Below are 56,590 nucleotides of genomic sequence, written 5' to 3' on the forward strand. Positions count from 1 at the left end.
GGGACGCCGCGCCCAGGGCCGGGACGAAGAAGCCGGGCCGGACCGGCCGGGCGTCACGCGCGGCCGCGCGAGGCAATCCGCGCAGGGCCCGGGGCACCCCGCCTTCACGCGGGGCGGGCGGAGGGGGCGGGGGTACGAGTGACGCGGCCGTGCCGATTCTGATGTACCACGCCGTGGCCAGTGCGCCCAGCGACGCCACCCGGGCCCTGTCGGTCGCGCCGGAGGCGTTCGCGGAGCAGATGGCGCTCGTCGGGGACCTGGGCCTGACGCCGGTGACGACCGCCGGTCTGGCGGCGGCCTGGCGGTCCGGGCGGGGGCTGCCCGCGCGGCCGGTGCTGATCACCTTCGACGACGGCTACGAAGGGGTGCACCGGCACGCCCTGCCCGTGCTCGCCCGGCACGGCTTCCCCGCCACCCTGTTCGTGACGACGGGCTGGCTCAGGGGCGCCCACGACACCGGCGGCGGCCTCGACACCATGCTCGACTGGCAGCAGGTGCGCGACCTCGCGGACAGCGGTGTCGAGATCGGCGGGCACAGCCACACCCACCCGCAGCTCGACCAGCTCGACGACAGCGCCCTGCACGCGGAGTTGGTGCGCAGCACCGGGATCGTCGCCGCCGAACTCGGCGCCCGCCCGCTGTCGTTCGCCTACCCCTACGGCTACTCCAGCCACCGGGTCCGCCAGGCGGTGCGGGCGGCCGGGTACGCCCAGGCGCTCGCCGTCGGCAACGGGCTCGCCCGCCGCCGGCAGGGGCCGTACGCCCTGCGGCGCCTCACCGTCCGCCGCGGCACCGGCATCGAGGAGTTCGAGCGGCTGCTCCGGGGCCGCGCGCTCGCCCGCGCCTTCGCGGGGGACCGCGCCCTCACGCGGGGCTACGCCGTCGTCCGCAGAGCACGCCAGGCCCGCCGGAAGGCCCTCGGTTCCCGTGTCTGACACCACGACCACCACCGGCACCACCGCGCCCCGGGCCGCGGCGCCCGAGCGGTCCGGGCGCCGCCTCCGGCTGCCCGGGACCGGCCGCCCGCCGGGCGGCAGCCCGTTGCTGCGCAACGCCTACGCGCTGATGCTCAACACCGGGATCTCCGCCGTCCTCGGCGTCGGCTTCTGGCTGGCCGCGGCCCGCCACTACTCCGACTCGGCGGTCGGGCAGGGCTCCGCCGCCATCGCCGCGATGAAGCTCCTCGCCGGGCTGACCGCGGTGACCCTGGCCGGCGCGCTGGCCCGCTTCATCCCGGTGTCCGGGCAGCGCACCGGCCGGCTCGTCCTGCTCACCTACGCGGGAAGTTCCCTGCTCGTCGCGCTGGCGGCGGGCGTGTTCCTGCTGACGCTGGACAGCTGGGGTCCGTCGTACCGCTTCCTGCACGGACCCGTGAACGGCCTCGGCTTCGTCGCGGCGGTCGTCGCCTGGAACCTGCTCACCCTCCAGGACGGCGTGCTGACCGGGCTGCGCAGCGCGCCCTGGGTGCCGGTCGGCAACACCGTGTTCTCGACGGTCAAGCTGGGGCTGCTCCTCGCCTTCGCCGTGGCGGTCCCGGCCAGCGGGGTCTTCGTGTCCTGGGTCGCGGCGATCGCCACCTCGGTGGTGCCGCTGGGCTGGCTGGTGTTCCGCCGGCTGGTGCCCCGGCACGTGGAGGCGACCGAAGGCCGCACCCACGCACCGTCGCTGCGGGAGATCGGGCGGTTCCTCGCCGGCGACTACACCGGCTCGCTGTTCTCCCTCGCCGTGGTCTACCTGATCCCGGTGATCATCGCCTCGCAGGTCAGCTCCGCGGACAACGCGTACTTCTACATCGCCACCACCATCGGCGGGACGACCAACCTGCTCGCCGTCAACATGGGTGCCTCCCTGACCGTCGAGGGCGCGCACGACCCGGCGCGGCTGGCCGCCCACACCCGGGCGGCGCTGCGGCGGATGGCCCGGATCATGCTGCCCCTGGCGGGCGTGCTGTTCGCCGGCGCCCCGTGGATCCTCGGCGTCTTCGGCACCGGGTACGCGGACGCGGCGACCCCGCTGCTGCGCTGGTTCGCGGTCGGCGCGGTGCTGCGGGTGGTGATGGAGACGTACTTCGCGGTGCTGCGCGCCCAGAGCCGCACCGCCGGACTCGCCTGGCTGCAGGGCCTGTTGTGCGTGCTGGTGCTCGGCCTGACGCTGCTGCTCCTGCCCCGGATGGGGCTGACCGGCGCGGGCGTCGCCGAGGTCAGCAGCCTCGCGGTGATCGCGGCGGTCGCCGCGCCCCGGCTGCGGCGGACGCTCCGCTCCGCCCCGGCCGCCGTGCCGGAGACGGCGGCACCGGACGGGGACCTCGCCGACCTGGGGGCGGGCGGGGCCCCGGCCGGCCCGGCGGCGCGCCGGCGCGGACCGGCCTGGGCGCTGGACCGCGACACCCTGGCGCTCGGCGTCCACGCCGACTTCGACCACGCCGAGCGCCGGCCGGACGTCCGCCCCGGGCCGGGCACCCCGCCCGCCGGCCTGCCCGCGCCGGCGCCGGTCGAGCGGCGGGAACCGGGCGCCGAAGCGTCCCTGGGCCCGGCCGAGGCGACCCTGCCGCAGGAGGCGTGGGCCGGCGCGGCGGAGGTCGACGCGCCGTTCACGGAAGCGGAGGTCGGCGGCGCGGCGCGCCCGGACCAGGAGGCCCCGGTCCCGCCCGGGTCCGGGGAGCCGGGTCCGCCCGCCGCTCCCCGCCACCGTCTGCTGCCCACCCGCTCCGGTGTCGTCCTCGGCTGTCTCCTCGTCGCCGCGCTGCTGCTGTACTGGGTGCCCGCGCTGCGGCTCGGCGAGGCGGACCTGGACCGGATGGGCGGGCTCGGGCTCGTCTCCGTTCTGCCGCTGCCGACGCTGGCGGGCGCCGCCCTGCTGGTCGCGGTGTTCGCCTCGCTGCTCTGGCTGCGCCGCGAGCACCGGGCGCTGCTGCTGGTCACGCTGCTGGCGACCGTGGTGTCCCTGCACGCGCTGCCCGCCGTGATCGAGACGGAGCCGCGGTTCGCCACCGCCTGGCAGCACCTGGGCTTCCTCGACTACATCGACCGCACCGGGTCCGCCGTGCCGGACCTGGACGCCCGCTGGAGCTGGCCCGGCTTCTTCGCGGTGGCCGCGTTCGCCGCCAGGGCGTGCGGGGCCGACGACCTCACGGAGGTCGTCCGCTGGTGGCCGACCGCCGTCCAGCTCGCCTACCTGGCCCCGCTGTTCCTGCTCACCCGGTCCCTGCGGGCCGGCTGGCGGGCGAAGTGGACCGGTGTCTGGATCTTCGTACTGAGCGGCTGGGTGGGCCAGGACTACTTCTCCCCGCAGGGCTTCACGTATCTGCTGTACCTCGTCTTCGTGGCGGTCCTGCTCGTCTGGTTCCGCTCCCCCGGCGTGGTCTGGACCCGGGTGCGCCCGGGCGAGGCGGAGGCGGAGCCCGCCGACCGGCGGCAGAAGGCCGTGCTGCTGCTGGTGCTGATCGGCCTGTACGCGGCGAGCGTCCCGGCGCACCAGCTCACCCCGTTCATGATGCTCGGCGTCGCGGCCGTCCTGGTGGCGGCCGGCCGGTGCGAACTGCGTGGCCTGCCGGTGCTGCTGGCGGTGCTGGTCGCGTTCTGGGTCGGCTTCATGGCCGAGCCGTACTGGTCCGGGCACTTCGACGACCTGTTCGGCGGGGTCGGCGGGGTCGGCGGCAACGTGTCGACCTCGGTGTCCGGCCGTATCCAGGGCGGGAGTTCGGCCCACAAGCTGGTGCTGTACACCCGGGTGCTGCTGGCCGGGTCGGTGCTGGCGTCCGCCTGCTGGGGCTGGTGGCGGCGGCGCTTCCACCGGTACCGCGAACGGTCCCTGCTGGTGCTCACCTTCGTGCCGTTCCTGGGCTTCGGCATGCAGTCGTACGGCGGTGAGATGGCGCTGCGCGTCTTCATGTTCGCGCTGCCGGGCGCGGCGCTGCTCGGCGCGCTCGCCCTCTTCCCGCGCGGCGGTGTGACCGCCGAGGAGCGGGCGAAGGACCGGGTGAGCCTCGCCCCGCTGGCCGCGCTGCTGGCCGGGCTGCTGCTGATGGGTGGCTTCCTGGTGGCCCGCTGGGGCAACGAGCCGTTCGAGCGGACCCGGCCCGGCGAGGTGGCGGCCATGGACTGGGTGTACGCCCACGACCGGCCGACCGTACGGCTGCTGTGGCTGACCCGGGACCCGGTGAACGACGTGACCCCGGCGATGCCGTGGGGCGCCCGGGACATGGAGCGGGTGACGTACGTGCCCACGCGGGCGCCGGCCGATCCGGTGCTGGTGTCGGGCCTGGTCAGGGCGCTGCAGGACGCGGGCCCGCATGCGTATCTGATGGTCGGCGCCGGTCAGGTCGCGTATCTGGAGCTGGACGCGGGCTACTCGGCGACCTGGGAGTCCCGGCTGGTCCGGAACCTGGAGGCCCGGCAGGAGCTGACGAGGGTCCTGGTCAACGACGACGCCACCGTGTTCGCGCTGCGCGAGCGGCCGCCGGGGGCGGCGCCGGAGCCGGCTCCGGGCCCGATCGGGCCACGGGTGACCTGGACCCCGTGGTCGATGGCGGGCGGACTGGCCGCGGCCGTGCTGATGCTGCTGCTCGCCGCCCGTGAGGTGGTCCGGGTGGCGATGCGTCCGGGCGAGCGCCGGCTGCGGCTGCTGCGGGGCGGCCTCTGGTTCGCGCTGCCGCTGCTGGCGCTGCTGCTGGCGTCGCTGGTGGAGCGGTTCTGGACCATGAGGTGAGGGGCGGAGGGGGGTGGCTCAGCGGTCGAGCCACCTCACCTCGTAGGCCCGCAGGCCGATCCGCCTGCCGTCGACCCGGGCGTTGATCGCCCGGTCCAGGGTGTTGACCACGAGGACCGTGCGGCCGCTGGCCAGCACCCGCACGTCCGGGACGTCGTCCGGGGCGACGGACACGCCGCGGTACCGGGTGCCCGGCGGGAACGCCCTGCCGAACCGGGACAGCAGGCCGTACAGGGGCAGGGGCCGCCCCCCGCCGGCGGTGCCGGTCGGGGTCCACAGGCAGCCGGGGCAGGCGGTGCCCTGCTTCCGCTCCGGGTTCCAGTAGAAGGCGGAGCCGGTGCCGCCCTTGGCCAGGGCGATCAGCCCGGCGGCGTGGACGGCCAGGCGGTGCTCCTCCGACCAGCCCTCGCGGCCGTCGCCGGGGCCGGCGGGCTCGACGTAGTACTCGGCCCACCACAGGGGCAGGTCGCGTGTGCGCCGCCGCACCCACTCGCTGACGGCCGTCAGCTTGTCGGTGGCCGCGAACTCGTCGGGCAGCGTCCTGCCGTCGTTGGTGTAGCTGGAGCCGTCGACGACGGTGAAGTCGGCGCCCGCCTTGTGGGTGTTCCAGTAGCCGAAGGCGTCCAGGACCCGCTGGTCCACGGCGCCCCAGGGCCCCCTCAGCGCGGCGGAGGCGTTCCGGTCACCCGGGTCGAGGCTGTCCATGACCAGGTACGGCCCGCCGACCATGATGCGCCTGTCGACCTTCTTCAGCGCCCTGTAGACGAGGTTGTACAGCCGCGTGTAACCCTCGTGGTCCCAGCGGCCCTTCGCGTCGTTCCAGAAGCCCTTGAACTCGTTCCAGACGAGGAAGTGGCGCACGTCCGGGTACCGCCGGGCGACGGCCGCTGCGAGGTCGGCGAAGTCCCGGTAGTGGTCCGGGGTGGGCGCGGTCTCCAGGGCGGCCCGGCTCCAGTCGGTGGCGCCGGCCCGGCCGCCCTTCATCCAGTCCGGCGAACAGCACAGCGTGATCACGGGGGTCCCGCCCGAGCGGCGGACGAAGCCGATCCGGCGGTCCAGCGCGCCGAAGTCGTAACGCCCCTTCACCGGCTCGGGGTTGTCGGCGCCCCAGCCCATGAGGGCCTGGTCCTGCGGCAGGCCGCCGTCCCCGGCCAGCAGCCGCTCGACCCGCTCGGTGGCCGCGCCGCCGCCCTGGTCGGCGCTGTACTGGGTGTGCGTGAAGCCCCAGCCCACCGAGGGCCGCGGGTGCGCGGGCGTGCCGTGCGCGCGGTCGCCCGCGCGCCCGGTGCCCGCGCCGCCGCCGGGCAGCGCGCCGAGCAGGGTCAGCGCCAGGGCCAGCACGGCCGCGCCCGCACCGAGCAGGGCGGTGAGCCGCCACCGCCGAGCCCCCGAACCCCACCCATGACGTCCCATCGAGGACAACGGTATCGGCGCGGCCCGGGACGCGGGCCGGGTTGGGACCACTCGGGACAAGCGGCGGAAATGCCGTGCGCCGAGCGCATCGGTGGCGGATCATGGCGGCATGTCTGCCAACCCACACGACGCTCTGCCGATCCGGCTCCACGTCGACGACTCCGACTCGCCCTCCGATGTCGTCGACGCGCTGTTCCTCGGCCGCTTCGCGACGGGCGAGCAGCCGTACGCGCACGCGGCCAACATCGACCGGGTGCGTGCCGGCGCGACCCTGCTGCCGGAGGGCGCCCGGGTGCTGCGGGCCGCCCGCGACGACGACCGCAGCGCGACCCTCGCCGAGGGCGAGGGCTGGACGCTGCTGGTGTCCCGCTGGAACCGGGGCGCGGACGTCACGGTGACCGCGACCAGCGCCGAGCTGGCGAAGTCGGTCCTGGACCGGGCGACCGACGGCGCGACCGACGAGCCGGAACCGCAGCCGGAGAACGTGACGATGGGCTTCTGGTACGTCTCGCCGCGGCGCGGCCCGCACCGCACCACCCGGCAGATCTCCGCGGGCACCTGGGAGGAGGTCCGGGCCAACTACACGGCGCCGGTGGCGGAGGCGATGGACCGGCTGATGAAGACCACCCCCGAGGACATCGCCGGCCGGCTGCTGCTCCTGCACGGCCCGCCCGGCACCGGCAAGACCTCCGCGCTGCGCACGCTCGCCCGCTCCTGGCGCGACTGGTGCCAGGTGGACTGCGTGCTGGACCCGGAGCGGCTGTTCAGCGACGTCGGCTACCTCATGGACATCGCGATCGGCGAGGAGGACGGCGCGGGCAAGGGCCGCTGGCGGCTGCTGCTGCTGGAGGACTGCGACGAACTGATCCGCGGCGAGGCCAAGCACACCGCGGGCCAGGCCCTGTCCCGGCTGCTCAACCTGACCGACGGGCTGCTCGGCCAGGGCCGCAACGTCCTGGTGGGCGTCACCACGAACGAGGACCTGGAGCGCCTGCACCCCGCCGTGGTCCGGCCCGGCCGCTGCCTGGCCCGCATCGAGGTGGACCGGCTGACCCGCCGGGAGGCGGTGAACTGGCTCGGCACGGAGGAGGGGATCGGCCGGGAGGGGGCGACGCTGGCCGAGCTGTACGCGCTGCGCCGGGGCACGTCGCCCGCGTCGGTGCCGGGGGCGCGCGAGGGGGCGGACGCGGGGCTGTACCTGTAGTGCTTTGATGAGGGTATGACCCTGTTCGTCGGTACCTCGGGGTGGCAGTACAAGGACTGGCGGGACCTGGTGTACCCGGCGGGCGTTCCGGTGCGGCTGTGGCTGGAGGAGTACACCCGCCTCTTCGCGACCGTGGAGGTCAACAACGCGTTCTACCGGCTGCCGTCGTACGACACCTTCGCCGCCTGGCGGGTGCGGGTGCCGCCGGACTTCACGGTCGCGGTCAAGGCGAGCCGCTATCTGACCCACGTCAAGCGCCTGAAGGATCCCGAGGAGCCGGTCCACCGGCTGATGACCCACGCGGCGGGCCTGGGCGACCGCATCGGCCCGGTGCTGCTCCAGCTCCCGCCGACCCTGCGCGCCGACCCGGCGCTGCTGGACGCCTGCCTGGCCTGCTTCCCGCCGGGCACGCGGGTGGCGGTGGAGCCGCGCCACGAGTCCTGGTGGACGTCCGGGGTGCGGGACGTGCTGGTGTCGCGCGGCGCGGCCCTGTGCTGGGCGGACGTGCAGGCCCGCCCGGTCACCCCGCTGTGGCGCACGGCGCCCTGGGGCTACGTCCGCTTCCACCAGGGCCGGGCCCACCCGTGGCCGCGCTACGGTCTCCGCTGCCTGGAGACGTGGGTGGACCGGATCGCGACGACGTGGTCCGACGCGGAGGACGTGTACGCGTACTTCAACAACGATCCGGGGGGCGCGGCGGTGCGGGACGCGGTGGTCTTCGCCCGGGCGGCGCGCAGGGCCGGTCTCACGGTGACGCGAACGCCGGAGCCCGCGGCCGTCCGGTGACCGTCCCGGCCCGGGCGGCGGCGGCCCCGCCCATGGGCCACCGGACACGCACGACGTCCCGTAGGCCACCGGGAACACACGACGTCCCTGGGCCACCGGGAACACACGACGTCCCTGGGCCACCGGACACGCACGACGTCCCTGGGCCACCGGGCACGCGCTACGTCCCGTAGGCCGCCCGCAGCGCGTCCCGCACCGCGGCCAGCGCCTCCTCCTCGCCCAGGCCCAGCCGCCGCGCCCGCTCCGCGTACGCCTGCGCGGCCAGCGACGCCTCGCGCTCCGCGGCGGAGCCGGCGGCGGCCACGAACGTGCCGTTGCGCCCCCGCGTCTCGATGACCCCGTCGCCCTCCAGCGCCCGGTAGGCCTTGGCCACCGTGTTCACCGCGAGCCCCAGCGACTCGGCCAGGGCGCGCACGGTCGGCAGCCGGTAGCCCACCGGCAGCGCCCCGGACCGCGCCTGCTCGGAGATCCGCGCCCGCACCTGCTCGTACGGCGGCGCGCTGTCATCGATGTGGATCTTCAGGCTCACAGAGCCGATTGTCCCGCACCGGAGGGAAAATGAGAGGCATACCCGGCGCGTCTGCCCGTACGGTGCCTGCCCATGACCGTCATCGTGCGCGACCTGCGGCCCGACGTCCCGGCCGACACCGGGGGTTACGCCCGCGTGCGCCATCTCGCTCTTCCGTACATCCTGTTCACCCCGGACTCGGTCCGCCACTTCCTCGTCCACAGTCATCCGGACGCCCGCACCCGCCTGCTCGTCGCGGAGGAGGACGGCGAGGTGATCGGCGCGGCCGGGGCCTCCCTCGCGCACGACAGCCCGGAGCCGGGCATGGGACACCTCAACGTGTACGTACGCCCCGACCGGACCCACCGGGGCGCCGGCCGGCTGCTCGCCCGGGCCGGCGAGGAGCACCTCGCCGCCGTCGGCGCGGTCAAGGTGTTCACCTGGGTCCTCGACGAGCCCGCCAACCGCGTCTTCGCCGAGCGGCACGGCTACACCAGGGGCCGGCCCGCCCACTTCCTCCGCCTCGACCTGGCGCAGGGCACCCTCCCGCCCCTTCCTGAGCCGCCGCCGGGTGTCGAGCTGCGCACGGCCGCCGACTTCGCCGGTGATCCGCGCCCGCTGTTCGAGCTGGACGCGGAGACGGTGTCGGACGAACCCGGCGAGATCGACGTCGAGTTCACCGACTACGACGCCTGGCTCGAGCAGAACTGGCGGCATCCGCTGCTGAGCCGCGAGCTGAGCACGGCCGCGGTCGTCGACGGCCGTCCGGTCGCCTTCACCCTCGTCTACACCGACGGCGCCACCCGGTACTCCACCTCGATGACCGGCACCGCCCGCGCCCACCGCGGCCGCGGCCTGGCCAAGCTCGCCAAGACCCACTCCCTGTACCGGGCCCGCGAGGCCGGTCTGACCGAGGCCTTCACGGGCAACGACGCCGGCAACGCCCCGATGATCGCGATCAACAAGTGGCTCGGGTACGAGATCTGCGCGACGGAGGTGCGCTATGTCCGCGAACTCGGCTGAGCCGGCCGACCGGGTGGAGGTCGTCCTGGTCAAGGGCGGCCGTACGAAGATCCGCTACCCGGCGGAGCTGCTCCGCGACGACGGCGTCCGCGTCTCGGTCCGCGCCCCCTGGGCGGGCGGGGGCGTGCGCGACTTCGGGTTCGTGCGCTTCGAACCGGGCGACGTGTTCACCGAGCACTACTGGCGGGACCGGTGGTACTCCGTGAAGGAGGTCCGGGCCGGCGACGGCACCGTGAAGGGCTGGTACTGCGACGTCACGCGGCCCGCCGTGCGGTCCGGCGGCGAACTGGTCGTCGAGGACCTCGATCTGGACCTGTGGCGCTCCGCCGACGGCTCGGACGTGCGCCGCCTGGACGAGGACGAGTTCGCCGAGAGCGGGCTCGCCGAGCGGGATCCGCGGGCCGCGTCCGCCGCCGTGGCCGCCCTGGCGGAGCTGGAGGCGCTGGCCCGGGCGGGCGGCTTCGGCGAGCTGCTGGGCTGACCGGCGCTCACACGGTCGCCACCACCGCGTACCGCTCGTCGTCCACGGCCTTCCCCCACAGCACGGGGTCGTCCGACAGTCGCTCCACGCGCACGGACCCGGCCAGCGGTTCCAGCAGGGCGGTGAGGCGGGCGGCGGGTGTGCCGACCGGGGAGAGGGTCCCCCACACGCCCTCGACCAGCACGAAGCGGCCGCCGGGCCGCAGCAGGGTCCGCCAGTGGCGCAGGGCGCGGGCGGTGTCGGGCAGCGCCCACAGCACGTGCCGGACGAGGACGACGTCGTAGCGCTGCTCGCCCACCGGCGGAGCGGCTGCGTCCCCGCGCAGGACCACGGCGTCGCGGCCGGCGAGCTTGGCGCGGGCCCGCTCGACCATGGCCGGGGAGCCGTCGACCCCGGTCACCCGGTGTCCCTGCTCGGCCGCGAGGAGCGACAGGCTGCCGGTGCCGCAGCCGAGGTCGAGGACGTCGGCGGGCCGCCTGGGCAGCCAGTCGCGGAGTCTGGCCGCCCAGGCGGCCCGCACCTCGGGGGCACGCAGGCCGTGGTCGGGTTCGTCGTCGAAGGCGGCCGCCTGCGCGTCCCAGTCCACCCGGGCACCCGGTGCGACCGTCCGCTCACGCTCGTTCGTCATGCCGCCCAGAGTGACACCCGCCACTGACATTCCTGTGCCGATGAGGAACTCTCGCGAAAAGGGTCTACCTCCGTGACATCGCGGAAACCCGGTAGGCACCGAAGGAGGCAGCCATGCGCCGTGTGACCGTGCAGAAGCCCCTGAAGAAGACGGACAGCCGCCGGATCCGCGAGGAGGCGGAGCGGCGGGCCCCCACGGCGCGTCCCGAGGTGCGCGAGGACATCGCCCGCACCTGGTGGCCCGACGGCTGACGCCCCTGGGCCGTCAGTCCAGCACCTTGCGGTAGTGGATGCGGTCGTACGGCCCGTCGACCCGGCGTTCGACGAGCTCGTAGCCGTACTTCGGATAGATCTCCTGGTTCTCCCACATCAGCGCGTTCGTGTAGAGCCCGACCTCGCCGAGGCCCGGGGCACGCGCGCGCGTGTCGACGAAGTCCAGCAGCCGCCCTCCCACGCCCCGCCCGTGGACGCCGGGGTGGACGGCGATGCTGTCCAGGAAGAGGTGGCCGGGGAACGCCTCGAGCACCACGAGACCCACGACGGGGTCGCCGGTGACGAACACCTTCCCGGCGGCCACGTCCGCCGCGTGGTCGGCCTCCATGGGCTGCGGCACCACGCCGATGCGCGCGATGTAGGGGTGGTAGGCCGCGTCGGTCACGGCCTTCACCGCGGGTACGTCGGCGGCGCCGGCGGGCCGGATGCGTACGTGCGTCATGCGGCGACGGTACCTACCTGAGCGCAGTCTGAGCGCTCCCTTAACGGCGCCATAAGGATCTCCGGGAACCGCTTCCAGCAGGCGGTTCCACGGTTTTCCGGGGCTAGTTTCGGATCACCCCACGGGATCCGCGCCCACGGGACCGGCCCTGTCGAGAAACCGTCCGAGGGAGTTCCCCATGCCCGTACGCCGCCAGGCCGCCGCCGTCACCGTCGCCGCCGTCGGCCTCACCGCGCTCGCCGCCGTGCCCGCGTCCGCGCACGGCTCGATGGGCGCCCCGGTCAGCCGGGTCGCCCAGTGCTACGCGGAGGGCCCGGAGCATCCGAGGTCGGCGGCGTGCCGGGCGGCCGTGGCGGCCGGCGGCACCCAGGCGCTGTACGACTGGAACGGTGTCCGGATCGGCGACGCCGCGGGCCGGCACCGGCAGTTGATCCCGGACGGCAGGCTGTGCAGCGCCGGCGACGAGGAGTTCAAGGGGCTCGACCTGGCCCGCGCCGACTGGCCGGCGACGCGCGTGCACAGCGGTCCGTACACCTTCGCGTACCGGGTGACGGCCCCGCACAAGGGCACCTTCACGGTCTATGCGACCAAGCCCGGCTACGACCCGGCGAAGCCGCCGGCCTGGGGAGACCTGGACCTCGCCCATCCGGTCGCGACGGCCACGGACCCGGTCGCCTCGGGCGGCTTCTACACGTTCTCCGGCACCCTCCCCGCGCGCACGGGCAGGCAGCTGCTGTACGCGGTCTGGCAGCGCTCGGACAGCCCGGAGGCCTTCTACTCCTGCTCCGACGTCGACTTCGGCGGCGGGAGCGGCGGCGGTGCGGCGCCCGCGCCGAGCGCGTCGGCTCCCTCGCAGCGGCAGATCGACGCGGGTGCCGGCCGGTCGACGGTCGGGCACCACGGGCACGGGGCCGGCGGCGCGAGCACCTCGTCGGAGCCCGCCACGCCGGCCCCGGCCCGTCAGGTGAAGGCGGCCGGTGCGCCGGCGGACCTCGCCGAGACCGGTGCCTCCCCCGGCACCTCGTACGCCGCCGTCGGCGGTGCGGCGGCGCTGGCGCTCGGTTCGGCCGCGCTGTTCTGGTCGGTGCGGCGGCGGGCGGCGGGCCGGCGCTGACCCCGCGCCGGCCCTGGAACTCCGGGGCCTGTCCGGCGGCTCAGGCCGGACGGGCCCCGGCGGCACGTCAGCTGAAGGCGGAGGCGCAGGTGGTGGCGGTGGCGTGGGCAGGGTCGAGCGCGTTGGCCACCTCGTGGAAGGCGATCCGGTCGAACAGGGCGATGCCCACGTGCTCGGAGAGGTCGAGCGCGCACAGGTCCTGCAGCAGGACGTTGTGGACGTCGGGGCCGCTCAGGTACTGGGTGCGCCAGGGGGTGGCCACCTCGTCGTACTTGGTGGCGATGACCGTGTAGTGCACGCCGGGGACGGTGTCGCCGCCCGTGTTGAGCCGGGTGAGGAAGTCGGAGCCGACGACCTGGTCGGCGAGGCCGGGGGTGGTGGCCTTGATCAGGTCGGCGGCGCCGGGGAAGTACGGCAGGAGGTTGGTCAGGCCGTCCAGATTGGTGCCGTGGTTGTCGGGGGCGAGGCCGACGAGGGCGTTCACCTTGGCGGCGCCGCCGAGGAACTTCAGGTAGTAGCGGGGCATCATGCCGCCCTGGGAGTGGCCGACCAGGTCGGCCTTGGCGGCGCCGGTGGCGGCGAGCACCTGGTCGACGAAGGCGGAGAGCTGTCCGGCCGACTTGTCGATGGGGCCGAGGCCGTGGAAGAGGGGGACGCCGGGCAACTGGCCGTAGTCCAGGGAGAAGACGCAGTACCCGCGCTTCTTCAGGTAGGGGGCGAGGGACAGCCAGTTGTCGACGGAGTTGCCGAGCGTGCCGTGGACCAGGACGACGGGGCGGGGGTGTGCGGCGGACGGCTTGCAGGAGTAGTCGTTCCAGCCTCCCCCGCTCTCGGCTGCGCTCGAGCGGGGGGACCCCCACGTGGGAGCGTCGGAGGCGTGGGCGGTGGCGGCGGGGACGGCGGCGACGGCGGCGGTGAGGAGCAGCGCGGTGAGGGGTCTGGCCAGGGACCTGACCACTCGCTTCCAGGGCAGCATCGTGTGATCTCCTTGCGGCTCAAGGGGAGGTGCGACGGCCTAACCCTGTGATCCGGATCACGAGGATGCTGTTCACTCGTCAAGTTACGGGCGAGTAGTGCAAGTGTGAAGTTACGCGTCAGTAAAAACTTCCAGTGATAACCAGAGGCTCGCGCGGAAGCCGTCGAACCGTCACCAGGCGGGCCTGACCGGCCCGTACGGGGCGATCCGCGCCAAAGCGTCCCGCAGCACGTACAGGCCCTGTTCGCCCAGGAGTTCGGCCCACTCCCCCACCACCTCGGCGGCCACCTCCTCCGCCGCGCGGGTGCAGGCCCGTCCGCGCTCGGTCAGCACGACGAGCCGGGCGCGGGCGTCCCCGGGGTGCGGCCGGCGCTCGGCGTACCCCTTGCGCACGACCTCGTCCACCAGTTGGCTGGCCGCCTGCTTGGTGACGCCGAGGTGTGCGGCCAGCTCGGTGACACTGGCGCCGCCCGGCGCGAGCCGCGCGAAGGCGAACCCGTGGGCCGGCCGCAGATCGGCGAAACCGCGGGCCGCCACCCCCTCATGGATGCGCTGCGTGAGGTCGCCCGCCGCGGCGAGCAGGGCGGCGGACAGGGCCATGGCGTCGGAGTTCTGCACGGGGGCATTGAAACACCCTTGACGCATTGGTCAAGCTGCTTGACCATATAGTCAAGCAGCTTGACTACGTTCGAGGGAGTTCCCCCATGCCCGTCATCCGTTCCGGTGAGGCCGTGACCCACGAGATCCACGGCGCCCGCTTCGTCTCCTACGCCACCCCGCTCACCGGCAGCAGGGAACTGTGCGCCTGGCGCGGGGAGATCCCGCCCGGCACCAAGGCGCCCGCGCACACCGTGAACCGGGAGGAGATCTTCCATCTGCTCGTCGGGGACCTGCTGATCACCCTCGACGGCCGCACCGAGCGGATCTCCGCCGGGGACACGGTGATCATCGGTCCGGGGGCGACCCTCGCCGTCGAGAACGCGTCGGAGCACACCGCGATCTCCTGGGTCACCACCTCCGTCGGCCTCACCGCGCGGCTGGCCGACGGCACGCTCCTCACGCCGCCGTGGGCCAACTGAGGGCGCACACCGCGGCCAGCGTTCCCGGCATGACCGCCCTGGGGCCGAACTTCGCCCGGGCCCGGTCCGCGACCTCCTCGATGCGGCGGGCCTTCTCGTCCACGGGGTCGAAGGTGAGCTGGTGGGAGGCCTGGTCGGCGGGGGTGAGGCCCTCGGCGCGCAGGACGAGGGCGCGGACCCGGGCGCGCTGCAGGCCCAGCGTCTCGTAGATGCCGTAGGCCGCCTTCGTCAGCGCGGCCGAGTGCGCGGTCGGCTCCCGCAGGGTGCGGCTGCGGGTGGTGGCGGTGGGGGTCCCCCCGCTCGAGCCTGTTCGAGAGCGGGGGAGGTCGGCGTAGCGCACGGTGAGGGTCAGGGTGCGGCAGACCTTCTCCACCGCGCGCAGCCGGGCGCCGATCTCCTCGGCGGCGGACAGCAGCGCCCCGCGGTGCCGGCCGGGGTCCAGTTCGTCGAGCTCGAAGGGGCGTTCGGCGACCAGCGACCGGGAGACCGCGTTCGGCACGACCCGGCCCCGGTCGAGACCGCTCGCCTTCTCCCGCAGTTCGCGCCCCGCCCGCGCGCCGATCAGCCGCTGGAGCGTGGACAGCGGCGCATTGGCGACCAGGCCCAGGGTGTCCAGGCCGTACTCGCACAGGGTGCGGGCGGTCGCCGCGCCGACGCCGGGCAGCACGGAGACGGGCCGGCCGGCGAGGAACTCCGCCACGGCCTCCGGCTCCCCGGGCACGGCACAGGTCACCCCGGGCCGGGCGTCGCGCAGCGCCACGCGGGCCAGCATCGGGCCCGGCCCGGCGCCGATCGCGCAGTCGACGCCGTACCGGGCGAGGGCCCGGACCCGGATCACCGAGGCCAGCTCCACCGCGCTGCGCCCGAAGTAGCGCTCGGCGCCCCTCAGATCGGCCAGCGCCCCGTCCGGAGGCAGCGCCTGCACGACCGGGGTGAAGTCCTCCAGGAGCCCGAGCAGCCCGGGCAGGGCCGCCTCGCGCTCCGGCGGCAGCTCGAAACGTACGCAGAGGATGGTCATCCCGCACTCCCCGGACTCTGGTGCCACAACTTCCTTCCCACCGCGGGCCCTTCGCCCGCGGGGCGCAGATCGGCCCAGGGGTGCATCTCGTACCCCGTGGGCATGCGGATCGTCCGGCCCTCCATCGGGTCGCGGGCCGCCGAACCGGCCGGCCGGGGCAGCCCGTCGGAGCCGGCGGCCCGGGCCCGGGACGGACCGTCGCCGTCTCCCGCCGCGCCCCCGTCAGCGCCGCCGGGCGGCCCGGCCAGCCGGGCCGCGACCCCGTCGAGCCCCTCCTCGCGCCGCACCTCCAGCAGGTCCGCCAGGTTCCAGACGGCGGAGCCCACCACGCTGAAGCTGCGCGGCCCGCGCCGCTGCACCACTCCGCGCACCAGCAGCAGCCAGGAGTGGAAGACGGTGTGCGCGCAGGCGTCGTGGGAGTCGTCGAAGAAGGCGAGGTCGACCAGGCCCGTGCCGTCGTCCAGCGTGGAGAAGATGACCCGCTTGCCGGACCGGATCGGCGGGGTCTGGGTGGCCGCCTTGGCGCCCGCGACCAGAACCGTCTCCCCGTGCCGGGCCTCGCGCAGCCGCCGCGCGGAGACCACGCCCAGCTCCTTCAGGAACTCCCGGTGGTCGTCCATCAGATGGTGCGAGACGTCCATGGACAGCACGCCCAGCTCGGCGCTGAGCCGCTCCTCCGGCGTGAGGTCGGGCAGCCCGGCCGGGGCGGTCCTGCGGCCGCCGGCTGGGGGCACCTCCCACACATTGAGCAGTGGGGGAGGGAGCTGCCCGCCGCCTCCGCCCCGGGCGCCCCGGTGCAGCTCGGTCAGGTGCAGCTGCAGGTCGCGCCGGTTGGCGCCGAAGGCGTCCAGCGCGCCCACCTGCGCCAGCCGCCCGGCGAGCGGACGGCTCGGGCGGGCCCGCTCCCAGAAGTCCGGCAGGGAGGCGTAGGGCTGCCCGTCCTCGATCCGCCGCGCCTCCGCCTCGCTGATGCCGTGCACGTCGGACAGGGCGAGCCGAAGTCCCCACACCCCGGGGGCTTCAGGCGATTCAGACACCAGTTCGATCCTGTGTGCGGCCCCGGACACGTTCACGTCCAGCGGCAGGATCGGCACCCCGCGCCGCCGGGCGTCCGCCAGCAGCAGCCGCTTGGGGTACATCCCGGGGTCGTGGGTGAGCAGTCCGGCGTAGAAGGCGGCCGGGTGATGCGCCTTCAGCCATGCCGACTGGTAGGTCGGTACGGCGAACGCGACGGCGTGCGCCTTGCAGAAGCCGTACGACCCGAACGCCTCGACGATCTCCCAGGTCCGCTGAATCGTTTCCGCGTCATATCCGTTCGCCGCCGCGGCCTGCGCGAACCACACCTTGATCCGCCCCTGCGACTCCGGATCCGACAGCCCGCGCCGGATCCGGTCCGCCTCGCCGCGCCCGCAGCCGGTCATGACGGCGACGATGTCGATGACCTGCTCGTGGAAGACGACGACCCCGTACGTCTCCTTCAGCGGCCCCTCCAGGTCCGGGTGCGGGTAGCGCACGGGCGCCCGCCCGTGCCGCGCCTCGATGAACGGCCGCACCATGTCGGCGGCGACCGGGCCGGGCCGGAACAGGGAGATGTCGACGACCAGGTCGTGGAAGGTGCTCGGCTGCAGCCGCCCCACCAGGTCGCGCTGGCCCGGCGACTCGATCTGGAAGCAGCCCAGCGTCTCGGCGGACCGGACGAGCCGGTACGTCGCCGGGTCGCCGGCCGGCAGCACGTCCAGGTCGACCCGCTCCCCCGCCGCCCGCTCCACCTCGGCGACCGCGTGCGCCATCGCCGACTGCATCCGCACGCCCAGCACGTCCAGCTTGAGCAGCCCGAGGTCCTCCACGTCCTCCTTGTCGAACTGCGACATCGGCAGCCCCTCGCCGCTCGTCGGCACCACCGGCGTGCGGGCGAGCAGGGAGGCGTCGGACAGCAGCACCCCGCACGGGTGCATGGCGGTCCCGCGCGGCAGCGCGTCGAGCGCCTCGACCAGCTCCCAGAGCCTGCCGTACTTGTCCTTCTCCCCCGCGAGCCGCTTCAGCTCCGGCAGTTCCTCCAGCGCGGCGCGGGCGTCCCGGGCCCGGATGTGCGGGAAGGACTTGGCCACCCGGTCGATCTCGGCCGGGTCCATGGACAGGGCGGCGCCCACGTCCCGGACGGCGTGCCGCACCCGGTAGGTCTCGGGCATGGAGACGGTCGCCACCCGCTCGGTGCCGAACCGGCCGATGATCGCCCGGTAGACCTCGAGCCGGCGCGCGGACTCCACGTCGATGTCGATGTCCGGCAGCACGACCCGCTCCTTGGACAGGAAGCGCTCCATCAGCAGCCCGTGCTCGATCGGATCGGCGTGCGCGATGCCGAGGAGGTGGTTGACGAGCGACCCGGCGCCGGACCCGCGGGCGGCCACCCGGATGCCCATCCTCCGCACGTCGTCGACGACCTGGGCGACGGTCAGGAAGTACGAGGCGAAGCCGTGGTGGGCGATGATGTCCAGCTCGTGGTGCATCCGCTCCCAGTACGCCCGCCTGCCGCCGTGGCCGAGCCGCACCATCCCCGCCGCCGCCCGCGAGGCGAGCGCCCGCTGGGCGGTGCGCCTCCCTGCGCCGACGAGGTGCGCCTCGGGGAAGTGGACCGTGCCGATACCGAGGCCGTCCTCGGGGTCGACCCGGCACTCGGCGGCCGTGTCCAGGGTCTGCTCCAGCAGCCGGCGGGCGGCGTCCCGCCGGAAGCCGGCCGCCTCCACGACCCGCTCGGCGGCCCCCAGCATCTCCTGCGGGCCCTTCAGCCAGGCCTCGCCGGAGTCCAGCTCCTTGCGGGGGTCGATCGGCACCAGCCGGCGGGCGGCGTCCAGGACGTCGGCGACCGGGCCCTGGCCCGGATCGGCGTAGCGGACGGCGTTGCCGAGCACGGGCCGGACGCGCTGCTCGGCGGCGAAGGCGACGGTACGGGCGGCGAGCCGCAGGGAGCCGGGGCCCGTGCCCTGGCGCCCGTGCCAGACGGCCTCCAGCCGCAGCGCGTCGCCGTAGACCTCGCGCCAGGCGGCCAGCAGCCTCGCGGCCCGGTCGGGGCGCCCGGCGGCGAGGGCGCGCCCCACGTCCGAGCCCGGCCCGAGCAGCACGGTCAGCCCGTCGCCGCGGTTGCCGGACCAGGGCAGCAGGGGCGGCCCCTCGGCCGCGTGCGCCGCCGTGACGATCCGGCACAGGTCGGCCCAGCCCCGGGCGCCGTCCCGGGCGAGGAAGGTCACCCGGGGGACCGACTCGTCGACGAAGGCACCGCCGCGCACCGGCGTGCGCCGCCTCCCCGGCTCCCGGCCCCGCTCGGGCGGGAGGGTCCCCGCCCCGCCCGGGAGCTCCGCCTCCGCCACCGCCAGGTCCACCCCGAACAGCGGGCGGACGCCGGCTCGGGCGCAGGCCTTGGCGAAGCGGACGGTGCCGGCGAGGGTGTCGCGGTCGGTCAGGGCCAGGGCGTCCATGCCCCGCTCCGAGGCACGCCCGGCCAGCCGCTCCGGGTGCGAGGCGCCGTACCTCAGGGAGAACCCGGAGAAGGTGTGCAGATGCGCGAAGCCCGGCAACGCACCTCCCGCTCTCGTGAGTCCCGAAACGACTCTCGAACACCAGTTCCCAACTTCCCCACCCCCACCATACCCCCATTCTCGAACAACCGTACGACATCCGCTCGGGCATTCCTGACCTGCGCAAACACCCCGGGACGGTCCCGTCCGGGCCGGACGCCCGGGGGCCGGGCCGCTCCGTGCCCCCCGTGGCCGCCGGCGCCCCGGTGGCCGGTTTCCGCCCCTCCCCGCACTCCCGCTCCACGACACGGCGACACGGGAAGGCCCCCGCACGCCGGTGGCGTGCGGGGGCCTCTCACGGGTCACCCGGAAGGGAACCTCAGCCGATGCTCACACCGTACGCGCTCAGCGCCTCGGTGACCGGCTGGAAGAAGGTCGTACCGCCGGAGGTGCAGTTGCCGCTGCCACCGGAGGTCAGACCGTAGGCCGTTGTGCCGGCGTACAGCGGGCCGCCGCTGTCGCCGCCCTCGGCGCACACCGTGGTCTGGATCAGGCCGTAGACGATGTCACCGCTGCCGTAGTTGACGGTGGCGTTGAGCGCGGTGACCCGGCCGCTGTGCGTGCCCGTGGTGGAGCCGCGGCGGTAGACGGTCGTGCCCACCGCCGGGGTGGCGGCGCTGGTGATGGTCTGGCTGCCGACCGCGCTGGGGTGCGAGATCGAGGTGTTGGTGTAGCGCACCAGGGCGTAGTCGTTGCCCGGGAAGCTGTAGCTGACGTTGGTGCCCAGCACCGTGGTGTGGCCGGAGTTGCTGTACCAGGTGGACGCGACCTGGCCGCAGTGTCCCGCGGTCAGGAAGTAGTACGTGCTGCCGCTGTGCACGTTGAAGCCGAGCGAGCAGCGGTACTGGCCGCCGTAGATGGCGTCGCCGCCGGTGATCAGCTTGTTGAACTTGCCCGGCGTGTGCTTGATGGTGAGGGCGTCCGCCGTGGCGCCGGCCTGCTTCTTGATCCTCGCGATCTCGGCCTTGGACACCGTGCTGTCGACGGTGACGACGACACGGTCGGTCTTGCCGTCCACCGCCCAGGCCGTACCGGGGACGTCGGCCTTCAGCACGGAGTCGCTCGCCCGGGTGAGCTGGCTCGCGGTGAACGAGGGGCCGTCGCTCGCGTTCGCGGTGGGGGCTGCGAACGCTGCCGCGGCGAGGAAGCCGGTGGCCACGGCGATCAGCCGGGTCCGTCTTGCGGTGCCGCTGCGGGGAGTGGTGCGCTTGATCCTCACTTGTCGTTCCCTCCCAGGGGAAGTCGGGGGCCCGCGTGGGGTCGGGGCCCGTGAGGCGCAGCCAGGGAACACACCGGGGATGCCCGAACACTCATGCCCCTGACAAGCGCTGAGGGGGAGTATTCGGCCGAACGGCCGGTCGGCACAAGAGCGCCTTTCAGCCGTCAACCTTTTACCCGCTCCTTAACCACCCGTACGCAGCAGCGATCTGAGGCCCGGTCACCGGCCGGGGCCTCGGGTCACCGCCCGGGGTTCAGCAGCCGTCGCACGGGCAGCAGCAGTCACAGCCGTCGCAGCATCCGCCGCAGCCGTCGCAGCCGTCACATCCCGTGCAGGGGCAGTCGCAGTCGCAGTTCTGGCAGCAGCCCTCGCGCTTCTTGCGGGACCACGGGCCCTCGTACTCCTCGGCGCAGCACATCCGGCAGGTGCAGCACAGCGCCAGGAAGGCCCCACAACCGGCCAGCAGCCCGCGCGGCGCCTTGGGCTTCTCCGGCCCGTGCGGCCCGTGCGGGCCGTGCGGGTTGTAAGGACCGTGCGGGCCCGGCGCGTACGGTCCCGGCCCCGGCTGTCCGTACGGTCCCGGCCCCGGCTGTCCGTACGGTCCCGGCCCGGGCTGTCCGTACGGCCCCGGCTGGTGCGCGGCGCACGCCGGCAGGGTGCCGAACGCCCGGTCCACCGAGCGCCGCAACTCGTGCGCGAGCAGCAGGTGGACCAGCCGGCCGTCGGCGAACTCCGCCTCGCGCAGGGCGAGCCGGATGCCGTGCAGGGCGTCGTCGGCCAGCCGGCGGGCCTCGGCGAGAGAGGTCCCGGTGGCGGCGAGGGGGTTCCAGGCACCCGCGAGCGCGTCGGCGTGCCGGTCCTCGACGGCGTCCAGGAGGTGCGCCAGCCGCCCGAAGAGGCGGCCGGCCTCGGCGAGCGGTTCGGCGTTCCCCGGCCGCCCGGCCAGCACCGCGGTGTGCGCGAACGCGGCCGCGGTGGCCGTCTCGGTCGGCTCGGTGACGGCCGGCAGCGGGGTGCCGGGCCCGGCCAGGGCCTCGATGCCGGTCTGCCGGTCGACGGCGTCGACGAGGACGGCGGTGTCGAAGCCGACCGCGAGGCCGCTGTGCGCCCCGGCCCTCCCCCAGCTCGCCGCGACCCGGCGCGCCGCGGCGGCGACCGGCCGGCGGGCCAGCAGCCCGTCGCGGTCGGCGACGTGGTCGCGCACCTTGGCGGAGGCGAGCACCAGCGAGACGGCTGCGGCGAGCCGGGCGCCCTCGCCCTGGGCGACGGACGCCGTCCGCATCCCGCGCAGGGCGCACGGCCCGGCGGTGCGCCGTCCCCCGCTACCCGTGCCTGCCTGAGCCTCCGTCAGGACCGATATGAGAAGTCCGTCATAGTTCGTTACGATACGAGCGAACTGTCCGTGATCCCGGCGCAGCGCGAGGCACAGCCCGCACAAGTGAGCCATCCACAGGACTTTGAGGCCCTCCCCGAGCCGGTGGGCGCAGGGTCTGACGATTCCGAACACGACGATCCCCCGTGGTGTGGTGCGACGTTGAGCTGCGGCATCGTACCGGCCGGCCTGCGGCCCGCAGCAGCCCTCGCGTTCACCCGGACGCCCCGTGCGTCACCCATCCGCTGACGACAATCATATTTCACTCTCAGTCAGCAGCCGTATGAGTCGTCACCCTTGGGGCACAAGGGCTCTCGACGGATCCGCTGTGCACCAGTACCGTCACAAACCCCCCGCGCGGCGTCTATTCACTTGGCGCACCGTCCGCATCATGGATGACCATAGTGCGGAAGCAAGAAGGACCGCTGTGAGAGGAGGCGTCCATGGGATCGGTACGCAAGGCGAGTGCGTGGCTCGGCCTCGTCGACGACAACGATGACGAGCGCTACTACGACGACGACTACTCCGAGGGCCCCGAGTCCGGGGACGCCTGGGTCACGGACCCCCGGGTGAAGGTGGCCACGGACACCGCCGAGGAGAAGGGCCGCCGGATCGGCACGGTCACCCCGGACAGCTTCCGGGACGCCCGCGCCCTCGGCGAGCTGTTCCGGGACGGCGTCCCGGTCATCGTCAACCTCACGGCGATGGAGGCCGCCGACGCCAAGCGCGTCGTGGACTTCGCGGCCGGCCTGACCTTCGGCCTGCGCGGCACCATCGAGCGGGTCGCGAACCGGGTCTTCCTGCTGACCCCCGCGAACACGGAGATCGTCAGCGGCGAGCCCGCCTCGCGCCGCGAGGACGGCTTCTTCAACCAGAGCTGAGGCGGGGCCCCACCGGCCCCGCCCCCGCCCGGTGCTCAGCGGAAGGCGTCGAGCCCGGTGAGCGCCTTGCCCAGCACGAGCTGGTGCATCTCGACAGTGCCCTCGTAGGTGAGCACCGACTCGAGGTTGGTCGCGTGCCGCATCACGGGGTACTCGAGGGAGATCCCGTTGGCACCGAGGATGGTCCGCGCCGTACGGCAGATCTCGATCGCCTCGCGGACGTTGTTGAGCTTGCCGAAGCTGACCTGCTCGGGACGCAGGCGGCCGGCGTCCATCCGCCGCCCCAGATGATGGGCGAGCAGGATCCCCTTGTGCAGTTCGACCGCCATGTCGGCGAGCTTGGCCTGGGTGAGCTGGAAGCCGCCGATGGGCCGCCCGAACTGCTCCCGCGTCTTCGCGTACTCGACGGCCGCCTCGAAGCTGCTGCGCGCCGCGCCCATCGCGCCCCAGACGATGCCGTAGCGGGCGTGCGACAGACAGCCGAGCGGTCCGCGCAGGCCGGTGACCTCCGGCAGGACGGCGCCGGCGGGCAGCCGTACGTCGTCCAGCACCAGTTCGCTGGTGACCGAGGCGCGCAGGGACCACTTGTGCTTGATCTCCGGCGCCGAGAACCCGGGGGTGCCGGCCGGGACGACGAACCCGCGGATCCCCTCCTCCGTCTGCGCCCAGACGACGGCCACCCCGGCGACCGACCCGTTGGTGATCCACATCTTGCGGCCGTTGAGGACCCAGTCGTCGCCGTCGCGCTTGGCGTGGGTGCGCATCGAGGCGGGGTCGGAGCCGTGGTCGGGCTCGGTGAGCCCGAAGCAGCCGATCACCTCGCCCGCCGCCATGCGCGGCAGCCACTCCCGCTTCTGCTCCTCGCTGCCGAACCGGTGGATCGCGTACATGGCGAGCGAGCCCTGCACCGAGACCAGCGAGCGGATGCCCGAGTCGGCGGCCTCCAGCTCCAGGCAGGCCAGCCCGTACTGCACCGCCGTGGCGCCGGCGCAGCCGTATCCGGTGAGGGACATGCCCAGGGCGCCGATGGCGCCGAGTTCACGCGCCAGGTCCCGGATGCCGGGCAGCTCCCCCTTCTCGTACCAGTCGGCGACGTAAGGCAGCACGCGGTCGGCCGCCCAGCCGCGGACCGTGTCCCGGATCGCCAGGTCCTCCGGGTCCAGCAGGTCGTCGATGCCGAGCGGGTCGGCGGCGTCGAACGGGGGCAACTTCGCGGACGCGGACATGGGACACCCTCCGGAACACTGCGAGAGGACTGCGACAGGGACGAGATAAATTAGCAGCGCTAGTTACGATCTCCCGGCCGACGTTACGGCGCGGCGTCCCGCACGTCCAGAGCCGTCAGGCCGACACCCTCGGCTTCTCCGCCTCGCGCGGGGACGGCACCCCCGCGAGCGGCTCCTCGCCGCACGTCATGGTCCGGGGCAGCCGCAGCGCCATCACCGCGCCGAGCAGCAGCAGGCCGGCGCTCACCAGCAGCGTCACGTGCAGCCCGTGCACGAAGGAGTCCCGGGCGGCCCGGCGCAGCGCGGCCCCGGTCGCTCCGCCCAGCCGGCCGGCGACCTGGTAGGCCTCGCCGAGCGAGTGGCCCGCCTGCGCCGACGCGCCGGAGGGGACGCCCGGCACCGCGGCGAGACCGGGCGCGTAGGCCGCGTTCATCACACTGCCGAGCAGCGCGATCCCGATGCCGGCGCCCAGCTGGTACGACGTCTCGCCGATCGCCGCCGCCCCGCCGGCCTGTCCCGCGGGAGCCTCGCTCAGCATCGACTCGTACGCCCCGAAGAGGGTGGTCTCCAGGCCGAAGCCGAGCAGCACGAAGCCGGCGAGCAGCAGTGGCGCGTCGTCGGTGCCCCCCATCGCCGTCAGGGTGACGACCGCAGCGGCGGTGAGGCAGAAACCGAAGCAGACCATGCGGCGCGGCCCGAACCGGCGCAGCATCCGCGCGCCCGCCAGGCCCGCCGCCATCGCCGCGACGGTCAGCGGCAGCAGCCGCAGGCCCGTCCGCAGCGGTGACAGCCCCAGGACCAGTTGCAGGTACTGGGCCGCGATCAGCTCCAGGCCCACCAGCGCGAGCATGGCCAGGACGATGCAGCCCACCGACGTGCTGAACGCCGGCCGGCGGAACATGCCGAGGTCCACCAGGGGATGACGGCGCCGGCCCTGGCGCCGTACGAAGAGGACGAGCAGGACGGCGCCCACCAGCAGCGGGGCCAGCGTGAGCGGGCTCGCCGCCGGTTCGCCGCCGCCGAGCCGCTTCACCCCGAAGACGACGCCGAACAGCCCGACCGCCGCCATCAGCGCCCCGGTCACGTCCCAGGGGCCTTCGCCGTCGCTCCGCGACTCGGGCAGCAGGATCCGCCCGATCGGCAGGCTGACCAGCATCAGCGGGATGTTGACCAGGAAGACCGCGCCCCACCAGAAGTGCTCCAGCAGGAAGCCGCCGAGCAGCGGTCCGACCGCCGCGCCGACGGCGGCGACGGCGCTCCAGATGCCGATGGCCAGCGCGCGCTCGCGCCGGTCGGGGAAGACCTGGCGGAGGAGGGAGAGGGTCGCCGGCATGATCATGGCGCCGCCGACGCCGAGCAGGGCGCGGGCGAGGATCAGTATCCCGGCCGACGGCGCGAAGGCCGCCACCGCGGAGGCGACCCCGAACAGCGCGTACCCGAGCAGCAGGACCCGTCTGCGTCCGATCCGGTCGCCCAGCGTGCCGAACAGGATGAGCAGCGAGGCGCAGACCAGCGGATAGATGTCGACGATCCAGAGCAGTTCTATGGCGCCGGGCCTGAGGTCCTCGGTGACGGCGGGGACCGCCACGTGCAGCACGGTCGCGTCGAGGGCGACGAGCAGCAGGCTGACGCAGAGGACGACCAGGACGACCCAGCGGTTGGCACCGGCCCCGGCCGCCCGACGGCGCAGCCGAACGGCGGCCGTGGTCGTCCCGGACATGTACGTACCTCCCAGATGATCCCTCGCGTGCGGCGGATCGGCGGGGTGGGGACTCCCCGTCGTACGGCCGGAGAGGGCGGTCTCTCCGGCCCGCGCAAACCCACGCGGGTGACTCTGCAGCGTACGCGAGTCCGCCGTGCGGACGCGTGGCGGACCTCTCACCCGCACGACCGAACCCGTGTGGCGTACACCACCCCGGCCGTCCTCGACCACGCCCCGGCGGCCGGTGTTCCCGGGCCGTCCGATAATCGAGCCCGTGACCGACCCTGCGACGCGCGCGCCGGCGCCTCCCGCCCCCCTCCTGCGCCGGGCGGCCCCGGCCCTCCTCGGGTACGCGGCCGTCCGCGCGCTGTGCCTGGCCGTGCTGGCCGTCTGGAGCGCCGCCCGCGGCAAGAGCGCCTACACGCTGCTGACCGAGCGGTGGGACTCGCTCTGGTACGCGCGGGTCGCCGGCTCCGGGTACGGCTACGAGGTGCGGCTGCCGAACGGCGACGTCCACTCCGACCTGGCCTTCTTCCCGCTGCTGCCGTGGCTGGAGCGGCTGGGGCACACGGTGGCGCCGCTGTCGTACGCGGACGCCGGCTTCGCCGTCGGCTTGCTCGCCTCGCTCGCGGCGGCCTGGGGGATCTTCGCGGTCGCGGAGCGGGTGTACGGGCCCCGGGTGGGCGTCTGCGCGGTGCTGCTGTGGGCGGTGCTGCCGGTCGGGATCGTGCAGTCCATGGCGTACAGCGAGTCCCTGTTCACGGCGCTGGCCGCGTGGTCGCTGTACGCGGTGCTGACCGGGCGGTGGCCGGTCGCGGGGCTGCTGGCGGCACTGGCGGGGCTGACCCGGCCGGTGGGGCTCGCGGTGGCGGCGGCGGTGTGGGCGGCGGGCGTGCTCTCCCTCGTACAAGACCGGCGCGCGGGGCGGTCGCCGGACCTCCCCGCCTGGCATCGCCTCCTCGGTCTGCTGCTCGCCCCCCTGGGCGCCGCCGGCTACGTGCTCTGGGTCGGGCGGCGCACCGGCAGGGGGCCGCTGGGCTATCTGGACGTGCAGGCCGGGTGGCGCAACGGGTTCGACGGCGGGTACGCCTTCGCCCGCTTCGTGGCCGGCAGGTTCGCGTCGTTCCCGTCGGCCCTCGCCGGCACCGGCCTGGTCGTCGGTGTGGCGCTGCTGATCTGGCTGTACGTCACCGGCGTGCGGCAGCGTCAGCCGCTCGCGCTGCTGGTGTACACGGGTGTCGTCCTCGCCCTCGCCCTGTGCGCGTCGAGCTACTTCGGCTCGAAGCCGCGACTGCTGATGCCGGCCTTCCCGGTGCTGTTCCCGCTCGCCCGCGCCCTGGCCGGGCTGCGCCTGTCCAGGTCGGTGCTGGTCACGGCGGGTGTGGCGGTGGCGTCGGCGGTCTACGGCGCGTTCTGGCTGAACGGCTCCGGCCCTCCGTGAGTCGCCCCCACGGCCGATGACGCTGCGTGAAATTCCGCACGATGCCCCGGTGAACGCATTCATAAGGGCGATATAAACAACACCCGGCATGATCAAAGGAATTGCGCCGAGCGGGCCTCACAGGATTGCGGAATCCCGGTAATTCAGACCGCTCCTGAGAGGTTTCCCACATCACATCGTCATCACAAAGCCGCTGTTTCGACCGGGATGAGAGCTCACTCGCTGTAACGTCGATTGGGTGCGTACCGAACGAAACCTCACCCGGCGTCTGGACCGGGTGTTCGCCAGACTGGACCGTGAGCCGGAACGACCGGCTCACCTCGATGTGCCCAGGATGAGCCGGCACCGGGTCGTGCTGTTCACGGCGACCCTCGCCTTCTACCTGGCGATCGTGTGGGCCGTGGTGATCACCTCCTGGCTGGTCCGGCTCGACTGGCAGGTCATGTTCTTCCGGCCGTACCAGCAGTGGCCGCAGATCCACGCCTTCCTCGACTACTACGTGGTGCTCGGCCAGCGCGGCCCCACCGCGGTGATGGTCGCGTCCTGGCTCGGCTGGCGATCCTGGCGGCAGCACACGCTGCGCCCGCTGCTGACCCTGGCCGCCTCCCTGCTGCTGCTGAACATCACGGTCGGCGCCGCCAAGTACGGCATGGGGCGGCTCGGTCCGCACTACGCGACGGCGATCGGTTCCAACGAGATGGGCCTGGGCGGGGATATATTTCCCAGCGGCCACACCGCCAACGCGGTGGTGACCTGGGGAATCCTGGCCTATCTGGCCTCCTCCTCGCGGGCCCGCCGCTGGCTGTCCGCCGTGTCGGCGGTCACCTCGCTCGGCGTCGGTCTCACCACGGTCTACCTCGGTACGCACTGGTTGAGCGACGTGCTGCTGGGCTGGGCCGCGGGGCTGCTGATCCTGCTCGCCCTGCCCTGGTGCGAGCCGCTGATCGCCAGGGCCGAGAACGCGCTGTTCGACCTGCGCGACCGCTGGCGCGCCCGCCGCGGCCGCCCGGTGCCGGCGCCCGTCGTGCCGGTCGCACCGGTGGCGCTGGGACCGCTTCCCGTGCCCACCGAGCGGCAGCCCGCCCCGGCGCGCGAGCCGGTGTCGTCGGCGCGGCCCACCCGGCCGCCCGTCCATCTCGCGGCGGGGGCCCGCACACCGCGCTCCGAGCGCACCCCCGTCACGCCGGTGGGCAGCCGCCGCCCGCCGCACGCCGACCGGCTCCCGCGCGGCGCCTCCCCGGCCCGCCCGCTCACCTGACGCTCCGCCACGGCGGCGGGGGCCGGTACGCACACCCCAGCCCCGCCCGACCGGCAAGTCCTAAGGCCCCGCTCCCGGGCTCGGGAGCGGGGCCTTCGACTTGCCGGGGCCGGTGGGCCGGGTCAGCCCTTCCAGGCGCGGGCCACCCGGCCGTCGCGCACCTCGAAGTTGAGCCGCCCCGCCCGGTACTCCATGGTGATGATCGCGCCGGGCGGCAGCGACCGTACCGTCGACCACCCGCGTTCCCGCGCGAGCCGCTCGGCGTGCGGGGCGTCGAGACCGACGTACCCCTCCGGACTGTCCTGGGGCTCCGCCGGCGGAGTGGGAATCTGTGCCATGCGGCCACGCTAGGCCAGGGCGGGCGGCGACGGAAGGCGGACCCGGCGGCACCCGCGCATCCCTTCCCGGTCACGCTTCTGTCACAGGTGCCCGACACGTGATTCCGCCGAACTCCGTCACCCGTGCGGGGGTTTCCGGGCGCCCGACGGGGGTATTCGAACAGAATTCTCGCGCGCCGAAGTACCCCTTCGAATTTCCGGCCGAAAAGCACCGCGTGGGCATCCGGACCGGTTCGGAGCGTGTGCCGGGGAGGCGTTTCCGCGCGGAATCCGCGCGTCGCCGGGCCGGGCGGCGGCTCAGGGGAAATTCACCGATTCCGCACACAACCGCCGTATGGTCCCCGTCACCGCGCTCGGCCGGCTCCGGCCTCGCGGACCGGGCCGGAGCGGCGTCGAGCCGGTCCCGGACCGTCCGGATCACCTCGGTCAGCCGGTGCGCTGCCGTGCGGCGGCCGGGGACGCGGACAGCCGCCGTCCTCGATCGCGGACAGCGGCTGTCGTGTGCGTGGGAGGCGTCGCCTCAGAGCGCGAGGCGCTGGCCCGGGACGATCAGGTTGGGGTCGGCGCCGATGACCTTCTCGTTGGCGGCGTAGATCCGCTGCCAGGTGGTGCCGTGCCGGGCGGCGATCAGGCTCAGGGTGTCGCCCTCGCGGACGGTGTAGTCGCCGCGGGAGGCGCTGCGGCCGGTGTGGGCGGCCGGGCGCTCGGGCGCCTTCGCCGGAGCGGACTTCGCCGGTGCGGACTTCGCCGTCACGTCGCTGCCGGACGCCGTGCCGGAGGACGTGCCGGAGGACGTGGACGCGGGCGCGGCCCCGGAGGCGCCGGCGCGGGCCGAGCAGACCGGCCAGGCACCCCAGCCCTGGGCGTGCTGGACCTTGGTGGCGACGGCGATCTGCGCGCCGCGCGAGGCCTGGTCGGCCGTCGGGGCGTAGGCGGTGCCGCCGTACGCACGCCAGGTGCCGGCGGAGAACTGGAGCCCGCCGTAGTAGCCGTTGCCGGTGCTGATGTGCCAGTCGCCGCCGCTCTCGCACTGGGCGATGCGGTCCCACACCCCGTTGTCCGCCGCGGCGGCGTTGCCGGTCGCGGCCAGCAGCCCCAGCGGGGCCAGCAGCGCGGCTCCGGCGAGGACGGCCGCCGTACGGCCCCTGCGGGCGCCGTCGTGGGTCGCGGTGCTGCGGTTGGTATCGGCACAGTCGGACATCTGGTTCCCTCTCCACGAACCCGGGCTCCCCCGGACGGGACGCGCCCTCCCACGCAGGACCGTGGTCGGTCGCGCCCGTCCCGTCCGCCGCGGCCGGCGCGGTGATCGCGCGATGCCTGGTGCCGGCCGGCGGACGTACCCGAGCGGTGCTCGTTGCACACGGCGGAGGAATGTAGGGAGCCCGGGGCGCCGTCAGCAACCAACTGCCCGTCGTGCCAGGCCAGTTCGCCGTTACCTCCGGTATCGGCGATTTTCGGCCAGCCTTTTCATACCTTGATTTCCTGATTTTTCGACCACTGGCCCTGTTGATCTGTGACCCACTTCACCCGTTCAAGTTCCTTGACGACGCGAGGAGTTGACGATGAGTGGCGTGTTCCGCACCGATGGTGACCCTGTGCGGTGGATGGTTCGATTCCGTTCCCCCCGGAGCGTGACCCCCACCACAGGACGTCCGTTGTCTTCTTCATGAGCCCGAAAACGCCGGGGCTCATCGGCCGGGAGCCACCCGGTCGATCCAGCACCGCATTCCGAGGGAGCCACCGTGCCGCGCATGCTCGACGTCAGTGACGCCGTACGCGCCGAGATCGGCGACGAAGAAGCCGACCGGCTGCTCGCCGGAGAGAACGCCCCGGGCAGTTACGACTGCACGTCCTGCCGCACCCCGGGCGACTCCGAGCAGGAGCGCACCAGCACCGTTCTGTTCGTCGGCGAGGAGACCGCCGTCCTCGCCTTCGCCCACGCCGGCTGTCTGCCCTCGCAGGTCGTGCAGGTCACCGAGGAGCAGCTGCAGGGCGCCGTCCGCTCCATCGGCGGTGACGCCGCGGGCGCCGGCGGGGCGCGGGGCGCCGCGGCCGAGCAGGCCGTGCTCGGCGTGACCAGCGGACTCGTGCTCGTCGAGGGCGAGTTGCACCCGGCGCTCGTGGTCGAGCCGACCGCGCCGATCGTCCGCCCCGGCTCCACCGGGGCCGGCGACGACTTCCTGCCGCTGCTCATCGAGCAGGGGTTCATGCCGGTGACCGAGCTGGTCTCCGTGCCGTCGGTGCTGCACGGCTGGTCGGTGCTGCTCGCCGTGGGGCAGCTGCACGCGGTGCTCCAGCCCGGGACCGACGGCGGGCAGCCGGTGGCCTGGTGGCAGGCGCACCAGCCGCTGCAGGTGACGGACAGCTGGCGGGCCGCCGCCAACAAGCACCAGCAGGTGCTGATGTTCGCGGCGCCGGTGGGCTCGATCGGCCGCCAGCCGCGGGAGGACCTGCTGCGCGAGGCGCTGGACAAGGCGGCGGCGAACGGCAAGCTGGTCGCGGCGGCGCTGCCGCTCGCCGGCACCTGAGCCGCCGGCCCGGCGCCGCCCCGCACCCCTGTCCGGCCCGACCGCATCCCTTTGCGGTGCCGGTCGTTTGGACATACGTGCACGCATACGACACTCCTCCTCCGCGCCGGTCCGGTCTCGCCCCCATCCCGTCCGCCCGGGCGGCGCAGGAGGCGACCGCCGGGCCATCGGCCACGCCGATCTACGACTCGCTCTACGCGGAGTGGGTCAAGGCCTTCCGTACGCTGCCGGGCGACCGCAGCGGTGAGGAGGAGATGGGGTTCAGCCCCTTCGGGATCGCCCCGCACAGCAGCGGCTCGTACCGCACCAGCTCGTACAGCGCCTACAGCGCGGGGGCGTACAGCGCCCGCCACAGCGGCGCCCAGCAGCCGCAGTGGCAGCGCATCGGCACGCTCGGGCGGCAGCACGACACCGGGATGCACCACGTTCCGGCGGCCGCCCTGCCACCGGCTCCGCGCCGCGGCCAGTAAGACACGGCGAAGGGCGCCCCCCGTACTCCGGGGGGCGCCCTTCGCGTCGTCGTGAACCGTCCTACGGCGGCCGCGGCTACTTCTTCTTCGCGCCGCGCTTCTCGCGCACCCGCACCGAGATGTGGATCGGGGTGCCGTCGAAGCCGAACTCCTCGCGCAGGCGGCGCTCGATGAAGCGCCGGTAGCCCGCCTCGATGAAGCCGGAGGCGAAGAGGACGAACCGCGGCGGCTTGGTGCCGGCCTGGGTGCCGAAGAGGATGCGCGGCTGCTTGCCGCCCCGGACCGGGTGCGGGTGGGCCGAGACCAGCTCGCCGAGGAAGGCGTTCAGCCGGCCGGTCGGGACACGCGTCTCCCAGCCCGCCAGCGCCGTCTCGATCGCCGGCACCAGCTTCTCCATGTGCCGGCCGGTGCGGGCCGAGACGTTCACCCGCGGCGCCCACGCCACCTGGCCCAGCTCGGTCTCGATCTCCCGCTCCAGGTAGTAGCGGCGCTCCTCGTCGAGGGTGTCCCACTTGTTGAAGGCGAGGACGACCGCACGGCCCGCCTCCACCGCCATGGTGACGATGCGCTGGTCCTGGACGGAGATGTTCTCGGAGGCGTCGATCAGGATGACGGCCACCTCCGCCTTCTCGACGGCCGCGGCGGTGCGCAGCGATGCGTAGTAGTCGGCGCCCTGCTGGAGGTGGACCCGTTTGCGGATGCCCGCGGTGTCGACGAACTTCCAGGTCACTCCGCCCAGCTCGATCAGCTCGTCGACCGGGTCGCGGGTGGTGCCGGCCAGCTCGTTGACGACGACGCGCTCCTCGCCGGCCACCTTGTTCAGCAGCGAGGACTTGCCGACGTTCGGGCGGCCGATGAGCGCGATGCGCCGGGGGCCGCCGACGGCGCGGCCGAAGCTCTGCTCCGGCGCCTCGGGCAGCGCCTCCAGCACGGCGTCCAGCATGTCGCCGGTACCGCGGCCGTGCAGGGCGGAGACGGGGTGCGGCTCGCCCAGGCCGAGGTTCCACAGGTAGGACGCGTCGGCCTCGCCGCTCGGGCCGTCGACCTTGTTGGCGCACAGCACGACGGGCTTGCCGGCCTTGCGCAGCAGGCGTACGACCGCTTCGTCGGTGTCGGTGGCGCCGACCTTGGCGTCCACCACGAAGACGACCGCGTCGGCCGCCTCGATCGCGTACTCGGCCTGCGCGGCGACGGAGGCGTCGATGCCGAGGACGTCCTGCTCCCAGCCACCGGTGTCGACGACCTTGAAGCGGCGGCCCGCCCACTCGGCCTCGTAGGTCACGCGGTCGCGGGTGACGCCGGGCTTGTCCTCGACGACCGCCTCACGGCGGCCGATGATCCGGTTGACGAGGGTCGACTTGCCGACGTTCGGCCGGCCGACGACGGCGAGCACGGGCAGCGGGCCGTGGCCCGCCGCCTCGATGGCGCCCTCGACGTCCTCGACGTCGAAGCCCTCTTCCGCGGCGAGCTCCATGAACTCCGCGTACTCGGCGTCGCCGAGAGCCCCGTGGTCGTACTCGTGCTCAGCCGAGTCGCCGGGCTGGATCTGGTCGTTCATGAAGTGCGTACCTCGTCGTTCCTTCGTGGTGATCGGTGGACCGGCCCGCTGTCCGCGGGACCGGTCCACTACTCAAGTGTGGCCCGGCGCCCGGTCAGGCGCCTGGCGTTTTCCAGGTGGGCGGCGAGCTCCTTGCGGATGCGCTCGGTCGCCTCGTCCAGCGCCCCCCGCGTGCGCCGCCCGCGCCCGTCGCCCGCGTCGAACGGGTCGCCGAAGACGACGTCGACGCGGGACCGCAGCGGAGGCAGCCCCTTGATCAGCCGGCCGCGCCGCTCGGTGCTTCCCAGGACGGCCACGGGCACGATCGGCGCACCGCTGCGGACGGCGAAGTAGGCGAGCCCGGCGCGCAGCGAGGCGAAGTCGCCCTCGCCCCGGGTGCCCTCCGGGAAGATGCCCAGCACGCCGCCGCTCGCCAGCACGCCGAGCGCCCGGGTGATGGCCGTGCGGTCGGCGGAGGCGCGGTCCACCTTCAGCTGGCCGATCCCGGTCAGGAAGGGGTCCAGCGGGCCGGTGAACGCCTCCTTCTTGATCAGGAAGTGCGTCGGGCGGGGCGCCACGCCCATGACCATCGGGCCGTCGATGTTGTGGGAGTGGTTCACCGCGAAGATCACCGGGCCGGTGGCGGGCACCTTCCAGGCGCCGAGCACGCGCGGGCGCCACAGGCCGTACATCAGGCCGACGCCGATGCGGCGCCCGACCTCGGCGCCCCGCTCCGACACGGCCGGCGGTCGGCTCACTTCCCGGCCCGCTTCTCCTCGACCAGGGTGACGACGCACTCGATGACCTGGGCGAGGGTGAGCTCGGTGGTGTCCACCTCGACCGCGTCGCCGGCCTTGGCCAGCGGCGAGGTCTTGCGGCTGGAGTCGGCAGCGTCCCGCTTGATCAGCGCCTCGCGGGTGGCGTGCACGTCGGCGCCCTTCAGCTCGCCGCTGCGGCGCGCGGCGCGGGCCTCCGGGGAGGCGGTGAGGAAGATCTTCAGGTCGGCGTCCGGCAGCACGGTCGTGCCGATGTCCCGGCCCTCGACCACGATGCCGTGCTCCGCGCCGGCCGCCAGGGAGCGCTGCAGCTCGGTGATCCGGGCGCGCACGTCGGGCACCGCGCTGACCGCGCTGACCTGGGAGGTGACCTCCTGGGTGCGGATCGGGCCGGCCACGTCGACGCCGTCGACCGTGATGGTCGGGGCCAGCGGGTCGGTGCCGGAGACGATCTCCGGCTTGCCCGCGACGGCCGCGATGGCGGTCGGGTCCTCCAGGTCGATGCCGTTGGTCACCATCCACCAGGTGATGGCCCGGTACTGGGCGCCGGTGTCCAGGTAGCTCAGGCCGAGCTGGGCGGCGACGGCCTTCGACGTGCTCGACTTGCCGGTGCCGGAGGGGCCGTCGATCGCGACGATCACGGGCTTGGCGGTCGGGGCGGCGCCGTATTCCACGGGGGGACACCTTCCTGGTGCGGTGCGGTGAGCGGGGTGCGGGGAGCGAGAGCGCCCCGCACAAGGTTACTGGGTGCGAGTGACCCGAACGGACGACCAGGTGGTGACCTCCGGTGCGCTACTGCCGCAGCGCCCACCCGCGCTCCCGCAGCGCGGCCGTCAGCACCGGCACCGCCCTCGGCTCCACCATCAGCTGGACGAGACCGGCCTGCTGCCCGGTGGCGTGCTCGATGCGCACGTCCTCGATGTTGACCCCGGCCTGACCGGCGTCGGCGAAGATCCGGGCCAGCTGTCCCGGCTGGTCGTCGATGAGCACCGCCACCGTCTCGTAGACCCGCGGGGCGGAGCCGTGCTTGCCGGGGACGCGGACCTGGCCCGCGTTGCCGCGCCGCAGCAGGTCCTCGACGCCGGCCGTGCCGTCGCGGCGCTTGGCCTCGTCGGAGGACTGCAGGGAGCGCAGCGCCTCGACCGTCTCCGTGAGGTCCGCGGCGACGTCGGAGAGCAGGTCGGCGACGGGCCCGGGGTTGGCGGAGAGGATGTCGATCCACATGCGGGGGTCGGAGGCGGCGATCCGGGTGACGTCCCGGATGCCCTGCCCGCACAGCCGTACGGCTGCCTCCTCGGCGTGCTCCAGGCGCGCGGCGACCATGCTGGAGACCAGGTGGGGCATGTGCGAGACGAGCGCGACGGCCCGGTCGTGCGCGTCGGCGTCCATGACCACCGGTACGGCCCGGCAGTGCGAGACCAGTTCCAGGGCGAGGTTGAGCACCTCGGTGTCGGTGTCCCGGGTCGGGGTGAGCACCCAGGGGCGGCCCTCGAAGAGGTCGCCGGTCGCGGCCAGCGGTCCGGACTTCTCCCGGCCGGACATGGGGTGGCTGCCGAGGTACGAGGTCAGGTCCAGGCCCAGCGCCTCCAGCTCGCGGCGCGGGCCGCCCTTGACGCTGGCCACGTCGACGTAGCCGCGGGCCGCGCCCCGGCGCATGGCGTCGGCGAGGACGGCGGCCACGTGGGCGGGCGGGGCGGCGACGATCGCGAGGTCCACCGGGCCCTCGGGCGCCCCGTCGGTGCCGGCGCCCAGCGCGGCGGCCGTGCGGGCCTGCTCGGGGTCGTGGTCGACGAGGTGGACGACGACGCCGCGCTGGGTCAGGGCCAGCGCGGCGGAGGTGCCGATGAGGCCGGTGCCGATGACGAGTGCGGTCCTCACTGGGCGATGTCCTTGCGCAGGGCGGCGGCGGCGCCGAGGTAGACGTGGGCGATCTCGGCGCGGGGCCGGTCCGACTCGATGTGCGCCAGCACCCGGACGACGCGGGGCATGGCGCCCTCGATGGCCAGCTCCTGGGCGCAGATGAGGGGGACGTCCACGATGCCGAGCTTGCGGGCGGCGGCGGCCGGGAAGTCGCTGTGCAGGTCGGGGGTGGCGGTGAACCAGATGCTGATCAGGTCGTCGGCGCTCAGGGCGTTCCGCTCCAGGATGGCGGTGAGCAGGGCCCCGACCTGCTCGTCCATGTGACCGGCGTCGTCCCGTTCCAGCTGGACGGCCCCCCGGACCGCTCGTACCGCCACGGCGCTGCTCCTTGCTGACGTGCGTGTCTGGTGTTGGTCCGTCCAGCGTAGTCAGCCCGCGTGGGCGCGGCGCGCGGCGACCGATCGCTGAGACGATGCGGAAGGACCCGGTATGCACCGGTCGCCGGGTTCGCCCCCTTGACCTTCTCTCGTCTGTACGGAGTGGTGACATGACCCAGCCCGCGACGCGGCGCGCGGTTCTGACGACGGGCGCCGGGGCGCTCGCCCTGGGATGCGTGGGATGCGGCAGCAGCGGAACCGGCGGCGGCTCCTCGGCGCCGGCCTCCCCGTCCGGAAAGGCCGCCTCGCCCGCGCCGTCCGGGACGGCGACGGCCTCGCCTTCCGGGAAGCAGGCCTCCCCCGCCGGGCGCGAGCTGGCCCGGACCGCCGACATCCCGGAGGGGGGCGGCAAGATCTTCCCGAGCGAGAAGGTCGTGGTCACCCAGCCGAAGAAGGGGGAGTTCAAGGCCTTCTCGGCGATCTGCACCCACGAGGGCTGCACGGTGTCCAAGGTGATGAACGGCACGATCGACTGCCCCTGCCACGGCAGCAGGTTCCACATCGCCGACGGCTCGGTGGCGCAGGGCCCGGCGGCCAGGCCGCTGCCGCCCAAGTCGATCAAGGTGGAGGAAAATTCGGTCCGCCTGGTGTGAGCGGCCGCGTACGCTCCTGGGCATGCAGCCCGAGGACCTGGTGCGCGACCACACGATCTACGCCTGTGTCATGGGTTCGCGCGCCTTCGGTCTGGCCACCGAGACCAGCGACACCGACCGGCGGGGTGTCTTCCTCGCCCCCACTCCCCTGTTCTGGCGGTTCGAGAAGCCGCCGGCGCACGTGGAGGGGCCGGGCGAGGAGCAGTTCTCCTGGGAGCTGGAGCGGTTCTGCGAGCTGGCGCTGCGCGGCAACCCGAACATCCTGGAGTGCCTGCACTCCCCGCTGGTGGAGCGCCTGCACGACACCGGGCGGGAACTGCTGTCGCTGCGCGGCGCCTTCCTGTCCCGGCAGGTCCACGACACGTTCACGCGCTACGCCCTCGGCCAGCGCCGCAAGCTGGACGCCGACGTCCGTACGACGGGCGCCCCGCGCTGGAAGCACGCGATGCACCTGCTCCGGCTGCTGACGACCGCCCGCGACCTGCTGCGCACCGGGCAGCTGCGCATCGACGTCGGAGACGAGCGCGAGGCGCTGCTGGCGGTGAAGCGGGGCGAGGTGCCCTGGGCGGAGGTGGAGGCGCGGATGGCCCGGCTGGCGACCGCGACGCAGGAGGCGCTCCGCCGCACCCCGCTCCCCGCGGAACCGGACCGCGCCCGCGTGGCCGACTTCCTGTTCCGCGTCCGCCGGGCCTCGGCCGCGGCACCGGCCGGCCTTCCGGCCCCACGCTCCGCGGAGGCGGCCCGGTGACCGCAGGGGGCCGTCCGGCCGCTCGCGTCAGGAGGGCCGGGCCCGAAGGCGGCGCACCATGCGGGCGTCCTCGAACCCCACCTCGCGGGCCGCGGACTCGACCGTGGCGCCGTGGCCGATGAGGTGTTCGGCCCGCTCCAGGCGCAGCGTCTGCTGGTAGCGCAGCGGCGTGAGGCCGCCGGTGGCCCGGGTGAACTGGCGGGTGAGCGTACGGGCGCTGACACCGGCGTGGGCGGCGAGGCGCGCGAGGGGCAGCGGCTCGGCGTAGCGGGCGTCGATCAGGTCCTGCACCCGGTGCACGGTGTCGTCGACGTGGCTGCGGTGCCGGAGCATGGCGCTGGCCTGGGGCTCGTTGCCGTTGCGGCGTGCGTAGATCACCATCTCGCGGGCCACCCGGGCGGCCAGGGCGGGGCCGTGGCGCGCGGCCAGCAGGTGCAGGGCCAGGTCGATGCCGCTGGCGATGCCCGCGGAGGTGACGACCCGGTCGTCGGCGGAGAACAGGACGTCGCGGACCACCGTCGCCCGGGGGTGGCGGGCGGCCAGCTCGTCCTGGAGCTGGTGGTGCGTGGTGCAGCGGCGGCCGTCGAGCAGCCCGGCCCGCCCCAGGGCCTCCGCTCCGGCGCAGACGCTGGCGACGGTGCCGCCCGCGGCGTGGTGCGCGCGCAGCCGCCCGGCGGTCGCGGGGCCGATGCGGGGCCCGCCCCGCAGGGTGGGCGCCCTCCATCCCGGGACCACGACCAGGTCGTCCGGGCCCAGCTCGGGCCAGTCCGTCCGCGCGGTCAGCGGCAGCCCCTGGGCGCTGCGCACCTGGGGCTGCTCGGCGACGTAGTCGAGGACGTACGGCTGCCCGAAGGCCACCGCCGTGGAGAAGACCTGGGCCGGACCGGCCAGGTCGAGCAGGTGGACCTCGGGCAGCAGGACGAAGACGACACGGGTCATGCGGACGATGCTGCCAGCTCGTCCACGGTGGCGATCCGGGCGAAGCGGCCCCGCAGGACGGCCAGGGTGCGTTCGGTGATCGCCTCGGCGCTGAGGTCGCCGATCGGGTCGGTCGTGGTCGCGTCGGCCACGAACACGACCTCGTACCCCAGGTCGCTGCCGACCCGGGCGGTGGTCTCGACGCACTGCTCGGTACGGATCCCGCAGACCCACAGCTCGCCGACGCCGGCCCCCGTCAGCCGCTGCTGCAGGTTGGTGGTGGTGAACGCGTTGTGCGAGGTCTTGTACAGCACCGGCTCGCCCGGCAGCGGCTGCTCCAGCTCCGCCAGCAGCCGCACGTGCCCCTTCTCCGGGTCGAACACGTCACCGCTGCCGGGCTCGGTGTGCAGCACCCAGACCACCAGGTCGCCGCTGTCCCGCGCGAGCCGGACCAGGCGGTTCACCGGCTCGGCGATCCCGGGGTTGGCGATCCGGTCCCACAGGGGGCGGGCGCGGAAGGACTCCTGGACATCGATCACGATCAGGGCTCGTCTCATGCCCACCAGTCTGACCAGGGCACCCCCGGGTCCGACAGGCATGATCGGGGCCGGGGCCGGAACGATCCGGTCAGTCGAGCCGGACCCGGACGACGAAGTCGTGCAGGGCGTCGTGGGCGGTGTGGGCGTCCGGCAGGGGCGAGGCGGACTGTGCGTCGTCGAGCACGGTGTGCAGGTGCTCCACGTCGGCCGCCACGCGCGCGTGCCCGACGTCGGCGGGGCCGTGCTCGCGCTCCGCCTTGGCGGCGATCAGCTCGGGCAGGTAGGACGGCGCGTCGACCTGGTCCAGCAGCGTGGGCAGGTGGGCCTGCACCTCGCCGCTGCGCATGAGGTGGATGCCGGTGAGCAGCACCCGGAACGTGTAGAGCAGCGGCTTGAGTTCGCCGGTCTTCTCGAACAGCCGCCACTGGGTCACCGCGAACCCCCGGTAGTGGTGGGCGTGGTGGCTGGTGAGGACGCCCGGCGCGAGGGCGGCCAGCTCCCGGTGCTCCTCGGTGGTGTGCGCGACCAGCGGTGAGAGCAGCTGCTCCAGCACGTAGCCGTTGCGCCGGAGCATCAGCCGGACGAACTTGCGCACGTCGTGGGTGACGAGGTCCATCTCGACGCCGAACCGCACCCACGCGCGCGAGCGCGTCTCCTCCGGCTCGCGCAGCCCGACCAGATCGGCGACGGGCAGCAGGTGGGCGCCGCGCAGGTCGAGGTCGGAGTCCTGGGAGGGGAAGCCGTACAGATGGGCTCCGGAGACGGTCGCGAACAGCAGGGGGTCGGGCTGTTCGGAGATCACCGGGGTCAGGTCCATGCCGAGGTCGTCGATCACGGGGCTAAGCGTCCCAGAGCGCTCCCAGGGTCAACAGCTCGCCCCGGTACTCGATCCGCTCGCTCCAGTCGGCCGGCCAGGCGTCCGCGCCCCGCCAGGCGCCCGCGAAAGCCCCGGCGAGGCAGGCGATCGAGTCCGAGTCGCCGGAGGTGCAGGCGGCCCGGCGCAGGGCGGTGACGGGCTCGTCGGGGAAGAGCAGGAAGCACAGCAGGCCGGTCGCGAGGGCCTCCTCGGCGATCCAGCCCTCGCCGGTGGCCAGGCACGGGTCGGTCTCCGGGGAGACGGTCCGCACGGCCTCCTGGAGCCGGGCGAGGATCTCCAGGCACTCGTCCCAGCCGCGCGCGATGAAGTGCTCGGGGCTGGGGTCCTGGGAGCGGGTCCACAGGTCGCCGAGCCAGGTGTGGTCGTAGCGGGTGCGGTTGTCGTAGGCGTAGCTGCGCAGTTGCCCGACGAGCCCGGCCGGGTCGGTGCCCCGGGCGAGCAGGTGCACGGCGTGGGCGGTCAGGTCGGAGGCGGCCAGCGCGGTGGGGTGGCCGTGGGTGAGCGCGGACTGCAACTGGGCGGCGCCCGCGCGCTGTTCGTCGCTCAGGCCGGGGACGAGCCCGAGGGGGGCGACGCGCATGTTGGCGCCGCAGCCCTTGGATCCGACCTGGCTGGCGTCCTGCCAGGCGCGCCCCTCCTCCTTGAGGAGGGCGCACGCGGTCAGGCAGGTGTTGCCGGGAGCGCGGTTGTTGTCCGGCGACTGGTACCAGTCCACGAACTCCTCGCGCAGCGGCCGCTCCAGGCGCTTCGGCGCGAGATGTCCGCGCTCCGTCGCCGTCCGCAGGGCGCGGCCGAGGGCGAGGGTCATCTGGGTGTCGTCGGAAACGCGGGCGCGCTGCGGCAGGTCCATCTCCCGCCACGGCCCGAACATCGTGAGGATCAACGGCACGGTCTTGAACTCGGTCGGGTAGCCGAGGGCGTCCCCGAGGGCGAGTCCGACGAGGGATCCGGTGGCGGCGCGCTTGCCCGCCTGGGTGGTGGTCATGCGGAGTTGTCCTCCCGGGACGGCCGGAGCAGGGGCGGGTGCAGGGTGGTGGCGGTGCCGGCGCGGTAGAGCGCGGCCGGTTTCCCCCGGCCGCCGGTCAGCCGGGCGGCACCGGGGACGGGTTCGACGAAGCCGGACGTGGCGAGCACCTTGCGGCGGAAGTTGGGCCGGTCCAGCGCGGTGCCCCACACGGCCTCGTAGACCTGCTGCAGCTCGCCGAGGGTGAACTCGGGCGGGCAGAAGGCGGTGGCGGCGCAGGTGGTCTCGAGCCGGTCGCCGACGCGGGCGTGGGCGTCGGCCAGGATCCGGTCGTGGTCGAAGGCGAGGGGGCCGGCCGCCGCGTACGGCTGCCAGCGGGCTTGGGTCGCGTCGCCGCCGCCGCGCGGTTCGAACGCAGTGAGATGGGGGTCCCCCCGGACGGAGTCTGGGGGAGGGTCGGGCAGCAGCGCGGTGAAGGCGACGGAGACGACCCGCATGCGCGGGTCGCGGTCCGGCTCGCTGTAGGTGCGCAGCTGCTCCAGGTGCAGTCCGGAGAGGTCGGCGAGGCCGGTCTCCTCGGCGAGTTCGCGCCGGGCGGCGGTCTCCGCCGACTCGTCAGGCAGCAGGAAGCCGCCGGGCAGCGCCCAGTGACCCGCGTACGGCTCCTGCCCGCGCTCGACCAGCAGCACGTGCAGGGTGCCCTCGCGCACGGTGAGGACGGCGAGGTCGACGGTGACGGCGAAAGGCTCGTGGGCGAACTTGTCGTAGCCCCGCGGAGCGGACGGCACGGGCGCCTCGGACACCGCGAACACCCCCTTTAATAGTCATGGAGACTATAAAAGGGGGTGCGGGGCGAACGCAAGCGCCTGGGGCCGACTAGAGGTCGACCTCCTTCATGAGCATCCCGACCTCCGTGTTGGACAGGCGGCGCAGCCAGCCCGACTTCTGGTCGCCGAGCGTGATGGGACCGAAGGCGGTGCGCACCAGCTTGTCCACGGGGAAGCCGGCCTCGGCCAGCATCCGGCGCACGATGTGCTTGCGGCCCTCGTGCAGGGTCACCTCGACCAGGTAGTTCTTGCCGGTCTGCTCGACCACCCGGAAGTGGTCCGCGCGGGCGTAGCCGTCCTCGAGCTGGATGCCGTCCTTCAGGCGCTTGCCGAGGTCGCGCGGGATCGGGCCGACGATGTGCGCGAGGTAGGTCTTCTTCACGCCGTACTTGGGGTGCGTGAGGCGGTGGGCCAGCTCGCCGTGGTTGGTGAGGAGGATGACGCCCTCGGTCTCGGTGTCGAGCCGGCCCACGTGGAAGAGACGCGTCTCGCGGTTGGTGACGTAGTCCCCCAGGCACTGCCGGCCCTCGGGGTCCTCCATGGTGGAGACGACACCGGCGGGCTTGTTCAGCGAGAAGAACTGGTACGACTGCGTCGCGACCGTCAGGCCGTCGACCTTGACCTCGTCCTTCTCCGGGTCGACCCGCTTGCCCTGCTCCAGGACGATCTCGCCGTTGACCTCGACCCGGGCCTGCTCGATCAGCTCCTCGCAGGCCCGCCGGGAGCCGTAGCCCGCGCGCGCGAGCACCTTCTGCAGCCGCTCGCCCTCCTGCTCGGCGCCGGGGAAGGTCTTGGGCAGCTTGACGTCCTTCTTGCCGGCGTACCGGTCCCGGTTGCGCTCCTCGACCCGCGTCTCGTACTCGCGCGAGCGCGCGGGGGCCGTACGGCCGCCCTGCTGGGGCTTCTTCGGGCCGCCCTTGGCGCCGCCGCGGGCCGCGCCGCCGCGCCCGGACTTCGGGCCGTCCGGGGAGGCGCCGGGGCCCACGTCGTAGCGGCGCTCCTCGGGGCGGGGCTTGCGGGGACGGCCCTGCCCCTGCTTCTGGTCCCTGTCGTTGCCGGCACCGCGGTAGTTACCGCGCCCGCCGCTCTTGCCGCTGCCGCTGCTTCGCATCAAAGTTCCGTCTTAGTCGTCCGCGTCCTGACCTCCGGGCGCGTCGGGCGCGTCCGGGTCGAACGACGGGACTCCCTCCTGGGTCTCGGCCTCGATCGCCTCCGCCTCCGGGAGGAAGGGCGCGAGCTCCGGAAGCTCGTCCAGGCCACGCAGGCCCATCCGCTCCAGGAAGTAGTTCGTCGTCCTGTACAGGATCGCACCTGTTTCGGGTTCCGTGCCCGCCTCCTCGACAAGACCGCGCTGCAGCAGGGTCCGCATGACGCCGTCGCAGTTGACCCCGCGCACGGCGGAGACGCGGCTGCGGCTGACCGGCTGGCGGTAGGCGACGACCGCGAGGGTCTCCAGCGCGGCCTGGGTGAGGCGGGCGGTCTGGCCGTCCAGCACCAGCCGCTCGACGGCCGGCGCGTACCGTGCGCGCGTGTAGAACCGCCAGCCGCCGGCGACGTACCGCAGCTCGAAGCCGCGGCCCTGCACGGTGTACTCGTCGGCGAGCTCGCGCAGCGCGTCCCCGATCTGCCGCCTGGGGCGGTCCAGTATCCGGGCCAGGCGCTCCTCGGTGGCCGGCTCGTCCACGACCATGAGCACGGCCTCCAGGGCCGGCTTGAGGTCGAGTCCGGCGACGTCGCGCAGTCCCGGGGGTACCTCGGTGGTCTCGCTCATGCCTTCTTCTCCTTCCCGGGCTCCTCCGGCGGCCGGTCGAACTCGTCGGTGACCCGCGGTGTTCCGTCCCCGTCGCCGCCGGTCCAGCGCACCAGCAGTTCGCCGAGCGCCGCCTCCTGCTCCAGGGCGACGGCCTTCTCCCGGTACAGCTCCAGCAGGGCGAGGAACCGGGCCACCACGGTGAGGGTGTCGTCGGTGTCCTCGACCAGCGCGCGGAAGCTGGCCTCGCCGAGCTCTCGCAGCCGCGCGACCACGATCCCCGCCTGCTCCTGCACGCTGACCAGCGGGGCGTGGATGTGGTCGACGTACACCTGCGGCTTCGGTCTGGGCTGCATCGCCCTGACCGCGAGCCGGGCGAAGCCCTCGGGGCCGATGCTGATGACGACCTCGGGCAGCAGCTCGGCGTGCTCGGGTTCAAGGCCGACGGTACGGGGGTGGCGGCGGGCCTCGTCGTCCAGGCGGCCGTTGAAGATGTCCGCGATCTGCTTGTACGCGCGGTACTGCAGGAGCCGGGCGAACAGCAGGTCCCGGGCCTCCAGCAGGGCCAGGTCGCCCTCGTCCTCGACCTCGGCTGCGGGCAGCAGCCGGGCCGCCTTCAGGTCGAGCAGGGTGGCGGCGACGACCAGGAACTCCGTCGTCCGGTCCAGGTCCCAGTCCGGTCCCATGGCCCGGATGTGCGCCATGAACTCGTCGGTCACCTTGGACAGCGCGATCTCGGTGACGTCCAGCTTGTGCTTGGAGATCAGCTGGAGGAGGAGGTCGAAGGGACCTTCGAAGTTGGCGAGACGGACCTTGAAGACACCGCCGGCGGAGCCGGTCCCCTCGGGCACCGGGGATTCCGCCGCCTTGGGTGCGACGGGGGCCGTGGGCTCCGCCGCCTCGGGCCGGGGGACCTCGGAAGCCGCAAGCTCTGCCGCCTCGGGGTCGGCGACGCCAGGACCGGCGGGAGCCGCGGGCTCCGCGTTCTCCGGTTCGGGAGTCTCCGCCTCGGGGAGCGGGGGAACCCCGGGTGCCTCCGGTGGTGCCGTTCCCGGGCCCCGGCCCAGCGCACGCCGACGGCCGGCCGGTGCGCCGGGGGTCGGGACTCCGTTCGAGGTCATAGCCCCCGCAGGCTACCGCTACCGCCCGCGCAGCCGCCGTACGAGGATGCTCGCGTCCCCGCGGGACTCCAGGTCGGCCAGGACCACCGCCACCGCCTCGCGGACGATGCGCCCGCGGTCGACGGCCAGCCCGTGCTCGCCCCGGAGGACCAGGCGGGCGTGCTCGAGGTCCATCAGCTCCTCGGCGGAGACGTACACCGTGATCTTCTCGTCGTGGCGCTCGCGGCCGCTGGGCCGCCGGTTCGCCGCCCGGCCCCGCTTGCGCGGCGCCGCGGCGGCGGCAGAACCTTCCTGCGCCGGCTGGCGTCCCCGGGTGCGGGACTCTCCGGCCCCGTCCCCCTCCGCGTCCGCCGCGGCGTGCTCCGCGCCCTCTCCGTCACCGCCCCGGACGGGCACCGCCTGCGGTGCGTCCTCGGCGGCGGCCACGTCGTCGCTCTCTCCCGCGGGAGCCGGCACCCGGGCCTCGCCGCCCGCCCCGCGCCGGGGCGTGGACGGCTGGAGTGCCGTCCCCCCGGTCGTGCGGAACAGTTCGTCGGCCCCGGGCAGACTCACTCGGCGTGACACCGGGCGAGCACCTCCCTGGCGAGCTGGCGGTAGGCGGCGGCACCGACGGAGTTGGAGGCGTACGTGGTGATCGGCTCACCGGCGACCGTGGTCTCCGGGAAGCGGACCGTGCGCCCGATGACCGTGTGGTAGACGTGGTCGTCGAACGCCTCGACGACACGCGCGAGCACCTCACGGCTGTGCACGGTGCGCGAGTCGTACATGGTGGCGAGGATGCCGTCCAGTTCCAGCTCGGGGTTGAGCCGCTCCTGGACCTTCTCGATGGTCTCGGTGAGCAGCGCGACACCGCGGAGGGCGAAGAACTCGCACTCCAGCGGCACGATCACCTTGTGGGCGGCGGTCAGCGCGTTGACGGTGAGCAGGCCGAGCGAGGGCTGGCAGTCGATCACGATGTAGTCGTAGTCGTCCATGAGCGGCTTGAGCGCCCGCTGCAGGGTCGACTCGCGCGCGACCTCGGAGACCAGCTGGACCTCGGCGGCCGACAGGTCGATGTTGCTGGGCAGCAGGTCCATGTTCGGGACCGCCGTCTTCAGGAGCACCTCGTCGGCCGACATGCCCCGCTCCATGAGCAGGTTGTAGACGGTGAGGTCGAGCTCCATCGGGTTGACGCCGAGACCCACCGACAGCGCGCCCTGCGGGTCGAAGTCCACGAGCAGCACGCGCCGGCCGTACTCCGCGAGCGCGGCACCCAGGTTGATGGTCGACGTCGTCTTGCCGACGCCGCCCTTCTGGTTGCACATCGCGATGATCTTCGCGGGGCCGTGGTCGGTCAGCGGGCCCGGGATCGGGAAGTACGGCAGCGGGCGCCCGGTCGGGCCGATGCGCTCACGGCGCTGGCGGGCCGCGTCGGGCGCGAGCGTGGCCGCGTACTCGGGATCGGGCTCGTACTCGGCGTCGGGGTCGTAGAAGTGCCCCTCGGGCAGTTCGTCGTAGTCGGCGAAGTGGTTGTGGGGCGCGCCACTTCCGTCGCCGGCCATGGCGTTCACGTGATGGCCATCCATGCTCTGGTGTGCTGCCCGGACCGTCTGCGGGCCGGGAGTCTGGTGGGCTGCGAAGGTGCGCACAGCGACGGAGCCGACAGCCTCGAATCCCGCCGGGCCACCGTGGCTCCGAACCGGCATTCCTGGTTGACCACCCCCGGGAGAAAATGTCGACTCATTCACAAGTCGTCTTACCTCCTTGGTGACCAGGAAACTTCTAGACAAGGTCAGCGTGGCACCATGCCGACGGTTGGCGACTCTATGGCGTGTCGGCGGTCCGCAGCAACACAATCCGCCGGACCCGGCAGGATGTGTCGGCAATGGAACATCCCGCTGTCAAGGGCGTACGGCCGTCGCACGGCAGGTTTCACCGGTGTGCGAATCGGTCGAAGGGTTACGTTCGAGGCGAGTTGACCGAGAGCCGCAAAGTGACCATACACACATCCGGCCGGACCTTGTCGGGCAAGGTCCGGCCGGATGCGTGTGGTTGACGAGCCGTGTTGACGAATCACCTTGTCCACGATGACGACTTGGCGACTCGGCGGTCGGGCCGGCCGGCGGCGGGTCAGCCGAGCAGGGTCTCCAGCTCGACGTGCTCCAGGCCGTGCGCCTCGGCGACCTCGCGGTAAACGACCTTGCCGTCATGGGTGTTGAGGCCCTTGGCGAGCGCGGCGTCGCGGCGCAGCGCCTCCACCCAGCCGTTGTTGGCCAGCGAGACGATGTACGGCAGCGTGGCGTTGGTGAGCGCATAGGTCGAGGTGTTGGGCACCGCGCCGGGCATGTTGGCGACGCAGTAGAAGACCGACTCGTGGACCCGGAAGGTCGGCTCGGCGTGCGTGGTCGGGTGGGAGTCCTCGAAGCAGCCGCCCTGGTCGATCGCGATGTCGACAAGGACACTTCCGGCCTTCATCCGGGACACCAGCTCGTTGGTGACCAGCTTCGGGGCCTTGGCGCCGGGGATGAGCACGGCGCCGACGACGAGGTCGGCCTCCAGGCAGGCCTTCTCCAGCTCGAAGGCGTTGGAGACGACGGTCTGGATCTTCGTGCCGAAGATCTTGTCCGCCTCCTTGAGCTTGTTGATGTCCTTGTCGAGCAGGGTCACGTGGAAGCCGAGGCCGATGGCGATCTGCGCGGCGTTCCAGCCGGAGACGCCGCCGCCGATGATGACGGCCTTGCCGGCCGGCACGCCGGGGACGCCGCCGGGCAGCACACCGCGGCCGCCGTTGCGGGCCATCAGGTGGTAGGCGCCGACCTGCGGGGCCAGCCGGCCCGCCACCTCGGACATGGGGGCGAGCAGCGGCAGGGCGCGGCTCGGCAGCTCGACGGTCTCGTACGCGATCGCCGTGGTGCCGGACTCCAGCAGGGCGTCCGTGCACTCGCGGGAGGCGGCCAGGTGCAGGTAGGTGAAGAGGATCTGGTCCTTGCGGAGGCGGTGGTACTCCTCGGCGACCGGCTCCTTGACCTTCAGCAGCAGGTCGGCGGAGGCCCACACCTCGTCGGCCGTGTCCAGGATCTGGGCACCGGCCGCCACGTACTCCTCGTTCGGGATCGAGGAGCCGACGCCGGCGTTCCGCTCGACGACGACCTGGTGGCCGTGGCGCACCAGCTCGTGCACACCGGCAGGGGTGATGGCCACCCGGAACTCGTTGTTCTTGACCTCGCGGGGGATGCCGACCTTCACGTGGATCACGGTCCTTGGCTCAGGGGGTAGGGAGAGGGGCAGTGCAAGACATACCCGGGCATGCTGGCGCATACCGGGAGACACCGCAGGAGAACGAGCGGCAGAGCCAGTTTAATGAAGGCGTTGCGGCTGTCTAGCCTTTCATTGCATCAATCTTCGTCGGATGGACTGCGGATTTCGCAGGCTTCCGTGCCCGGTTCCGGCCCTGTCTCGTCCTCCGAGGGCCTCTCGCCCAGCATGCGCCCGGCCGCCGCCCGGTGCAGCTGGGCCGCCGCGTGGTCGCCCAGCCGGTCCAGGGTGTCGGCCACCCTGAGCTGGAGCGCGGCCTGCAGCCGCAGGTCCTCCGCACGCCGCGCCCACTCCACCGCCTCCTGGCAGGTGCGCAGCGACTCCTCGGGCCGGCCGGCGTACTCCTGGACCCGGGCCAGCTCGCTCAACGCCCGCGCCTGGGCGGCGACATCGCCCTCCTTGCGGTACCCCGCGGCGGCCGCCCGCCAGTTCCTGAGCGCCTCGCCGTAGCGGCCCGCGTAGGTGTGCGCGGTGCCGATCCGGCCGTACAGCCGGGCGGCCTCGGTGCGCTCGCCGCGGGCCAGCCGCTCGGCGAGGGCCCGGCCGAACCAGTCGGCTGCCCGGTCGTGATCGCCGAGCTCCTGGTAGGCGCCTCCTACGGATTCCATCGCGCGGCCGGTCGCGTACGGGTCGTTCGCCTCCCGGCCGGCGTCCAGGGCGGCCCGGTAGCGGGCCAGCGCGGCCCGGGTCCGGCCGGTCCGCGCGTCCAGGTCGGCCAGGTTCAGCAGAGCCGCGGCCCGCTCCCGGTGCAGCCCGCGCCGCTCGGCCACGTCGAGCACCATGCCGTGCAGCCCGTACAGGTCCGGCGCCGCCGCCTGGGTGCCGAAGTGCGCCACCAAGGCCCTGACGAGCTGGGACATCAGCCGGCGGGCGAGGGTGTCCAGCTCCCCGTCGGCCACGGCCAGGCGGGCGGCGGCCAGCAGGGCCGGCCGGCGCACGCGCAGCCACTCGGCGGCGGCGCGCGGGGTGGGGAAGCGCAGCGCCGGGGGCACCTCCTGCAGCTTCTCCCGGGCCTGCGGGCTGTCCGTCTCGGTGATCGCCCGGCACGACTGCAGCAGCCGTACGTTGCGCTCCAGCATGCGGGCCCGGGCCAGCTGCAGCTCCGCCGGCCGTTCCTGGGCCCCGGCGCGGGCGCGCAGCAGGGGGTGCAGACAGCCCGGGACGTCGTACTCGGGCAGCGGGGAGTCCACGGCGCGCAGCAGCCCGAACGCGGTGAGGTCGTCCAGGGCGGCGCGGGCCGCCGCCACCGAGCAGCCCGCCAGCGCCGAGGCGGTGTGCGGGTCGACCAGGCCGGCCGGGGCCAGGGAGAGCAGGCGCAGTATCCGGGCGGCCTGGCCGGGCAGCTGGTCGTGGACGAGCCGGAAGACCCGGGCCAGCGGGGTGGCGCCGTCGTCGGTGTCCGTGTGCATCCGCTTGGCGAGGTCGGAGACGGCCGCCTGCGGCCGGGAGGCGAGCCAGCCGCCGGCCAGGGTGAGCGCGGCGGGCTGGCCCTGGCAGGCCTCGGCCAGGTCCTCGGCGGAGCGCGGGTCGACGGTGATGCGGACCGAGCCGGTGTAGCGGGTGAGCAGCTCGACGGCCGACTTGGTGTCGAGGCCGCCGAGGGTGCAGGGGCGGACGTCGGGGATGCCGGTGAGCGGGCCGCCGGAGACGGCGACCACCAGGCACTCGGGGGCGTCCGGGAGTAAGGCGTCGACCTGCTCGGCGCCGGCCGCGTCGTCCAGCAGGAGCAGTGTGCGCCGCCCGGCCAGGGCCGTGCGCAGCGCCTCGCACAGATCGTCCTCCGACGCGCCGGCGGGGGCGTGCACGTCCAGCGCGGCGAGCAGGTCGCGGGCGGTGCGCTCCAGGGGGACGGGGGTGCCGTCGGGCTCGCCGAGCCGGGCCCGCAGCACTCCGTCGGGGTAGCGCCCGGCGACCTGCCGTACGAGTTCCTCGGCGAGGGCGGTGCGGCCGGAGCCGGGGCGGCCCGCGATGAGGAGGACGCGCGCGCGGGGCGCCTTGCGGCCGGACAGGGTGTCCAGGCCGGCGCGCTCGATGTCGGCGCGCAGCTCCTTCAGCTCCCGGGCCCGGCCGAGGAAATCGATCTTCACGGCCCGCTGCGAGGACAGCCGCACGCCGTCTGTGTCCACCGCCTGGTCCGTCACGGGCCACGCTCCCGTCCCACCGCACGCGCAAGCCCGCCGGGTCTTCCGGTGCGGGCGATCCCGAGCCTAGTTCACGCTCTGCGACGCCCCCGGACGAGCGCGGCGGACACGTCCCCCGATCGGATCAGGCGATGGTCACACCACTGCGCGGAACGGGTGGGGTCAGGAGGCGAAGGGGCGGGCGGGCCACGGCGCGTCGGCCGGGCGCAGGGCGTCGAGACCGTCGCCGCCGCGTGCGGCGACCAGGGACAGGACGCCCACGACGAGGCAGTTGTTGTGCACGTCCCCGGCGAGCACCCGGCGCACCAGTTCGTCGACCGGCACGCGCGCGTACTCCATGTCGGTCTCCTCGTGCTCCGCCGCGAACCGCTCCCCCTCGGCCGCCGACAGGTCACGGGCGAGGAAGATCCGCACGGCCTCGTCGCAACCGCCGGGGGTGGTGTACACGTCGGTCAGCACCCGCCAGTCCTCGGCCTTGACGTGCGCCTCCTCGTACAGCTCGCGCTGGGCCGCGTGCAGCGGGTTCTCGCCGGGCACGTCGAGCAGGCCGGCCGGGATCTCCCACAGCTTGTGCCGCACCGGGTGCCGGTACTGGTTGATGAGGAGCACCCGGTCCTCCTCGTCCAGGGCGAGGACGGCGACCGAGCCGGGGTGCACCTGGTAGTCGCGGCGGACGACGGACCCGTCGGGCATGACCACGTCGTCCGTGCGGACGGAGGTCTTGTTCCCGGTGAAGGGGGTCTCCGTCGCCCGGATCTCCCACTCCGCCGGGGTGTCCTTGATCGTCATGCCCTGTCCTCCCACACACGTTCCGAAAAGACCGGCCCCGCGAACCGGCCCGAGGACCGGCGACGGAAAAACCGGGGTGCCCACCTTTGAAGGTATGCACCCCGGCAACCGTACAACTGACGTGTTACTTGGAATTCTTCCGCTCGACCGAGGCCTTCACGAGCCCGGCGAACAGCGGGTGCGGACGCGTCGGCCGCGACCGCAGCTCGGGGTGCGCCTGCGTGGCCACCAGGTAGGGGTGGACGTCGCGCGGGTACTCCACGTACTCGACGAGCTTGCCGTCCGGCGAGGTGCCCGAGAAGACGATGCCGGCCTTCTTCTCCAGCTCCGCGCGGTAGGCGTTGTTCACCTCGTAGCGGTGGCGGTGCCGCTCCTCGACGTACTCCTTGCCGTCGTAGACCTCGCGCACGATGGAGCCCTCGGCCAGCTTGGCCGGGTACATCCCGAGCCGCATGGTGCCGCCCATGTCGCCCTCGCCGGCGACGATGTCCATCTGCTCGGCCATGGTGGAGATGACCGGGTGGCCGGTGGCCGGGTCGAACTCGGTGGAGTTGGCGTCCGGGATGTCGGCCAGGTTGCGCGCGGCCTCGATGACGATGCACTGCAGGCCCAGGCAGAGGCCGAGCAGCGGGATCTTGTTCTCGCGGGCGTAGCGGATGGCGCCGACCTTGCCGAGCACCCCGCGGTCGCCGAAGCCGCCGGGGATGCAGATGCCGTCGACGTCGGCGAGCTGGGCCTTGGCGCCGGCCGGGGTCTTGCAGTCGTCGGAGGTGACCCACTTGATCTTCACGCGGGCCTTGTTGGCGAAGCCGCCCGCGCGCAGCGCCTCGGTCACCGACAGGTAGGCGTCGGGCAGGTCGATGTACTTGCCGACGAGCGCGAGGGTGATCTCGTGGTCGGGGTTGTGGACGCGGTCGAGCAGGTCGTCCCAGGTGGTCCAGTCGACGTCCCGGAAGGGCAGGTCGAGCTTGCGGACCACGTAGGCGTCCAGGCCCTCGCCGTGCACGGTCTTGGGGATGTCGTAGATCGAGCGGGCGTCGGGGCAGGCCACGACGGCGGCCTCGTCCACGTCGCACATCAGCGAGATCTTGCGCTTGATGGCGGTGGGCACCTCGCGGTCGCAGCGCAGCACGATCGCGTCGGGCTGGATGCCGATGTTGCGCAGGGCGGCGACGGAGTGCTGGGTCGGCTTGGTCTTCAGCTCGCCGGAGGGGCCGATGTAGGGCAGCAGCGAGATGTGCACCACGAAGACGTTGTCCCGGCCGACCTCGTGGCGGACCTGGCGGACGGTCTCCAGGAACGGCAGCGACTCGATGTCGCCGACCGTGCCGCCGACCTCGGTGATCACGACGTCGACCTCGTCCGTCGCCATGCGCCGGATGCGGTGCTTGATCTCGTTGGTGATGTGCGGGATGACCTGCACGGTGTCACCCAGGTACTCGCCGCGCCGCTCCTTGGCGATGACGGTCGAGTACACCTGTCCTGTAGTGACGTTGGCGGAGCCGTCCAAGTCGCGGTCGAGGAAGCGCTCGTAGTGTCCGATGTCCAGGTCGGTCTCGGCGCCGTCGTTGGTGACGAACACCTCACCGTGCTGGAAGGGGTTCATCGTGCCCGGGTCCACGTTCAGGTACGGGTCCAGCTTCTGCATGACGACACGCAGACCGCGGGCCTTGAGCAGCATGCCCAGGCTGGAGGCGGTGAGGCCCTTGCCGAGCGAGGAGGCGACACCCCCGGTGACGAAGATGTGCTTGGTCGTCGTAGATTTCGGCGGCATGGCCAAGAGGGGGCTCCCGTGGTCGCTGTCTGTAATGCGGTGCGGCTTCCGGAACGAATTCTTCCGGGGGCGCCGCCGCTGCGGTTCGGGGGTTCGTCTCCCACCGGTCCACGGGCTACCAGCGTATCAGCGCCTCGGCGGGATGGCTTCCGGTCACCGTCCGTGCCCGGGTCACCACCGGCCCGCTGGTCACAGGGGTCACAGTCGACCCGCGTCCGTCACCCGGTTCTCACCCGCTGGTCACTCGTTCGGCGCACACGGGTTGCCCGGAGCGGCACGCGGATCATGCGCGTGCGTCGTATCCTGCTCGGACACTCACTGCCGAGCCCGGCCGGACAAGACGGCACACCCCCGCCACCCCCACCCGGAACAACGAGAGCGCGGCAGTTCGTTGAGCAAAGACTGTCGTGTTGCCTCAGGGCTCGGCGGGCTGCTTTGCTTCACCGCTCAACGACGCATAACAACGACCCCTTGACCGCACTAGCGACAGCCCCCTGCGCGGGGGTGTGACGTGGCCGTTCGACTGGAGTTGCACGTGGCCGGGCGCATCGAAGACTACGCACTCATCGGAGACATGCAGACCGCTGCCCTGGTCTGCCGGGACGGCACGGTGGACTGGCTGTGCCTGCCCCGCTTCGACTCGCATGCCATCTTCGCCGGCCTGCTGGGCACCGAGGAGCACGGCTTCTGGCGGCTCGGCCCGGCCCACGCGGCCGACTCGGAGCCGCCCACGGCGGCCCGGCGCGGCTACCGCGGCGACTCGCTGATCCTGGAGTCGGAGTGGGACACCCCGCGCGGCACGGTCCGCGTGACCGATTTCATGCCCCCGCGTGACGGCGCCCCGCAGCTGATCCGGATCGTGGAGGGCGTCACCGGCCGGGTGCCGATGCGCTCGGTCCTGCGGATGCGGTTCTCCTACGGCCGGGTGGTGCCCTGGGTGCACAAGCACGAGGGCCGCACGGTGGCGGTCGCGGGCCCCGACTCCGTGTGGTTCGACACGGAGGCGGAGACCTACGGGAAGTCGCTGACGACCTACGCCGACTTCACGGTCGCCCCGGGTGACCGGATCGCGTTCACGATCTCCTGGGAGCCGTCGCACAAGGAGCCGCCGGCCCTGCCGGAGCCGGAGGCCTCGCTGGAGGCGACGGAGGACTTCTGGCGCGACTGGGTGGAGCACTGTACGTACCACGGGCCGTACCGCGAGGCGGTGATCCGCTCGCTGATCACCCTCAAGGCGCTGACGTACGCCCCCACGGGCGGCATCGTCGCCGCGCCGACGACCTCCCTGCCGGAGGACATCGGCGGCGTCCGCAACTGGGACTACCGCTACACCTGGCTGCGGGACGCGGCGATCACCCTGTCCTCCCTGCTGCGCACCGGCTACCGCGAGGAGGCCCGCGCCTGGCGCGAGTGGCTGCTGCGCGCGGTCGCCGGCGACCCGGAGAACCTGCAGATCATGTACGGCCTCGCGGGCGAGCGGGAGCTGGGCGAGGCCGAGCTGGACTGGCTGCCGGGCTACGAGAACTCCGCCCCCGTCCGGGTCGGCAACGGCGCGGCGCACCAGCTGCAGCTGGACGTGTACGGCGAGGTCACCGAGGCCCTGCACCTGGCGCACATGACGGGTCTGGCCCGCCACGACTACGCCTCCCTGCTCCAGCTGAAGCTGATCCGCTACCTGGAGGACCACTGGCAGGAGCCGGACGAGGGCATCTGGGAGGTGCGCGGGCCGCGCCGGCACTTCGTGCACTCCAAGGTGATGGCCTGGGTGGCGGTGGACCGCACGATCAAGCTGATCGAGTCCGGGGACGCGGACGGCCCGCTGGAGCGCTGGCGGGAGCTGCGCGACGACATCCACCGGGACGTGTGCGAGAAGGGCTACGACAAGGAGCGCAACACCTTCACGCAGTCCTACGGCTCGCAGGAGCTGGACGCCTCGCTGCTGCTGATCCCGCAGATGGGCTTCCTGCCGCCGGACGACAAGCGGGTGATCGGCACCATCGAGGCGATCCAGCGCGAGCTGTCCACCTCCGACGGGTTCATCCTGCGCTACCCGACGGAGGGCGAGGAGGAGGGCGTCGACGGCCTCCCGGGCGACGAGGGCGCCTTCCTGGCCTGCTCCTTCTGGATGGCGGACGACCTGGCGATGATCGGCCGGGTGGACGAGGCCCGCAGGCTGTTCGAGAAGCTCCTCGCGCTGCGCAACGACCTCGGCCTGCTCGCCGAGGAGTGGGACCCGCGCCTGCAGCGCCAGGTCGGCAACTTCCCGCAGGCCTTCAGCCACGTGCCCCTGATCGACACCGCCCTGCGCCTGACGGCGTCGGGCGCGTACGGCGGCTGACCGGACGGCCGGCGCACAGCACAGCCTCCGCCGCACCGGCGGAGGCGTCCCGGCCGCCTGACGCCGCCCTGGAGCACCCGGTGGGCTGACGATCCCCGGCCACGGCACCGGGGCGCCCTTCGTCAGGGGCTGCTCACTGCGCACGGATCCGCCCGCGCCGAAGCCCGAGCCGTGGCCGGACTCCGTGCCAGGGCCGGGCGATGCCGGTCTCACGGGCCGCGGGCCACGCAGCCGTGTGCGGCCGGGGGGGGAGCCGGTCCTGGGATCGGTGCGGGCGCGCCCGCCGCCGGGCCCGCGCCTAGGCTGGTAGCGAACGATTGCCCCTCCCCGGAAGGGGACGGTCATGGCACCCCACTCCAAGGCGGGCGCGGCCCTCTCGGCGCTGCGCGACGATCTGGCGGGCGACGTGTTCGCCCCCGGGGACCCGGGGTACGACGGGGCCCGCACCGTGTTCAACGGGCTGATCGACCGGCGGCCGGCGGTGATCGCCCAGTGCGCGGACCCGGCCGACGTGGTCCGCGCCGTGCGCTTCGGGCGGGACCTGGACCTGCCGATCGCGGTACGCGGCGGCGGCCACGGCGTCGCCGGCACGGCCCTGGGCGACAACGCGCTCGTGGTGGACCTGCGCCGGATGCACCGGGTGACGGTGGACCCGGCGGGCGAGGCCGTCCGGGTCGAGGGCGGCGCCACGATGAGCGACCTGGACCGCGCCACCCAGCCCTACGGCCTCGCGACCACCGGCGGCCGGGCCTCCACCACCGGTGTGGGCGGGTTCGTGCTGGGCGGCGGCACGGGCTGGCTGGACCGCGCCTTCGGCCTGGCCGTCGACAACCTCCTGGGCGTGGAGCTGGTGACCGCCGACGCCGAGCGGGTGCACGCCAACCCCGACGAGAACCCCGAGCTGTTCTGGGCGCTGCACGGCGGCGGCGGGAACTTCGGCGTCGCCACCGCGCTCACCCTGTGCCTGCACGAGATGCCGGAGTTCTCCCTCGCCCTGCTGCTCTACCTCCCCCGGTTCGGGCCCGACGTGGTGCGCACCTTCCGGGAGGTCGTGCACGCCGGGCCCGACGAGCTGGGCGGCGCGGTGCTGTACCTGACCGGCCCGCCCCACGCGTTCGTGCCCGAGCACCTGGCGGGCACGCTCGTGTGCGGTGCGCTGCTGACGTACCCGGGCCGCGGCGAGGACCTGCGGAAGCTCGCCGAGCCGCTGCTCGCGCTGCCGCACGAGGCGGAGCTGGCCGGTGACCTGCCGTACGCGGACGCGCAGTGCCTGTTCGACGTCCCGTCCGGGCTGCGCAACCACTGGTCGGCGGAGTACCTGACCGGGCTCCCGGACAAGCTGGTGGACGTCTTCTGCGCCCGCGCGGACGGCATGCCGGTGCCCACCCACACCCAGCACCTGCTGTTCCCGCAGGGCGGGGCCGTCGCCGCCGGGCCGCACGAGTGGCCGGTGCCGTACCGGGACGCGGCCTGGGCGGCGCATCCGCTGGCCGTCTGGGCGGACCCGGCCGACGACGAGCGGGCGGTCGCCTGGGTGCGGGACGTACGGGCCGACGTCCGGCCGTGGAGCACCGGTGCCGTCTACCTCAACTTCATCGGCGACGAGGGCGCCGAGCGGGTGCGGGCGGGCCTCGGTCCGGGGAACGGCC

The 56,590-nt window shown here is 73.6% G+C and carries 51 protein-coding genes (1 of these 51 running past the window's edge); 18 read left to right on the plus strand and 33 right to left on the minus strand.

The window, feature by feature from the left end:
- Positions 1–161: 161 nt before the first annotated feature.
- Positions 162–935, plus strand: a complete 774-nt coding sequence (locus AQJ66_RS15835; RefSeq protein ID WP_208611373.1) for a polysaccharide deacetylase family protein — start codon at positions 162–164, stop codon at positions 933–935.
- Positions 928–4,707 carry a lipopolysaccharide biosynthesis protein gene (locus tag AQJ66_RS15840; protein ID WP_061921513.1) on the plus strand — a complete coding sequence of 1,260 codons (3,780 nt, stop codon included), beginning with the start codon at positions 928–930 and terminating at the stop codon, positions 4,705–4,707. The genes AQJ66_RS15835 and AQJ66_RS15840 overlap by 8 nt, the downstream gene beginning before the upstream one ends.
- Before the next feature lie 18 nt (positions 4,708–4,725).
- Here the strand turns inward: AQJ66_RS15840 and AQJ66_RS15845 are convergent, their stop codons facing one another.
- Entirely contained in the window at positions 4,726–6,120 is a 1,395-nt protein-coding gene (locus AQJ66_RS15845; RefSeq protein WP_061921516.1) for a xylan 1,4-beta-xylosidase, read from the minus strand.
- A 109-nt stretch (positions 6,121–6,229) separates the two neighbouring features.
- Between AQJ66_RS15845 and AQJ66_RS15850 the strand changes: the two genes are divergently transcribed.
- Together AQJ66_RS15850 and AQJ66_RS15855 are read left to right on the plus strand one after the other, a co-directional pair.
- Positions 6,230–7,324 (plus strand): DUF5925 domain-containing protein, encoded by a 1,095-nt coding sequence (locus AQJ66_RS15850; protein ID WP_061921518.1) that lies wholly within the window; start codon positions 6,230–6,232, stop codon positions 7,322–7,324.
- Positions 7,325–7,339: 15 nt separating this feature from the next.
- The gene (locus AQJ66_RS15855) at positions 7,340–8,110 is read left to right on the plus strand and encodes a DUF72 domain-containing protein (RefSeq protein WP_061921521.1); all 771 of its coding nucleotides are present in this window, start codon (positions 7,340–7,342) and stop codon (positions 8,108–8,110) included.
- Between the two features lie 160 nt (positions 8,111–8,270).
- On the opposite strand, the gene AQJ66_RS15860 is transcribed toward AQJ66_RS15855, so the two are convergent.
- A complete protein-coding gene (locus AQJ66_RS15860) occupies positions 8,271–8,639 on the minus strand; it encodes a GntR family transcriptional regulator (protein ID WP_061921524.1) in 369 nt (122 codons plus the stop codon).
- A gap of 72 nt (positions 8,640–8,711) precedes the next feature.
- Here AQJ66_RS15860 and AQJ66_RS15865 point away from each other — a divergent pair, with 72 nt between their 5' ends.
- Positions 8,712–9,641: a GNAT family N-acetyltransferase gene (locus AQJ66_RS15865; RefSeq protein WP_061921526.1), complete on the plus strand. Its 930-nt coding sequence runs from the start codon at positions 8,712–8,714 to the stop codon at positions 9,639–9,641.
- The gene (locus AQJ66_RS15870; RefSeq protein WP_061921529.1) at positions 9,622–10,122 is read left to right on the plus strand and encodes a ribonuclease FAU-1 family protein; all 501 of its coding nucleotides are present in this window, start codon (positions 9,622–9,624) and stop codon (positions 10,120–10,122) included. Before AQJ66_RS15865 ends, AQJ66_RS15870 begins: the two co-directional genes overlap by 20 nt.
- Before the next feature lie 7 nt (positions 10,123–10,129).
- Here the strand turns inward: AQJ66_RS15870 and AQJ66_RS15875 are convergent, their stop codons facing one another.
- Positions 10,130–10,750, minus strand: a complete 621-nt coding sequence (locus tag AQJ66_RS15875) for a class I SAM-dependent methyltransferase (RefSeq protein WP_061921749.1) — start codon at positions 10,748–10,750, stop codon at positions 10,130–10,132.
- Positions 10,751–10,863: 113 nt separating this feature from the next.
- On the opposite strand from AQJ66_RS15875, the gene AQJ66_RS38310 reads away from it, so the two are divergent.
- Positions 10,864–11,001 carry a hypothetical protein gene (locus AQJ66_RS38310; protein ID WP_107118940.1) on the plus strand — a complete coding sequence of 46 codons (138 nt, stop codon included), beginning with the start codon at positions 10,864–10,866 and terminating at the stop codon, positions 10,999–11,001.
- Between the two features lie 13 nt (positions 11,002–11,014).
- On the opposite strand, the gene AQJ66_RS15880 is transcribed toward AQJ66_RS38310, so the two are convergent.
- Positions 11,015–11,464 (minus strand): GNAT family N-acetyltransferase, encoded by a 450-nt coding sequence (locus AQJ66_RS15880; RefSeq protein ID WP_061921532.1) that lies wholly within the window; start codon positions 11,462–11,464, stop codon positions 11,015–11,017.
- A 178-nt stretch (positions 11,465–11,642) separates the two neighbouring features.
- Between AQJ66_RS15880 and AQJ66_RS15885 the strand changes: the two genes are divergently transcribed.
- Entirely contained in the window at positions 11,643–12,578 is a 936-nt protein-coding gene (locus AQJ66_RS15885; protein WP_061921535.1) for a lytic polysaccharide monooxygenase auxiliary activity family 9 protein, read from the plus strand.
- 67 nt (positions 12,579–12,645) lie between these two features.
- Here AQJ66_RS15885 and AQJ66_RS15890 read toward each other — a convergent pair whose 3' ends face one another.
- Together AQJ66_RS15890 and AQJ66_RS15895 are read right to left on the minus strand one after the other, a co-directional pair.
- Positions 12,646–13,554: an esterase/lipase family protein gene (locus AQJ66_RS15890; protein WP_061921538.1), complete on the minus strand. Its 909-nt coding sequence runs from the start codon at positions 13,552–13,554 to the stop codon at positions 12,646–12,648.
- A gap of 171 nt (positions 13,555–13,725) precedes the next feature.
- Positions 13,726–14,172 carry a MarR family winged helix-turn-helix transcriptional regulator gene (locus AQJ66_RS15895; protein ID WP_061921543.1) on the minus strand — a complete coding sequence of 149 codons (447 nt, stop codon included), beginning with the start codon at positions 14,170–14,172 and terminating at the stop codon, positions 13,726–13,728.
- An 86-nt stretch (positions 14,173–14,258) separates the two neighbouring features.
- Here AQJ66_RS15895 and AQJ66_RS15900 point away from each other — a divergent pair, with 86 nt between their 5' ends.
- Positions 14,259–14,633, plus strand: a complete 375-nt coding sequence (locus AQJ66_RS15900) for a cupin domain-containing protein (RefSeq protein WP_061921546.1) — start codon at positions 14,259–14,261, stop codon at positions 14,631–14,633.
- Here the strand turns inward: AQJ66_RS15900 and AQJ66_RS15905 are convergent.
- The 4 genes from AQJ66_RS15905 to AQJ66_RS15920 all read right to left on the minus strand — a co-directional run bounded on the left by AQJ66_RS15905 (position 14,611) and on the right by AQJ66_RS15920 (position 21,949).
- A complete protein-coding gene (locus tag AQJ66_RS15905) occupies positions 14,611–15,651 on the minus strand; it encodes a DNA polymerase Y family protein (protein WP_061921549.1) in 1,041 nt (346 codons plus the stop codon). The two genes, AQJ66_RS15900 and AQJ66_RS15905, sit on opposite strands and share 23 nt — an antisense overlap.
- The gene (locus AQJ66_RS15910; protein WP_061921552.1) at positions 15,648–19,223 is read right to left on the minus strand and encodes a DNA polymerase III subunit alpha; all 3,576 of its coding nucleotides are present in this window, start codon (positions 19,221–19,223) and stop codon (positions 15,648–15,650) included. The genes AQJ66_RS15905 and AQJ66_RS15910 overlap by 4 nt, the downstream gene beginning before the upstream one ends.
- A gap of 319 nt (positions 19,224–19,542) precedes the next feature.
- On the minus strand, positions 19,543–20,442 hold the full coding sequence (locus AQJ66_RS15915) for a S1 family peptidase (protein WP_061921555.1): 900 nt from the start codon (positions 20,440–20,442) through the stop codon (positions 19,543–19,545).
- A 253-nt stretch (positions 20,443–20,695) separates the two neighbouring features.
- Positions 20,696–21,949, minus strand: coding sequence for a DUF5685 family protein (locus AQJ66_RS15920; RefSeq protein WP_079060239.1), 1,254 nt, complete (start codon positions 21,947–21,949; stop codon positions 20,696–20,698).
- Between the two features lie 308 nt (positions 21,950–22,257).
- Here AQJ66_RS15920 and AQJ66_RS15925 point away from each other — a divergent pair, with 308 nt between their 5' ends.
- Positions 22,258–22,695 (plus strand): cell division protein SepF, encoded by a 438-nt coding sequence (locus AQJ66_RS15925; protein WP_061921561.1) that lies wholly within the window; start codon positions 22,258–22,260, stop codon positions 22,693–22,695.
- 35 nt (positions 22,696–22,730) lie between these two features.
- Here AQJ66_RS15925 and AQJ66_RS15930 read toward each other — a convergent pair whose 3' ends face one another.
- Both AQJ66_RS15930 and AQJ66_RS15935 read right to left on the minus strand, forming a co-directional pair.
- The gene (locus tag AQJ66_RS15930) at positions 22,731–23,921 is read right to left on the minus strand and encodes an acyl-CoA dehydrogenase family protein (RefSeq protein WP_061921564.1); all 1,191 of its coding nucleotides are present in this window, start codon (positions 23,919–23,921) and stop codon (positions 22,731–22,733) included.
- A gap of 115 nt (positions 23,922–24,036) precedes the next feature.
- A complete protein-coding gene (locus AQJ66_RS15935) occupies positions 24,037–25,641 on the minus strand; it encodes an MFS transporter (protein ID WP_061921567.1) in 1,605 nt (534 codons plus the stop codon).
- Between the two features lie 256 nt (positions 25,642–25,897).
- Between AQJ66_RS15935 and AQJ66_RS15940 the strand changes: the two genes are divergently transcribed.
- Together AQJ66_RS15940 and AQJ66_RS15945 are read left to right on the plus strand one after the other, a co-directional pair.
- Positions 25,898–27,064 (plus strand): glycosyltransferase family 39 protein, encoded by a 1,167-nt coding sequence (locus AQJ66_RS15940; RefSeq protein ID WP_061921570.1) that lies wholly within the window; start codon positions 25,898–25,900, stop codon positions 27,062–27,064.
- 238 nt (positions 27,065–27,302) lie between these two features.
- The gene (locus AQJ66_RS15945; protein ID WP_061921575.1) at positions 27,303–28,322 is read left to right on the plus strand and encodes a phosphatase PAP2 family protein; all 1,020 of its coding nucleotides are present in this window, start codon (positions 27,303–27,305) and stop codon (positions 28,320–28,322) included.
- Positions 28,323–28,444: 122 nt separating this feature from the next.
- Here AQJ66_RS15945 and AQJ66_RS15950 read toward each other — a convergent pair whose 3' ends face one another.
- Entirely contained in the window at positions 28,445–28,660 is a 216-nt protein-coding gene (locus AQJ66_RS15950) for an I78 family peptidase inhibitor (RefSeq protein ID WP_061921579.1), read from the minus strand.
- A 520-nt stretch (positions 28,661–29,180) separates the two neighbouring features.
- Positions 29,181–29,861, minus strand: a complete 681-nt coding sequence (locus AQJ66_RS15955; RefSeq protein WP_061921582.1) for a LysM peptidoglycan-binding domain-containing protein — start codon at positions 29,859–29,861, stop codon at positions 29,181–29,183.
- A gap of 541 nt (positions 29,862–30,402) precedes the next feature.
- Here AQJ66_RS15955 and AQJ66_RS15960 point away from each other — a divergent pair.
- Both AQJ66_RS15960 and AQJ66_RS15965 read left to right on the plus strand, forming a co-directional pair.
- Positions 30,403–31,188: a hypothetical protein gene (locus AQJ66_RS15960; protein ID WP_061921585.1), complete on the plus strand. Its 786-nt coding sequence runs from the start codon at positions 30,403–30,405 to the stop codon at positions 31,186–31,188.
- A gap of 77 nt (positions 31,189–31,265) precedes the next feature.
- Positions 31,266–31,658, plus strand: coding sequence for a hypothetical protein (locus AQJ66_RS15965; protein ID WP_061921588.1), 393 nt, complete (start codon positions 31,266–31,268; stop codon positions 31,656–31,658).
- 76 nt (positions 31,659–31,734) lie between these two features.
- Here AQJ66_RS15965 and der read toward each other — a convergent pair whose 3' ends face one another.
- The 5 genes from der to aroH form a co-directional block, all read right to left on the minus strand.
- Positions 31,735–33,216, minus strand: a complete 1,482-nt coding sequence (gene der, locus AQJ66_RS15970; protein ID WP_061921591.1) for a ribosome biogenesis GTPase Der — start codon at positions 33,214–33,216, stop codon at positions 31,735–31,737.
- A gap of 68 nt (positions 33,217–33,284) precedes the next feature.
- On the minus strand, positions 33,285–33,992 hold the full coding sequence (locus AQJ66_RS15975) for a lysophospholipid acyltransferase family protein (protein ID WP_208611368.1): 708 nt from the start codon (positions 33,990–33,992) through the stop codon (positions 33,285–33,287).
- Positions 33,950–34,645 carry a (d)CMP kinase gene (cmk, locus tag AQJ66_RS15980; protein WP_061921597.1) on the minus strand — a complete coding sequence of 232 codons (696 nt, stop codon included), beginning with the start codon at positions 34,643–34,645 and terminating at the stop codon, positions 33,950–33,952. The genes AQJ66_RS15975 and cmk overlap by 43 nt, the downstream gene beginning before the upstream one ends.
- Positions 34,646–34,763: 118 nt before the next feature.
- Positions 34,764–35,849, minus strand: a complete 1,086-nt coding sequence (locus tag AQJ66_RS15985) for a prephenate dehydrogenase (RefSeq protein ID WP_061921600.1) — start codon at positions 35,847–35,849, stop codon at positions 34,764–34,766.
- Complete coding sequence (aroH, locus tag AQJ66_RS15990) at positions 35,846–36,208, minus strand: chorismate mutase (RefSeq protein WP_061921603.1); 363 nt, start codon at positions 36,206–36,208, stop codon at positions 35,846–35,848. The genes AQJ66_RS15985 and aroH overlap by 4 nt, the downstream gene beginning before the upstream one ends.
- Positions 36,209–36,378: 170 nt before the next feature.
- Between aroH and AQJ66_RS15995 the strand changes: the two genes are divergently transcribed.
- Together AQJ66_RS15995 and AQJ66_RS16000 are read left to right on the plus strand one after the other, a co-directional pair.
- On the plus strand, positions 36,379–36,861 hold the full coding sequence (locus AQJ66_RS15995; RefSeq protein ID WP_061921605.1) for a Rieske (2Fe-2S) protein: 483 nt from the start codon (positions 36,379–36,381) through the stop codon (positions 36,859–36,861).
- 22 nt (positions 36,862–36,883) lie between these two features.
- Complete coding sequence (locus AQJ66_RS16000) at positions 36,884–37,609, plus strand: nucleotidyltransferase domain-containing protein (RefSeq protein WP_061921607.1); 726 nt, start codon at positions 36,884–36,886, stop codon at positions 37,607–37,609.
- A gap of 27 nt (positions 37,610–37,636) precedes the next feature.
- Here AQJ66_RS16000 and AQJ66_RS16005 read toward each other — a convergent pair whose 3' ends face one another.
- The 14 genes from AQJ66_RS16005 to AQJ66_RS16070 form a co-directional block, all read right to left on the minus strand.
- Positions 37,637–38,548 carry a GlxA family transcriptional regulator gene (locus tag AQJ66_RS16005; RefSeq protein WP_061921610.1) on the minus strand — a complete coding sequence of 304 codons (912 nt, stop codon included), beginning with the start codon at positions 38,546–38,548 and terminating at the stop codon, positions 37,637–37,639.
- Positions 38,545–39,084: a cysteine hydrolase family protein gene (locus tag AQJ66_RS16010; protein WP_061921613.1), complete on the minus strand. Its 540-nt coding sequence runs from the start codon at positions 39,082–39,084 to the stop codon at positions 38,545–38,547. Before AQJ66_RS16010 ends, AQJ66_RS16005 begins: the two co-directional genes overlap by 4 nt.
- Before the next feature lie 70 nt (positions 39,085–39,154).
- A complete protein-coding gene (locus AQJ66_RS16015) occupies positions 39,155–39,901 on the minus strand; it encodes a nucleotidyltransferase domain-containing protein (RefSeq protein ID WP_061921616.1) in 747 nt (248 codons plus the stop codon).
- A gap of 4 nt (positions 39,902–39,905) precedes the next feature.
- Positions 39,906–40,928 (minus strand): ADP-ribosylglycohydrolase family protein, encoded by a 1,023-nt coding sequence (locus AQJ66_RS16020; protein ID WP_061921620.1) that lies wholly within the window; start codon positions 40,926–40,928, stop codon positions 39,906–39,908.
- A complete protein-coding gene (locus tag AQJ66_RS16025) occupies positions 40,925–41,710 on the minus strand; it encodes an NUDIX hydrolase (protein WP_244162835.1) in 786 nt (261 codons plus the stop codon). The genes AQJ66_RS16020 and AQJ66_RS16025 overlap by 4 nt, the downstream gene beginning before the upstream one ends.
- Before the next feature lie 73 nt (positions 41,711–41,783).
- Positions 41,784–42,845 carry a pseudouridine synthase gene (locus AQJ66_RS16030; RefSeq protein WP_061921622.1) on the minus strand — a complete coding sequence of 354 codons (1,062 nt, stop codon included), beginning with the start codon at positions 42,843–42,845 and terminating at the stop codon, positions 41,784–41,786.
- A gap of 12 nt (positions 42,846–42,857) precedes the next feature.
- Positions 42,858–43,505, minus strand: a complete 648-nt coding sequence (gene scpB / locus AQJ66_RS16035; protein ID WP_061921625.1) for an SMC-Scp complex subunit ScpB — start codon at positions 43,503–43,505, stop codon at positions 42,858–42,860.
- On the minus strand, positions 43,502–44,605 hold the full coding sequence (locus AQJ66_RS16040) for a segregation and condensation protein A (RefSeq protein WP_061921628.1): 1,104 nt from the start codon (positions 44,603–44,605) through the stop codon (positions 43,502–43,504). The genes scpB and AQJ66_RS16040 overlap by 4 nt, the downstream gene beginning before the upstream one ends.
- A gap of 18 nt (positions 44,606–44,623) precedes the next feature.
- A complete protein-coding gene (locus tag AQJ66_RS16045) occupies positions 44,624–45,169 on the minus strand; it encodes a hypothetical protein (protein ID WP_061921630.1) in 546 nt (181 codons plus the stop codon).
- Positions 45,154–46,290, minus strand: coding sequence for a ParA family protein (locus AQJ66_RS16050; protein ID WP_079060240.1), 1,137 nt, complete (start codon positions 46,288–46,290; stop codon positions 45,154–45,156). Before AQJ66_RS16050 ends, AQJ66_RS16045 begins: the two co-directional genes overlap by 16 nt.
- 424 nt (positions 46,291–46,714) lie before the next feature.
- The gene (gene ald, locus AQJ66_RS16055) at positions 46,715–47,839 is read right to left on the minus strand and encodes an alanine dehydrogenase (RefSeq protein WP_061921637.1); all 1,125 of its coding nucleotides are present in this window, start codon (positions 47,837–47,839) and stop codon (positions 46,715–46,717) included.
- A gap of 140 nt (positions 47,840–47,979) precedes the next feature.
- Complete coding sequence (locus tag AQJ66_RS16060) at positions 47,980–50,040, minus strand: tetratricopeptide repeat protein (protein WP_061921640.1); 2,061 nt, start codon at positions 50,038–50,040, stop codon at positions 47,980–47,982.
- A gap of 162 nt (positions 50,041–50,202) precedes the next feature.
- Positions 50,203–50,829 (minus strand): NUDIX domain-containing protein, encoded by a 627-nt coding sequence (locus AQJ66_RS16065; RefSeq protein ID WP_061921644.1) that lies wholly within the window; start codon positions 50,827–50,829, stop codon positions 50,203–50,205.
- Between the two features lie 124 nt (positions 50,830–50,953).
- The gene (locus tag AQJ66_RS16070; RefSeq protein ID WP_061921647.1) at positions 50,954–52,603 is read right to left on the minus strand and encodes a CTP synthase; all 1,650 of its coding nucleotides are present in this window, start codon (positions 52,601–52,603) and stop codon (positions 50,954–50,956) included.
- A 535-nt stretch (positions 52,604–53,138) separates the two neighbouring features.
- Between AQJ66_RS16070 and AQJ66_RS16075 the strand changes: the two genes are divergently transcribed.
- Both AQJ66_RS16075 and AQJ66_RS16080 read left to right on the plus strand, forming a co-directional pair.
- Positions 53,139–54,941, plus strand: coding sequence for a glycoside hydrolase family 15 protein (locus tag AQJ66_RS16075; RefSeq protein ID WP_061921649.1), 1,803 nt, complete (start codon positions 53,139–53,141; stop codon positions 54,939–54,941).
- A gap of 343 nt (positions 54,942–55,284) precedes the next feature.
- Positions 55,285–56,590, plus strand: the 5' portion of a protein-coding gene (locus AQJ66_RS16080; RefSeq protein WP_061921652.1) for an FAD-binding oxidoreductase. The gene runs 77 nt beyond the window's last position; the window shows 1,306 of its 1,383 coding nt (coding positions 1–1,306); the start codon lies at positions 55,285–55,287; its stop codon lies beyond the right edge, outside the window.

Source organism: Streptomyces bungoensis (assembly GCF_001514215.1).
GTDB classification, from domain to species: Bacteria; Actinomycetota; Actinomycetes; order Streptomycetales; family Streptomycetaceae; genus Streptomyces; species Streptomyces bungoensis.

Bases quoted from the DNA above. Each gene is read 5' to 3' on its own strand.
- AQJ66_RS15835 (WP_208611373.1), top strand. From the start codon at position 162: ATGTACCACGCCGTGGCCAGTGCGCCCAGCGACGCCACCCGGGCCCTG.
- AQJ66_RS15845 (WP_061921516.1), bottom strand. From the start codon at position 6,120: ATGGGACGTCATGGGTGGGGTTCGGGGGCTCGGCGGTGGCGGCTCACC.
- AQJ66_RS15850 (WP_061921518.1), top strand. From the start codon at position 6,230: ATGTCTGCCAACCCACACGACGCTCTGCCGATCCGGCTCCACGTCGAC.
- AQJ66_RS15855 (WP_061921521.1), top strand. From the start codon at position 7,340: ATGACCCTGTTCGTCGGTACCTCGGGGTGGCAGTACAAGGACTGGCGG.
- AQJ66_RS15865 (WP_061921526.1), top strand. From the start codon at position 8,712: ATGACCGTCATCGTGCGCGACCTGCGGCCCGACGTCCCGGCCGACACC.
- AQJ66_RS15870 (WP_061921529.1), top strand. From the start codon at position 9,622: ATGTCCGCGAACTCGGCTGAGCCGGCCGACCGGGTGGAGGTCGTCCTG.
- AQJ66_RS15875 (WP_061921749.1), bottom strand. From the start codon at position 10,750: ATGACGAACGAGCGTGAGCGGACGGTCGCACCGGGTGCCCGGGTGGAC.
- AQJ66_RS38310 (WP_107118940.1), top strand. From the start codon at position 10,864: ATGCGCCGTGTGACCGTGCAGAAGCCCCTGAAGAAGACGGACAGCCGC.
- AQJ66_RS15880 (WP_061921532.1), bottom strand. From the start codon at position 11,464: ATGACGCACGTACGCATCCGGCCCGCCGGCGCCGCCGACGTACCCGCG.
- AQJ66_RS15885 (WP_061921535.1), top strand. From the start codon at position 11,643: ATGCCCGTACGCCGCCAGGCCGCCGCCGTCACCGTCGCCGCCGTCGGC.
- AQJ66_RS15890 (WP_061921538.1), bottom strand. From the start codon at position 13,554: ATGCTGCCCTGGAAGCGAGTGGTCAGGTCCCTGGCCAGACCCCTCACC.
- AQJ66_RS15900 (WP_061921546.1), top strand. From the start codon at position 14,259: ATGCCCGTCATCCGTTCCGGTGAGGCCGTGACCCACGAGATCCACGGC.
- AQJ66_RS15905 (WP_061921549.1), bottom strand. From the start codon at position 15,651: ATGACCATCCTCTGCGTACGTTTCGAGCTGCCGCCGGAGCGCGAGGCG.
- AQJ66_RS15925 (WP_061921561.1), top strand. From the start codon at position 22,258: ATGGGATCGGTACGCAAGGCGAGTGCGTGGCTCGGCCTCGTCGACGAC.
- AQJ66_RS15930 (WP_061921564.1), bottom strand. From the start codon at position 23,921: ATGTCCGCGTCCGCGAAGTTGCCCCCGTTCGACGCCGCCGACCCGCTC.
- AQJ66_RS15935 (WP_061921567.1), bottom strand. From the start codon at position 25,641: ATGTCCGGGACGACCACGGCCGCCGTTCGGCTGCGCCGTCGGGCGGCC.
- AQJ66_RS15950 (WP_061921579.1), bottom strand. From the start codon at position 28,660: ATGGCACAGATTCCCACTCCGCCGGCGGAGCCCCAGGACAGTCCGGAG.
- AQJ66_RS15955 (WP_061921582.1), bottom strand. From the start codon at position 29,861: ATGTCCGACTGTGCCGATACCAACCGCAGCACCGCGACCCACGACGGC.
- der (WP_061921591.1), bottom strand. From the start codon at position 33,216: ATGAACGACCAGATCCAGCCCGGCGACTCGGCTGAGCACGAGTACGAC.
- AQJ66_RS15995 (WP_061921605.1), top strand. From the start codon at position 36,379: ATGACCCAGCCCGCGACGCGGCGCGCGGTTCTGACGACGGGCGCCGGG.
- AQJ66_RS16000 (WP_061921607.1), top strand. From the start codon at position 36,884: ATGCAGCCCGAGGACCTGGTGCGCGACCACACGATCTACGCCTGTGTC.
- AQJ66_RS16005 (WP_061921610.1), bottom strand. From the start codon at position 38,548: ATGACCCGTGTCGTCTTCGTCCTGCTGCCCGAGGTCCACCTGCTCGAC.
- AQJ66_RS16010 (WP_061921613.1), bottom strand. From the start codon at position 39,084: ATGAGACGAGCCCTGATCGTGATCGATGTCCAGGAGTCCTTCCGCGCC.
- AQJ66_RS16020 (WP_061921620.1), bottom strand. From the start codon at position 40,928: ATGACCACCACCCAGGCGGGCAAGCGCGCCGCCACCGGATCCCTCGTC.
- AQJ66_RS16030 (WP_061921622.1), bottom strand. From the start codon at position 42,845: ATGCGAAGCAGCGGCAGCGGCAAGAGCGGCGGGCGCGGTAACTACCGC.
- scpB (WP_061921625.1), bottom strand. From the start codon at position 43,505: ATGAGCGAGACCACCGAGGTACCCCCGGGACTGCGCGACGTCGCCGGA.
- AQJ66_RS16040 (WP_061921628.1), bottom strand. From the start codon at position 44,605: ATGACCTCGAACGGAGTCCCGACCCCCGGCGCACCGGCCGGCCGTCGG.
- AQJ66_RS16050 (WP_079060240.1), bottom strand. From the start codon at position 46,290: ATGCCGGTTCGGAGCCACGGTGGCCCGGCGGGATTCGAGGCTGTCGGC.
- AQJ66_RS16065 (WP_061921644.1), bottom strand. From the start codon at position 50,829: ATGACGATCAAGGACACCCCGGCGGAGTGGGAGATCCGGGCGACGGAG.
- AQJ66_RS16070 (WP_061921647.1), bottom strand. From the start codon at position 52,603: ATGCCGCCGAAATCTACGACGACCAAGCACATCTTCGTCACCGGGGGT.